This window comes from Ferroplasma acidarmanus Fer1 (genome assembly GCF_000152265.2).
GTDB lineage: Archaea > Thermoplasmatota > Thermoplasmata > Thermoplasmatales > Thermoplasmataceae > Ferroplasma > Ferroplasma acidiphilum.
This window is the reverse complement of record NC_021592.1, coordinates 1557133-1614803: the sequence shown is the minus strand read 5'-3', so window position 1 is coordinate 1614803 and position 57671 is coordinate 1557133. Positions and strand designations below refer to the sequence as shown.

60 protein-coding genes and 1 pseudogene (2 of these 61 only partly in view) are annotated in these 57671 nt (G+C 37.2%); 32 read left to right on the top strand and 29 right to left on the bottom strand.

All coding sequences use genetic code 11. The annotated features are described in order from the left end of the window. The 17 genes from FACI_RS08225 to FACI_RS08145 all read right to left on the bottom strand — a co-directional run. Positions 1-196, bottom strand: the 5' portion of a protein-coding gene (locus tag FACI_RS08225) for a hypothetical protein (protein ID WP_009887689.1). Its footprint begins 50 nt before the window's first position; the window shows 196 of its 246 coding nt (coding positions 1-196); its start codon is at positions 194-196; its stop codon lies beyond the left edge, outside the window. Continuing rightward, positions 193-531: a hypothetical protein gene (locus FACI_RS08220; protein WP_009887688.1), complete on the bottom strand. Its 339-nt coding sequence runs from the start codon at positions 529-531 to the stop codon at positions 193-195. Before FACI_RS08220 ends, FACI_RS08225 begins: the two co-directional genes overlap by 4 nt. 9 nt (positions 532-540) lie before the next feature. After that, positions 541-1947, bottom strand: a complete 1407-nt coding sequence (gene nuoN / locus FACI_RS08215) for an NADH-quinone oxidoreductase subunit NuoN (RefSeq protein ID WP_009887687.1) — start codon at positions 1945-1947, stop codon at positions 541-543. Then, positions 1944-3440: an NADH-quinone oxidoreductase subunit M gene (locus FACI_RS08210; RefSeq protein ID WP_009887686.1), complete on the bottom strand. Its 1497-nt coding sequence runs from the start codon at positions 3438-3440 to the stop codon at positions 1944-1946. Before FACI_RS08210 ends, nuoN begins: the two co-directional genes overlap by 4 nt. After that, positions 3441-5324, bottom strand: coding sequence for an NADH-quinone oxidoreductase subunit 5 family protein (locus FACI_RS08205; protein ID WP_009887685.1), 1884 nt, complete (start codon positions 5322-5324; stop codon positions 3441-3443). After that, positions 5318-5617 carry an NADH-quinone oxidoreductase subunit NuoK gene (gene nuoK / locus FACI_RS08200; RefSeq protein WP_009887684.1) on the bottom strand — a complete coding sequence of 100 codons (300 nt, stop codon included), beginning with the start codon at positions 5615-5617 and terminating at the stop codon, positions 5318-5320. Before nuoK ends, FACI_RS08205 begins: the two co-directional genes overlap by 7 nt. After that, positions 5614-5835, bottom strand: coding sequence for an NADH-quinone oxidoreductase subunit J (locus tag FACI_RS10440; RefSeq protein ID WP_009887683.1), 222 nt, complete (start codon positions 5833-5835; stop codon positions 5614-5616). Before FACI_RS10440 ends, nuoK begins: the two co-directional genes overlap by 4 nt. Beyond that, a complete protein-coding gene (locus FACI_RS10435) occupies positions 5825-6076 on the bottom strand; it encodes an NADH-quinone oxidoreductase subunit J (RefSeq protein ID WP_009887682.1) in 252 nt (83 codons plus the stop codon). Before FACI_RS10435 ends, FACI_RS10440 begins: the two co-directional genes overlap by 11 nt. Then, entirely contained in the window at positions 6073-6570 is a 498-nt protein-coding gene (gene nuoI, locus FACI_RS08185; protein WP_019841739.1) for an NADH-quinone oxidoreductase subunit NuoI, read from the bottom strand. The genes FACI_RS10435 and nuoI overlap by 4 nt, the downstream gene beginning before the upstream one ends. 5 nt (positions 6571-6575) lie before the next feature. Continuing rightward, the gene (locus tag FACI_RS08180) at positions 6576-7631 is read right to left on the bottom strand and encodes a complex I subunit 1/NuoH family protein (RefSeq protein ID WP_009887680.1); all 1056 of its coding nucleotides are present in this window, start codon (positions 7629-7631) and stop codon (positions 6576-6578) included. Then, positions 7628-8737: an NADH-quinone oxidoreductase subunit D gene (locus FACI_RS08175; protein ID WP_009887679.1), complete on the bottom strand. Its 1110-nt coding sequence runs from the start codon at positions 8735-8737 to the stop codon at positions 7628-7630. Before FACI_RS08175 ends, FACI_RS08180 begins: the two co-directional genes overlap by 4 nt. Next, a complete protein-coding gene (locus FACI_RS08170; protein ID WP_009887678.1) occupies positions 8731-9186 on the bottom strand; it encodes an NADH-quinone oxidoreductase subunit C in 456 nt (151 codons plus the stop codon). Before FACI_RS08170 ends, FACI_RS08175 begins: the two co-directional genes overlap by 7 nt. A gap of 5 nt (positions 9187-9191) precedes the next feature. Further along, positions 9192-9656, bottom strand: coding sequence for an NADH-quinone oxidoreductase subunit B (locus tag FACI_RS08165; RefSeq protein ID WP_019841737.1), 465 nt, complete (start codon positions 9654-9656; stop codon positions 9192-9194). Then, complete coding sequence (gene ndhC, locus FACI_RS08160; RefSeq protein ID WP_009887676.1) at positions 9653-10087, bottom strand: NADH-quinone oxidoreductase subunit A; 435 nt, start codon at positions 10085-10087, stop codon at positions 9653-9655. Before ndhC ends, FACI_RS08165 begins: the two co-directional genes overlap by 4 nt. Before the next feature lie 136 nt (positions 10088-10223). Next, positions 10224-12077 carry a Glu-tRNA(Gln) amidotransferase subunit GatE gene (gatE, locus tag FACI_RS08155; protein ID WP_019841736.1) on the bottom strand — a complete coding sequence of 618 codons (1854 nt, stop codon included), beginning with the start codon at positions 12075-12077 and terminating at the stop codon, positions 10224-10226. Positions 12078-12082: 5 nt separating this feature from the next. Then, positions 12083-13291 carry a Glu-tRNA(Gln) amidotransferase subunit GatD gene (gene gatD, locus FACI_RS08150; RefSeq protein ID WP_009887674.1) on the bottom strand — a complete coding sequence of 403 codons (1209 nt, stop codon included), beginning with the start codon at positions 13289-13291 and terminating at the stop codon, positions 12083-12085. Positions 13292-13322: 31 nt separating this feature from the next. After that, positions 13323-14456: an acyl-CoA dehydrogenase family protein gene (locus tag FACI_RS08145; RefSeq protein ID WP_009887673.1), complete on the bottom strand. Its 1134-nt coding sequence runs from the start codon at positions 14454-14456 to the stop codon at positions 13323-13325. A 344-nt stretch (positions 14457-14800) separates the two neighbouring features. On the opposite strand from FACI_RS08145, the gene FACI_RS08140 reads away from it, so the two are divergent. Together FACI_RS08140 and FACI_RS08135 are read left to right on the top strand one after the other, a co-directional pair. Beyond that, positions 14801-15295 carry a precorrin-2 dehydrogenase/sirohydrochlorin ferrochelatase family protein gene (locus FACI_RS08140; protein WP_009887672.1) on the top strand — a complete coding sequence of 165 codons (495 nt, stop codon included), beginning with the start codon at positions 14801-14803 and terminating at the stop codon, positions 15293-15295. 4 nt (positions 15296-15299) lie between these two features. Then, on the top strand, positions 15300-15935 hold the full coding sequence (locus FACI_RS08135; protein ID WP_009887671.1) for an isochorismatase family cysteine hydrolase: 636 nt from the start codon (positions 15300-15302) through the stop codon (positions 15933-15935). 2 nt (positions 15936-15937) lie between these two features. On the opposite strand, the gene FACI_RS08130 is transcribed toward FACI_RS08135, so the two are convergent. Beyond that, a complete protein-coding gene (locus FACI_RS08130) occupies positions 15938-17314 on the bottom strand; it encodes an APC family permease (RefSeq protein WP_009887670.1) in 1377 nt (458 codons plus the stop codon). A gap of 132 nt (positions 17315-17446) precedes the next feature. Here FACI_RS08130 and FACI_RS08125 point away from each other — a divergent pair, with 132 nt between their 5' ends. The 6 genes from FACI_RS08125 to FACI_RS08100 all read left to right on the top strand — a co-directional run bounded on the left by FACI_RS08125 (position 17447) and on the right by FACI_RS08100 (position 24138). Further along, positions 17447-17785, top strand: a complete 339-nt coding sequence (locus tag FACI_RS08125; RefSeq protein ID WP_009887669.1) for a hypothetical protein — start codon at positions 17447-17449, stop codon at positions 17783-17785. Positions 17786-17892: 107 nt separating this feature from the next. Further along, positions 17893-18456: a DUF981 family protein gene (locus tag FACI_RS08120; protein ID WP_009887668.1), complete on the top strand. Its 564-nt coding sequence runs from the start codon at positions 17893-17895 to the stop codon at positions 18454-18456. A 121-nt stretch (positions 18457-18577) separates the two neighbouring features. Further along, positions 18578-18931 (top strand): Trm112 family protein, encoded by a 354-nt coding sequence (locus FACI_RS09855; protein WP_009887667.1) that lies wholly within the window; start codon positions 18578-18580, stop codon positions 18929-18931. A 52-nt stretch (positions 18932-18983) separates the two neighbouring features. Continuing rightward, positions 18984-19682, top strand: coding sequence for a class I SAM-dependent methyltransferase (locus FACI_RS08110; RefSeq protein WP_009887666.1), 699 nt, complete (start codon positions 18984-18986; stop codon positions 19680-19682). Between the two features lie 335 nt (positions 19683-20017). Continuing rightward, entirely contained in the window at positions 20018-23524 is a 3507-nt protein-coding gene (locus tag FACI_RS08105; RefSeq protein WP_019841734.1) for a hypothetical protein, read from the top strand. Continuing rightward, on the top strand, positions 23524-24138 hold the full coding sequence (locus tag FACI_RS08100; RefSeq protein ID WP_009887664.1) for a site-2 protease family protein: 615 nt from the start codon (positions 23524-23526) through the stop codon (positions 24136-24138). Before FACI_RS08105 ends, FACI_RS08100 begins: the two co-directional genes overlap by 1 nt. Here FACI_RS08100 and FACI_RS08095 read toward each other — a convergent pair. Beyond that, positions 24135-24377, bottom strand: coding sequence for a hypothetical protein (locus tag FACI_RS08095; protein WP_009887663.1), 243 nt, complete (start codon positions 24375-24377; stop codon positions 24135-24137). The two genes, FACI_RS08100 and FACI_RS08095, sit on opposite strands and share 4 nt — an antisense overlap. A gap of 308 nt (positions 24378-24685) precedes the next feature. On the opposite strand from FACI_RS08095, the gene FACI_RS10040 reads away from it, so the two are divergent. The 4 genes from FACI_RS10040 (at position 24686) to glmM (ending at position 27577) form a co-directional block, all read left to right on the top strand. Next, on the top strand, positions 24686-24862 hold the full coding sequence (locus FACI_RS10040) for a zinc finger domain-containing protein (RefSeq protein WP_009887662.1): 177 nt from the start codon (positions 24686-24688) through the stop codon (positions 24860-24862). Between the two features lie 16 nt (positions 24863-24878). After that, entirely contained in the window at positions 24879-25133 is a 255-nt protein-coding gene (locus tag FACI_RS08090) for an elongation factor 1-beta (protein ID WP_019841733.1), read from the top strand. 139 nt (positions 25134-25272) lie between these two features. After that, positions 25273-26217, top strand: a complete 945-nt coding sequence (locus FACI_RS08085; RefSeq protein WP_238553350.1) for a glycosyltransferase — start codon at positions 25273-25275, stop codon at positions 26215-26217. Positions 26218-26236: 19 nt separating this feature from the next. Then, entirely contained in the window at positions 26237-27577 is a 1341-nt protein-coding gene (gene glmM, locus FACI_RS08080; RefSeq protein ID WP_009887659.1) for a phosphoglucosamine mutase, read from the top strand. Here the strand turns inward: glmM and FACI_RS08075 are convergent. After that, complete coding sequence (locus FACI_RS08075) at positions 27572-28177, bottom strand: CDP-alcohol phosphatidyltransferase family protein (RefSeq protein ID WP_009887658.1); 606 nt, start codon at positions 28175-28177, stop codon at positions 27572-27574. The genes glmM and FACI_RS08075 overlap by 6 nt on opposite strands. Before the next feature lie 23 nt (positions 28178-28200). Next, entirely contained in the window at positions 28201-29418 is a 1218-nt protein-coding gene (locus FACI_RS08070; protein WP_009887657.1) for a glycosyltransferase, read from the bottom strand. Positions 29419-29531: 113 nt separating this feature from the next. Here FACI_RS08070 and thiD point away from each other — a divergent pair, with 113 nt between their 5' ends. The 6 genes from thiD (at position 29532) to FACI_RS08040 (ending at position 34410) form a co-directional block, all read left to right on the top strand. Then, positions 29532-30320 carry a bifunctional hydroxymethylpyrimidine kinase/phosphomethylpyrimidine kinase gene (gene thiD / locus FACI_RS08065; protein WP_048074070.1) on the top strand — a complete coding sequence of 263 codons (789 nt, stop codon included), beginning with the start codon at positions 29532-29534 and terminating at the stop codon, positions 30318-30320. Continuing rightward, positions 30317-31348 carry an AIR synthase family protein gene (locus FACI_RS08060; protein ID WP_009887655.1) on the top strand — a complete coding sequence of 344 codons (1032 nt, stop codon included), beginning with the start codon at positions 30317-30319 and terminating at the stop codon, positions 31346-31348. The genes thiD and FACI_RS08060 overlap by 4 nt, the downstream gene beginning before the upstream one ends. After that, positions 31345-31965 (top strand): thiamine phosphate synthase, encoded by a 621-nt coding sequence (gene thiE / locus FACI_RS08055; protein ID WP_009887654.1) that lies wholly within the window; start codon positions 31345-31347, stop codon positions 31963-31965. The genes FACI_RS08060 and thiE overlap by 4 nt, the downstream gene beginning before the upstream one ends. A 47-nt stretch (positions 31966-32012) precedes the next feature. Then, a complete protein-coding gene (locus tag FACI_RS08050) occupies positions 32013-32783 on the top strand; it encodes a MarR family transcriptional regulator (protein WP_009887653.1) in 771 nt (256 codons plus the stop codon). A 309-nt stretch (positions 32784-33092) separates the two neighbouring features. Continuing rightward, complete coding sequence (gene speD / locus FACI_RS08045) at positions 33093-33485, top strand: adenosylmethionine decarboxylase (protein WP_009887652.1); 393 nt, start codon at positions 33093-33095, stop codon at positions 33483-33485. A 4-nt stretch (positions 33486-33489) separates the two neighbouring features. Beyond that, the gene (locus tag FACI_RS08040) at positions 33490-34410 is read left to right on the top strand and encodes a hypothetical protein (protein WP_048074069.1); all 921 of its coding nucleotides are present in this window, start codon (positions 33490-33492) and stop codon (positions 34408-34410) included. Between the two features lie 34 nt (positions 34411-34444). Here the strand turns inward: FACI_RS08040 and infB are convergent, their stop codons facing one another. The 5 genes and pseudogenes from infB to rpl7ae form a co-directional block, all read right to left on the bottom strand. Then, positions 34445-36187 carry a translation initiation factor IF-2 gene (gene infB / locus FACI_RS08035; RefSeq protein ID WP_009887650.1) on the bottom strand — a complete coding sequence of 581 codons (1743 nt, stop codon included), beginning with the start codon at positions 36185-36187 and terminating at the stop codon, positions 34445-34447. Positions 36188-36189: 2 nt separating this feature from the next. Continuing rightward, positions 36190-36609 carry a nucleoside-diphosphate kinase gene (ndk, locus tag FACI_RS08030; RefSeq protein ID WP_009887649.1) on the bottom strand — a complete coding sequence of 140 codons (420 nt, stop codon included), beginning with the start codon at positions 36607-36609 and terminating at the stop codon, positions 36190-36192. A gap of 4 nt (positions 36610-36613) precedes the next feature. Next, positions 36614-36811, bottom strand: a complete 198-nt coding sequence (locus FACI_RS10035) for a 50S ribosomal protein L24e (protein WP_019841727.1) — start codon at positions 36809-36811, stop codon at positions 36614-36616. A 5-nt stretch (positions 36812-36816) separates the two neighbouring features. Continuing rightward, the gene (locus FACI_RS08025) at positions 36817-37026 is read right to left on the bottom strand and encodes a 30S ribosomal protein S28e (RefSeq protein WP_009887647.1); all 210 of its coding nucleotides are present in this window, start codon (positions 37024-37026) and stop codon (positions 36817-36819) included. Positions 37027-37254: 228 nt separating this feature from the next. Continuing rightward, positions 37255-37614 (bottom strand): annotated as a pseudogene (gene rpl7ae / locus FACI_RS10505) (50S ribosomal protein L7Ae); the annotation flags it as partial. 119 nt (positions 37615-37733) lie between these two features. Here rpl7ae and FACI_RS08015 point away from each other — a divergent pair. Together FACI_RS08015 and FACI_RS08010 are read left to right on the top strand one after the other, a co-directional pair. After that, a complete protein-coding gene (locus FACI_RS08015; protein WP_148285749.1) occupies positions 37734-37928 on the top strand; it encodes a hypothetical protein in 195 nt (64 codons plus the stop codon). 178 nt (positions 37929-38106) lie between these two features. Beyond that, complete coding sequence (locus FACI_RS08010; protein WP_009887644.1) at positions 38107-39378, top strand: MFS transporter; 1272 nt, start codon at positions 38107-38109, stop codon at positions 39376-39378. Here the strand turns inward: FACI_RS08010 and FACI_RS08005 are convergent. Beyond that, entirely contained in the window at positions 39375-41222 is a 1848-nt protein-coding gene (locus tag FACI_RS08005; protein ID WP_009887643.1) for a VWA domain-containing protein, read from the bottom strand. The genes FACI_RS08010 and FACI_RS08005 overlap by 4 nt on opposite strands. Beyond that, the gene (locus tag FACI_RS08000; protein ID WP_009887642.1) at positions 41219-44629 is read right to left on the bottom strand and encodes a cobaltochelatase subunit CobN; all 3411 of its coding nucleotides are present in this window, start codon (positions 44627-44629) and stop codon (positions 41219-41221) included. The genes FACI_RS08005 and FACI_RS08000 overlap by 4 nt, the downstream gene beginning before the upstream one ends. A 261-nt stretch (positions 44630-44890) precedes the next feature. Here FACI_RS08000 and FACI_RS07995 point away from each other — a divergent pair, with 261 nt between their 5' ends. The 8 genes from FACI_RS07995 (at position 44891) to FACI_RS07960 (ending at position 54349) form a co-directional block, all read left to right on the top strand. After that, entirely contained in the window at positions 44891-45832 is a 942-nt protein-coding gene (locus FACI_RS07995; RefSeq protein ID WP_019841725.1) for a respiratory chain complex I subunit 1 family protein, read from the top strand. Continuing rightward, positions 45829-46470 (top strand): hypothetical protein, encoded by a 642-nt coding sequence (locus tag FACI_RS07990; RefSeq protein WP_009887640.1) that lies wholly within the window; start codon positions 45829-45831, stop codon positions 46468-46470. Before FACI_RS07995 ends, FACI_RS07990 begins: the two co-directional genes overlap by 4 nt. After that, entirely contained in the window at positions 46467-47792 is a 1326-nt protein-coding gene (locus FACI_RS07985) for a proton-conducting transporter transmembrane domain-containing protein (RefSeq protein WP_009887639.1), read from the top strand. The genes FACI_RS07990 and FACI_RS07985 overlap by 4 nt, the downstream gene beginning before the upstream one ends. Further along, entirely contained in the window at positions 47779-48933 is a 1155-nt protein-coding gene (locus FACI_RS07980) for an NADH-quinone oxidoreductase subunit D-related protein (protein WP_009887638.1), read from the top strand. Before FACI_RS07985 ends, FACI_RS07980 begins: the two co-directional genes overlap by 14 nt. After that, a complete protein-coding gene (locus tag FACI_RS07975) occupies positions 48930-49529 on the top strand; it encodes an NADH-quinone oxidoreductase subunit B family protein (protein WP_009887637.1) in 600 nt (199 codons plus the stop codon). Before FACI_RS07980 ends, FACI_RS07975 begins: the two co-directional genes overlap by 4 nt. Next, positions 49526-51271: a proton-conducting transporter transmembrane domain-containing protein gene (locus tag FACI_RS07970; RefSeq protein WP_009887636.1), complete on the top strand. Its 1746-nt coding sequence runs from the start codon at positions 49526-49528 to the stop codon at positions 51269-51271. The genes FACI_RS07975 and FACI_RS07970 overlap by 4 nt, the downstream gene beginning before the upstream one ends. 97 nt (positions 51272-51368) lie before the next feature. Next, on the top strand, positions 51369-53414 hold the full coding sequence (locus FACI_RS07965; protein WP_009887635.1) for an ATP-dependent DNA helicase: 2046 nt from the start codon (positions 51369-51371) through the stop codon (positions 53412-53414). A 5-nt stretch (positions 53415-53419) separates the two neighbouring features. After that, positions 53420-54349: a class I SAM-dependent methyltransferase gene (locus FACI_RS07960; RefSeq protein WP_009887634.1), complete on the top strand. Its 930-nt coding sequence runs from the start codon at positions 53420-53422 to the stop codon at positions 54347-54349. Positions 54350-54449: 100 nt separating this feature from the next. Here the strand turns inward: FACI_RS07960 and FACI_RS07955 are convergent, their stop codons facing one another. Next, positions 54450-54791, bottom strand: coding sequence for a winged helix-turn-helix transcriptional regulator (locus tag FACI_RS07955; RefSeq protein ID WP_009887633.1), 342 nt, complete (start codon positions 54789-54791; stop codon positions 54450-54452). An 89-nt stretch (positions 54792-54880) separates the two neighbouring features. On the opposite strand from FACI_RS07955, the gene FACI_RS07950 reads away from it, so the two are divergent. The 4 genes from FACI_RS07950 to FACI_RS07935 form a co-directional block, all read left to right on the top strand. Beyond that, positions 54881-55111 (top strand): heavy-metal-associated domain-containing protein, encoded by a 231-nt coding sequence (locus FACI_RS07950; protein ID WP_009887632.1) that lies wholly within the window; start codon positions 54881-54883, stop codon positions 55109-55111. After that, positions 55104-56486, top strand: coding sequence for a mercury(II) reductase (gene merA, locus FACI_RS07945; RefSeq protein WP_009887631.1), 1383 nt, complete (start codon positions 55104-55106; stop codon positions 56484-56486). The genes FACI_RS07950 and merA overlap by 8 nt, the downstream gene beginning before the upstream one ends. A gap of 175 nt (positions 56487-56661) precedes the next feature. Next, positions 56662-57438, top strand: coding sequence for a polyprenyl diphosphate synthase (gene uppS / locus FACI_RS07940; RefSeq protein ID WP_009887630.1), 777 nt, complete (start codon positions 56662-56664; stop codon positions 57436-57438). Further along, positions 57438-57671: the beginning of a tRNA(Ile)(2)-agmatinylcytidine synthase gene (locus FACI_RS07935; RefSeq protein WP_009887629.1), read on the top strand. Its footprint extends 1083 nt past the window's final position; only the first 234 of its 1317 coding nucleotides appear in the window; its start codon is at positions 57438-57440; its stop codon lies beyond the right edge, outside the window. Before uppS ends, FACI_RS07935 begins: the two co-directional genes overlap by 1 nt.

The window sequence follows — 57671 nt, the reverse complement described above, 5'->3', positions numbered from 1 at the left end:
TTGAATCTATTTTTAGCAATTTGCTGATCTTTATCATATGTTCTTCCGGGCTTTTATCATAGGCTTCCCGCCATAACACCAGGCGTTTTTCCTTATCATTATATAGTACCGTTTCCCCGCATTTCTGGATGCAATGTATGGCCTCCGCGGCTTCATCTGCAGTATTTATATTGTTAAAGCAATTCAGATAATTCATATCTCACCGCACCTCTTCCCATCGAAGGATGGATATTTTATATTGTACCTATTTATAGAATACAATATAGTATCAACCAGGTTGAATACATATCCCTTATAATCGTGTATATACGGAAATATATTGTATTTCTCATCGGAAAAAATGTTATATAAATCATCTGGAGTTTTGTCTCCCTTTAAGGCATCGATAAGGTACTGCATGAATTCTTCAGCGGTTTTTAACCCCCTTTTGGTGTATATCTTCCTGTTTCTCTCCACTATCTTATAAGCATTATTTACATCACCGTTTACCAGTGATGTCTTAAATATTTCTATTACATCTTCTGTGTTCATCCTATCACCTCATATTATAGCTATTCCAACAAGGTATGTATACAGTGCAAATGAAACACCCAGCCCCAGTGTAGCCAGCCCCATTATAATTACACTATACTTGATTCCAGGGGCCATATTGAAATCATTGTCCCCTTCCTTCCTGTATGAATATATGATTATCCTGAAATAATAGAATATGGAAATTGCGCTGTTAATTATAGCTATTACAGCGAGCCACCACAGATTTCCGATAATCAGTGTGAAGAACAGGAAATATTTCGCAATAAAACCACCGGTAAGCGGTACACCAGCCAGTGACAGAAGCATTATTGCCAGGAATAGGGCAGTATATCTGGATTTTTTTGCCAGCCCTGCAATATCGCCTATCATCACCTTATCATTTTTAAACAGGCTCATTGCTATGAATGGCCCTGCCTTCATGAATATATATGCTAAGGCGTAGAACATTGCCGATGCTATTGCAAACTTCACAAATATCTCCTTTGATACAAGCACAGCAGGATAATATGAATATCCAATCAGGGCAAATACCAGTATCATATACCCCGCCTGCGCTATACTTGAATATGCCAGTATACGTTTAAGATTGTTTTCCATCAGGGCTGCCAGATTGCCGTATGTCATTGTAAGTATTGCAAGTATTGCGAAGAAGAAGAACACATAATTGTAATCAGGTATAAAACCAAGGAAGAGGAATTTTAATAGTATCATATATGCAACTAACTTGCCTCCTGTGGAAAGAAAAGCAGAAACGGAATTGGGTGCCCCATCGTATGTATCTATTGCCCACTGTTGCATTGGGAATATGGCAATTTTGAATCCAAATCCTATAGTTATAAAAACCAGTGCAAGCAAAAGAGACCTGTTAAAATCTATTGTGGTAATAGCGTTGAGGTTGAAAGTTCTTGTAGAAAGATAGAAAAATGCGATACCCATAATATTGAAAGATGTCCCAACTGTGCTAACCATGAAATATTTTAATGATGCTTCAAGATTCCTTTTTGTCTTGTTGTATGCCGTTAAGATGTATGTTGCAATGCTTACTCCTTCGAATGAAATGAACAGTATTATAAGATTGTAGGTGAATGCAGCTATGATCATTGATAGTGCTGTGAATAGCAATATAGCATAATAAACATCAAATCTCTTCTTAATATCGTTCATTGATGGTATAATTATAACCATTATAGATACCAGGAATATTAAAGCCCAGTATGAATCGAATGATGATATGTTCAGCGATGATATGCTGTAATTTTTAACCTGGAACAGTATTATAAAAAATGCAACTATCATTATTATAAATGTAAACCCGCCGAGTATTTTTTTATTATCCGTTTTAATGCCAGCTGCCAGTGTTATAAAGCCCGCAAGCCCCAGTAAAATTAGTGCGTAAAGGTATTCATAATTCATATTAATCCCCCCAGATGAGAAGCATATGCCGTCAGTATCTTAAAGAATAGTGTTGGATATACGCCGAGGAAGATGGTACATACCATAATGAAAAACAGTATGAGAAACTCCTGTTTATTTACATCCCTGAGCCGCCCAAGCCTCTCGTTGAAATATCCAAATATGGTTCTCTGTGCTGCCCATATGAGAAATGCTGCAATGACAATAAGCCCAAGTACAATAAACAGAGTATAAAGGCCTATGCTCTGGAATGCGGATATGGTAACTGAAAATTCCCCGATAAAGCCTGCAAGAGAAGGTAGTCCAAGCGATGCCAGCATACCGACCAGCAGGAAAGATGATAGGATTGGCAGTTCCCTATTCAGGCCTCCGAGCTCATAGATCCTCGATGTTCCTGTCCTTTTATAAACCAGTGAAAGTGAGGCAAAAATAAGTGCCGCAACGAATGTATGTGCAATTATCTGGTACATTCCACCAGCCAGATCAAGCGTTCTCACATAGCCAGTTGACAGCAAAGCAGTTCCAAATGCAATAGTTATAAACGACATCTCCGCAGCGCTTCCATAGGCTGCCATCCTTTTAAGGTCTGGCTGGAACAGGGCAGAAAATGCGAAGTATATTATGCTTATAAGCCCCAGAAATATTATAAAATATACGAGATATTTTGGGAAGAGCCCGGCTATAGGGTATAATATGCCCAGCAGGCCATATCCACCCATTGCCACAAGCCCTCCAGAAAGCATTATAGTTCCGGAATAGGGTGCATCGTAATATGCATCTGGAAGCCATACATGCAGCGGGAACGTTGGCAATTTTATCAGGAAAGCCAGAAGAAACCCGAATAGTATAAAATAGAAAGCATATGTTGGAATGCCAATTATGAAAGCCACATTCATAAGGTCACCAATCTGAAATGTAAATATGCTGGTTTTCAGGAAGTAGTAAGTAGAAAGGGTAAAAATAGAGAGCAGCAGAAACAGTGAACCAATATGCGTATATATGAAGAATTTCAACGAACTTTTCTCCTTATTTCCTGTACCATACTTCCCTATAATGAAGAATACCGGTATCAGGACAACTTCCCAGAAAATATAGAAGAACAGGAAATTGCGTACCATGAATAGTCCTGCCAGTCCGAACCCTGCTGCCATGAAAAGGCCGTAGAAATAAGCTCCGTGTGATTTGCTTCCCATTAGGATCGAGAACATAGTAATTAACAGTGCAATGATGACAAGGAGATCAGAGAATCCGGTTAATCCAAGGGAGAAATTAATATTGATAGTGATTCCGCTGGTGCTGAAACTCGTTAATAGCACATTATAATATGATATTACTCCTCCGGTATAATTCCTGAAATCGAATATTGAATATATAATGAAAAACACTGTGAGTATGCCCAGTGAAACCAGTGAAACTGATTTTGAATGCTTTCCTGCGAAGAAGCTTAAGCCGGTTAGTATAAAGAATAGTATAAAGAAATAAAGTAGTATCATTTAGATCACCCCTATGAGTTCTATTATGGCGAAAATAACTATCATGCCGATTATCAGGAAAGCCACATAGAATGGAATATCACCTGTTTCTATTTTCCTGAAGTCTGTGCCTATGTCAGATATATCCTTCCCTGCTGAATCTATCCTGTCATTAAATTTTCTCTCTGCAACACCGATCAGGTATGAAATTGGCAATATAATCCGCTCGGAAATAATTTCCGTGTAAAGCCAGTCAAAATAGAATTTATTCTTAATTATTTTATAAAGCGGGTTTTTAGTTATATTTGTATATCCTTTTACATTGTAACGGTATATTGCATATGCTATAGCTATTCCAAGAAAAGAAAATATCACAGGTATTGCAGCTATTATAAATGGCGGGGAGTAAATCTTAACCGAACTATCCAGGAATGTATAGAATGGCTTCTGGATGATTCCAAGTGTCAGTGAAAGGAAGGCTAAAACCATCAATGGAACTAAATATATTAGTTTTGGATCGTGCGCCTTTTCCGCCAGTTTTGATCTTGGTTTCCCGGCGAACACCAGGAAGTACAGCCTGAATGCATATATTGCGGTAAGAATTTCACCGAACACCAGTAAAAGCCATGGTATTATGTTCCCTGAATTTACAAAGTATTCATATGCACCGGAGATTATCTGGTCCCTTGAGAAGTATCCTGCTGTGGGTGGAATAGCCGCAAGTGTCACTACACCGATGAGCATCAATATAGCAGTAACCGGCATTTTCCTGAACAGGCCTCCCATGTCTTTTATATTCCTTAATTCCATCAACATTACCAGTATAACGCCCGCTGACATGAACAGCAATGCCTTGAATACGGCGTGGACTACAAGATGGTACATTCCGAATGTTACTCCGGAATATCCAATTACGCCGCCCAATCCAATAGCAGCCATCATATAGCCAAGCTCGCTGATAGTTGAATATGCAATAACTCTTTTGATGTCGTTTACAACTATTGCCAGTATTCCTGCGTAGAATGCAGTGAATGATCCTATTATAGCAACTGCATATAATGAAAAGGATGCAGAATAGTAGAATAGTGGAAATAGCCTTGCAACCAGATAAACTCCAGCAGTTACCATTGTAGCAGCATGTATTAATGCTGAGACGGTGGTTGGGCCTTCCATAGAATCTGGCAGCCAGACATGCAATGGAAATTGCGCTGATTTGGCAACTGCCCCTGCAAGGAATAATATTGTTGCAAGTGCAAGTACATCTGGCCCTATGGCTGATGCTATAGATTGTGCATTGTCAATTAGATATGGTATACTCAGGGGGCTTGTTCCTGCTGGCACTATATTTACCAGTTTTGCAAATAGTACACCCATGCCAATAATAAATAGAAGATCGCCGACACGTGTGACAATAAATGCTTTCTTCGCAGCTGCGGCGGCATTGGGCTTGAAAAACCAGAAGCCAATAAGGAGGTAAGAACATAATCCAACTATTTCCCAGAACAGGAAAAAGAGGACGAGGTTTGATGAAACAACCAGGCCAAGCATTCCCGCTATAAAAAGTGACGTTTCTGAAAAGTATATATTTTTCCTGGGATCGTCCTTCATGTAGAACATGGCAAATAATGTAATCATAAGCGACATGAAAGCCACCATCATTGCCATTATTACCGTAAGATGGCTTATATAAATACCCACATCTATATTATAAAACCACGTATAGTGTGAATAAATAAAATTATGGTGCAGCAGGTATAAATATGCGAGAATAACCAGTATGAGCGAGCCAAGAACCATCACGCTGCTGAAAATTCCAGAATATTTAAGCCTGTATTTTCCTATAATATATTCAAGTGGAAATCCGAATAATGGAAGAAGGAATATGAAGTAGTATATGCTTACCATTTGATATCCCTCAACAATGAAATATTGATTTTCCCGTATTTTTTAGAGATTAAAGTAAATATAGCTATGCCAACTGTGCTTTCTATGACTCCTATTGCGATTACGAATAGTGCAAATACCACCACAGATGTTGAATAATATAGGGTGGCTACACCAACAACATCCAGAAGGGCCGCGTTTAAGACAATCTCCAGCGATATGATAACCTTCATTCCAACCTTCGAGGTGGTAACTCCATAGATTCCTATGGTAAACAGTATCATTGAAAGAAATAGTATGTAAATTATATTCATTTTTCATCATCCTCGACTATATACATTACTCCAATTATTGATGCAACCAGCAGGACAGAAAGCAATTCAAATGGCACTATGTAGGTAGAAAATAAGAGTGTGCCTATGTCTGTTATATCCTGTGGCTTTATGGCAAAGCTTTTGTTAATGGTGAGCAGATTAATTCCAATTACAATGATAAACACGATTGCAGCAATTTTCTGTGCCTTATTCTTCAACGTCCTTACCTCCGGTCAGCATTAAAACGAAAACAATTAACATGACTACAGCACCTGCATATACCAGCAATTCTATACTCCCGACAAAACTCAGACCCAGAAAGATGAATATTATTGAAAACATTAACAGGAGTATAAGAAGGAATATTGATGAATGTATGAGGTTCTTTGTGCTTATGGCACTTAATGCCATTATTACAGCTATGGCAGCCAGGATGAAGAATATGATGGTATCTATCATTTTATAACATCCTCCTCCTGCATTGTTAATTCTTCCGGTGAATATGTAAAGCTGTTCCTTGTCCTTGCATCTTCAAACTGGTGTGTCAGATATATGGCATCTGTGGGGCATATTTCCTCACATTGCCTGCATACCGTGCATGTCCCGAAATTTACATCAGGATATATATTCCTTTTATTCTGCAAATTTTTTCTGTCTCCCCTGGCTGTCTGGACAACGTTATCTTCTAACCCGGTTCTGTCAAGATCCCAGTGCTCCATTTTTATGCTATGGTTAGGGCATATTTTTGAACATAATGTACATCCCACACATGCTTCCGGTACAAGGAATATACGGAAACGGAATCTTTCTGGAATTTTGCCTTTGTCTTCCGGATATTGAGTGGTAACTGGCTTCGTGAACACATATTTACCCATGTTTAGCATGGATTTGAGGGAACCAACTACCGGTATCGGCTTTTTCGGCATTTTTATTTCTTTAACTGTTGCAACCATATTTATCACCTAATATATAACACAAATAACCCTGCATAGACCAGATTGGCCATGGAAAGTGGAAGAAGATATTTCCACCCGAGATTGACAAACCTGTCTATCCTTATTCTGGGAAGGGTAACCCATACCACGAATGCTATCAATACCAGTATAACTGTTTTTATTAACAGGTAGAAAAATCCGACGTAGGATTCATATGGGCCATTGGCACCACCGAGATAGAGAATTGATATAATGAATGATGTAAGGTAAACCATTCCGAATAATCCAACATAGAATAATCCGAATCTCATACCCGAATATTCAGTTGTATACCCTGAAATTAGTTCGCTGTCGCTTTCTCCCATATCGAAGGGGGACATTGATGCCCTTGCTACCATGGATATGTAGAAAATAAGCAATCCCAGAGGTTCAATTATACCATATGGTATAACTTCATTTGAAACGATTCCGGAGAGGCTTAATCCGCCGGTTATGGCTGTTCCGGTAACATATGACCTTGATGTTATCATAACTATTGCCAGTACGCTTATCATCATGGGAATTTCAAACGATATATCTTTAGCCACTCCCCTCATAGTTCCTAGAAGGGCATAGTTGCTTTTTGTGCTTATTCCTGCAAGTATCTCACCGATAGGCAAAATAGATAGCAGACCGAACATCAGTATAAGTGTAACTCTGGAATGTGTAACTGCAATGGACCCGAAATAGGCAAGGTCGCCATATGGCAGCAGGATGAAAGCCAGTATTGTTCCAATAATTACTATTGCTGGAGCCAGCTTATATGCAAGGTCATCCCTCTTTGCAGGCATTATAGATTCCTTGCCAAGCAGTTTAAATAAATCTGCGATTAACTGCAGCAGCCCGAATTTACCAACCCTGTTTGGGCCTACCCTCCTCTGTATTCTTGCCATGTATTTTCTGAATATGTAAATTAAGGCAACAAAGGAAATACCAACAAAAACTATAACGACTATAGTCTGGATCAGGTATGCTAATCCAAATGATGCATCATAGCCCAGAAACGAAAGCCATTGATGTATCCTTAATAGTAAGCTCATCTATCCACCTCACCGGCTACAGCATCTGTTGAGGCAATAGTAGCGATCAGGTCTGCAATAAGGCCGCCGCGTGCCATTACAGGGACAACTGCCAGATTCTTAAAAGATGGGCTTCTGGCGTGAATCCTGTATGGTTTTAATCCACCATCTCCACGTATGAACACGCCGTATTCTCCACTTTCTGATTCAACCCGCGTAAAAACATCGCCCTGCCCTTTTAGTAGAAGCATTGCTGATTTTTTGGCCTTCGGGTTGAAAAATGGGCCGTCTGGCAGTTTAGCAAGGCATTGTTCAATTATTTTAATCGACTGTCTTAATTCCTCAGCCTTAAGGAGAAATCTTCCTAAATTATCCTTGGTATTTGTTACGGGAACATCGAAATTCACCTTATCGTAAAATAAATATGGTGAATCTTTCCTGACGTCGTATGCTATTCCGGATGCCCTTAGCATTGGTCCAGTAACACCATAATCAAGTGCGACTTCAGGTTCAAGTATGCCTGTTCCCTGGTTCCTCTGCCAGAATACTTCACTGTCCAGGTACATTTTTACTATTTCTTCAAGCTTACCCTTGAACCCTGAAATAAATTCTTTGATTTCTTCAATAATTGTATCGTTAAAATCCTGGTAAACTCCGCCTATGCTCATGTAGTTTACTTCCTGCCTGCCCCCTGAAGCTTCTACAAAAATATTCTGGATTTTTTCCCTTTCATGGAATGTGTGGAAGAACGGCGTAAGCATTCCAAGATCTAATCCAAGTGCGCCTATGCCGACCATCCTCGCCGCAATACGGCTCAATTCAGCCATGATCATTCTGATCCACTGGGCCCTTTCAGGGACTTCCATGCCCATCAGAGTTTCAGCAGCCCTGAGATAGGCAAGTTCCATGTTCATTGCGTCAATGTAATCCATCCTGTCAAAATATATTGTATTATTTGCATAATAACTTAATTCGCATATTTTTTCTGCATTTCTGTGGAGATACCCGATAGTTATATCCACATCTTCCACAGTTTCTTCATTTAACTTTACCCTGAATCTGTATATGCCATGTGTAGATGGATGGACAGGCCCCACATTCAATTCTATCCAGTGGGACACTACCATCCCTCCTTTTCATCGAAGCTTACGTGCTCTGCTCCACTCTTATCCATGCTAACGTACTGAACTTTTTTGAGGTCGTAATCCTTCCTGAGCGGATGGCCAACCCATTCCTCAGGCAACAGTATCCTCCTTAGATTTTCATGGCCTTCAAAAATCACGCCCATAAGGTCGTATTGTTCCCTTTCATCCCAGTCAGCAGCTTTCCATAGTTTAACTAAAGATGGAACTTTTTCATCATCTGTTGCCACCTTTACACAGATATAATCATTCTGGTCAAAATTATGTATATGGTAAACAACTTCAAGGTGGTCTTTCATATCTATGCCAGTGATCGATGAAAGATAGTAATCTTTGCCTTTATAATCTTCCATTAGTTCAACTAGGTCAGATTTGTCAATATTCAATACCTTCATTCCAGATTTGTCGGTTTCCTCAGATAAGATTTTATACATTTTTTTCACCTATCAGTCTCATTTCTAATCTTTTTCTGCAGGGTAATCAAACCGTAGGTAAGTGCCTGTGGAGAAGGAGGGCAGCCCGGAACATAAACATCTACCGGAATAACTTTATCTACGCCGAGCACAACTGAATAACCGTCTACATATGGGCCACCCTGTATAACACACACGCCCATTGCTATAACATATTTTGGATAAGGCATTTCTTCATATATCCTTTTTACCCTTGGTGCCATTCTTTTTGTAGTTGTACCTGCTACAATCATAAGGTCTGATTGCCTTGGCGAGTTCCTGAATATCTCACTTCCGAACCTTGCCATATCCAGGTCAGCTGCCTGTGTTGCCATCATCTCTATAGCACAGCAGGCAAGACCCATAGTCAAAGGCCATAATGAGTTTGACCTCCCCCATTGCAGAGCCTTTTCAAGAGTGGTAGTTTTAACTCCAAGATCTCCTGTTTTCATTTCATCCACCTCATGTAACCTTTTTTATATGCATAAAATACAACAAACAGGGGCATAGCCATGAATATCAATGTTTCAATGAATGGTATTATGCCGAGGGCATAGAAATCAAAAGCCCATGGAAATAATAAAAGCATATCAATGTCAAATAAGATAAAAAGGAATATTATAACATAATACTGTACAGTAATATGCCCTTCTGCATACTCCACCGCAACTTCACCACTTTCATATGGTTGAAGATAGGAATCATCTTCGGCCGGAGGATTATCCTCCAGGGAAATGTTCCTAGCTATTTCCTTCCTGTTGAATTTTATTCCCCCTTTTTTATACCTGTTCCCACCGATGGTTGGAAGGACTTTAAATAGTAGGTATAAAGCCAGTACCAGAATAATTATCGTTATTACAATGGAAGCATATCCTAATATCATCCCTCTTATATTTTTACAGCCTATTTAATTATATCGAATGGTAAGAAAATATGTAATTTCCGGCATTTCTGAAATCGTTAAAGTTACTTTTTAATTCTTTAATTAGTAACATTTACCACTACAAAAATGACAATTTTTATTTTTGATTTTGCATGGTTACAAATATTTTGATAACATCAGATGGGTTAAAAGATTGTTTTGTTTTCCCTCTGAACAGTGGAATTACATTTTTCTGTGTGACATTACCATCCTTTACCAGCTCGTCCAGGATTTTTTTAATCTCATTATCATTTAACATTTTTAGTTCTTCCCGTTTTTCCAGTTCTGATACAGGTATATTATCTATTATGTAAAGCGATAAAGCCGTTTCAAAGGTATTGCGATCCCATTTTTCTCTCCTGGACAATTCCAGTATGCTATCAGTATTATGATACTGCGGCAATTGCCTGGCTTCTAAATACTGATTTCCAAATATATCAACCATCTGCACCTGTGAAAGTTTCTTGCCCTTTTTGTTTTCCAATTCTGGAATGGTTTGCAACAGAATACGGGATAAGATGTGTGGATTATCGAAATTGCCAGCCAGTGCTTTAAATAGAGAAAGCAAATTATTATTTATTAAAGACTCAGCTTCAACCTGTGAGAGCTTGAATTTCTTTGTAAGTTCATTCATGGTTTCCTCGAGTGATTTTGGTACCAGTTTTTCTATGCTTTCCATTATTGCTTCTGTTATTTTTACAGCTGGAATATCTGTCTCAGGATACATCCTTTCCTTGCCTGCCAGTGGCCTTAGATACCGGGTCTCCCCGGATGGTGTTGCTGACCGTGTTTCCTCCAGCTGCATTTTCAGTATTTTATCGAACCTTTCATCAAGCAATGGCTTTAACTTTTCAATACGTGATTTTTCTCCCAGTACCACTATTACAGCATCATTATCGCCCTTCCCAGCAGTGGAATATATACTGTGGAGCTCTTCGTCTGAAAGGCCATATGCCGGAAACTCATCCGAGTGCATTAATCCCCCCAGGCCCATATTCTTAGCAACATCTGCAAATTCCCTTCCAAGTTTATAATTTCCGTGTTTCATCAATCCATTGCATGCAGATACTCTGGCGCACATTACAGATTTTCCAGAAGCTATTGATTTTTTAATCATTGATGAATCCGTATTCGTGAACATTCCTGTGATATCAATGAAGTTTCCAATTTCATGGGGCTTTTCAGCCAGTATCCGTGATATGGCTTCGAGCGAACTCTGCCTTTTAATTTCATATTCTATGGTATCTTTTATAAAGGATAGTTTCGAAACTCCCTTTATTTCTACCCTTCCGAAGCCCATGGAAAAATTGACATCCTGCCTTATGGAGTCTACTTCTCCCCTGAAATTCTGCATTGACATGACATAATGCCCTATGGCCTTTGCAGTTTCCAGTGCGTGGTCCGGGTCTATTATATCCGGTTCTGTTGAAATTTCAATAAGCGGTATTCCCAGCCTGTCAAGGGAATATTCCACAACACCCTCTTTTTCAGAAAGCTTTCTGCACGCATCCTCCTCAAGTGTTATTGTAGATATCCTAACATTCCCCCTGGAAGTTTTTACGTAGCCGTCCATGCCCACAATGCCGGTTCTCTGAAAGCCTGATGTGTTTGAACCATCAACCACTATTTTCCTCATAAATGATGTGTAATCCAGAACTTTACAGTGTAAAGCCTTTGAAATTGCAATAGTAGTTTTTAATGCATCCGGATTTACAGGATGGGGTGGTTCTTCATCCTTTTCTACAAGGCATGAATTTGAGCTTGCCCTGTATAAGAAATTCCTGTTTCGTATGGTTTCATATTCTACAGCAGTATCGAGTTTTCCAAGCTCCCCCATAACCGGTGTTAATTTTCTGGTAAATGATTCATTTAACTCTGTGCCTTCGGTACTGCACGAACAGAACAATTTATTGCCACCCAGCTGAAAATGTATTTCTAGACCTATCTTCATTTCTATCACTTCACCGTATCTTCGAATTCTCCCCGGAGGTTCTTCTGCATCAGTTCAACAAAATTATCAGGATAATTGGCAGAAAGGTACATTGCTTTAACCATGGCAGTTTCCGCAAGCATATTCTGCAGCGGGATTACTCCTGCATCTATCAGTTCCCTGCCAGTGGAATAAACATTCATATTTACATTTCCGTAAATACACTGTGAGGTCATAAAGAAATGGGTTTCCCGGGATAATTTTCTTATTACATCTATAATTCCGGTAGATGTGTGCCCCAGGCCGGTTCCCATAATAATAACTGCCTTTTTGTTGTATGATAGGTTATAAAAATCCTCTTCTGCCATGCCAGGATAGAAATATATGAGCCCTATATTTTTATCAAGCCTGTCTTTTAAAATTATGCTGTCCGATTTATGCCTTATATTTTTAATTTCTTTGACTTTTCCATCTGCGTATAACCCCAATGGCGGTTCGCTGATTGATTTAAACGCATCACGGCTGCTTGTGTGCATTTTCCTGGCCCTTGTTGCACGGTAAAGGGAAATAGAATCATCAGATGTATCTGTATGCATTGCAATTCCAACTTCCCCCATATCCGTGGATGCAAAGTGTATTGAACCCTCTATATTAAGAAATGCATCACTGCTTGGCCTGTCAGAACTTCTCTGGCTGCCAGTAAATATAATGGGCTCCGTCTGCTCCTCAAACATAAATGATAATGCGGAAGCGGAGTACTGCATGGTATCTGTTCCATGGAATATTATAACTGAGTTACCCTTTTTCATTGCATCCCTTGCCTTCCTTGCAAACTGTACCCATTTTTCTGCGTTAACATTCTCACTGAGTATATTGTCTATGCTTTCATGGTAAAGTTTGAACTGACTAATATTATTAACAAAATTATATAAATATGATATGTCCTTAACAGGTTTTACGGCTCCGGTAGTGTAATCCACCGAGCTTGCTATTGTTCCCCCTGTTGTAAGTATACATACTCCATTTTCCCCACAACCTGAATTTTTGGTTTCAGCTCCAGGTTTATCCCCTTTTTCCATGGAGTATTCTTTTTTAATTTCAATTGAACTGGCATCCACTGTAATATTGTAGCCACTTCCCAGTTTAACTGTTATTGTATTTTTTCCGGAACTTATATAGGTTCCGGCATATTCCTGGCCTTTATAGGAAAATATAATTTTCTGCCCGATTAACATTATCCTTCAATGTTTCTGACATATAAAAACTTTATAAATTTTTCATTATTTCCCGGGATATAATTATTTTCTGAATTTCGTTGGTTCCTTCATATATCTGTGTAATTTTTGCATCACGCATATGCCTTTCAGCATTGAAATCTGTAGTATAACCATATCCACCGAATAGCTGCAGTGACCTTTCTGCCACATATACTGCGGTATCAGAGGCATACATCTTTGCAATGGATGAGAGCTCCACGGTATCCTCATGGTTCTGCCATTTCTCTGCAGCTTCCCTGATAAGCAGATCAGAAGCCTTTATCCTGCTTTCCATTTCTGCTATCATAAACTGGATGCCCTGGAAATCAATGATTTTTTTGTTGAACTGTTTTCTTGTGTTTATATATTCAAGTGCTTCATGGAACGCAGATCTGGCTATTCCCAGTGCCTGGGCTGCTATTCCAATCCTTCCGGCATCCAGCGTGTCCATTATTACTGAAAAACCCTTGTTATATTCACCGACAATATTTGATTCAGGAACAAAAACTTCATGGAAATTCAACTCAACGGTACTGGAACCCCTGATGCCCATCTTATGTATATCCCTGCTAATTTCTAATCCAGGGGCATTGCCGTCAACAACAAATGTGGTAATTCCTTTGTACCCCTTTGATTTATCTGTAGAAGCATCCATCACAAAGAATTTTGCTATCCTGCCATTGGAAATAAAGGTCTTGGTTCCGGTAATTTTATACCCGCCTTCACATTTTTCAGCCCTTGTAGATATGGATGCTGCATCGCTTCCAGACCCGGGTTCTGTTATTGCAAGGCCGCCAACTGCACCCTTTGCTATCTCTGTTAAATATTTTTTATTCAGCTCCTCGCTTCCAAACATTATCAGTGGTTCTGCAAATAGGGTCAGGGCTCCGTCAAGGACAAGGGCAGTACTGGGGCATGCTTCAGATATTGTTTCAATAACATTGACAAGGAATGGAAAGCTAAGGCCGTATCCACCGTATTTTTCAGGTATATATGATGCAAACAGTCCCATATCCCTCATGGCCTGTATAATATCTTCGGGAACTTCCATTTTTTCGTCTATTTCCCGGGCTCTTGGCTTGATTTTTGTTTCTGCAAGTTCCCGGACATATTTCAAAACATTTGTTTCATTTTCATTAAGCATATAACTGAATAATGTTTAATAATAATACTTTTCTTATTGCAACCTATAAGAATGCTATGGCAGGTGGTTCAGTCTCATTTAATAAATCTGAGCGCACATAACTATATAAAATTCAAATTCTTTAAAGACAAAGATTACATTAACTCAGCATATGTAGTTATATGAAAGCCCATATTGTCTTCCTTCATCACCCGGGTATTTATGACTTCAGGAAGGGGATGTTATATCTTCAACCATTAACTTTCTGCGATTACAGGGTGTATAGCAAGTATGTACTTCCGCCATGCCTTATAATAAGTGGATAACAATAGTTAATTTCAATTGCAACTTATCCATACCTGTTCATGATATTCAATATTAAAATTACTGGGAAAAAGGTATTATTTGCAGGAGGTGGAAAAATTGCAGAAGCGAAAATAAAAAAACTTATAAAAGAATCTCCGGAAATTTCTGTAATTGCACCGGAAGTGACAGAGTATATAAGAACCCTGGGCAAAGGGGGGAAGATAAATATCATTGAAAGGGAAATAAGAATTGATGATATTACAGAGAACTATTTTCTTGTCATATGTGCCACCAGTAATCAGGGATTAAACAGGAAGATATCAATAGAGTGCAGGAAATTAGGAATTTTGCATGATGATCTCAGCAACCATAGGAATTCAGATATAATGATGGTGGCCAGTACCATAATTGGCAATCTAACATTATCTATAAGCACAGATGGAATGGCTCCGGCCATCGCCAGGCGGTTGAAAACTGAACTGGAGGAGGACTTAATACACAATAGCAATAATTTTGAAGAAGACATAAAAACAATATATAATAAAAAAATGTAGATGCATGAAAACTATAGGAAATAAACAGATCTATGAGAATATGGAGGAGATACTTGACCCTGCACATACCATGCTTGTGAACTGGGATATTCAGAACGGGCTGGTAAAGAATATATTCAACAAAGATGAATTCGTTTCTAATGTAAAGAAATTAACAGCCACATCCAGAGAACATGGCGTAGCGGTTTTGTATACAAAGATAACGCCGCTTCCATTCAAATACATGGCCCCTTCCAACATATACAGCTATATGAAAAGATTCGGTGTTGATGACCCGTCAAAACTTCCTGTATTTATGGCCCCCGGGTCCGAAGATGCAGAAATATACAGGGAACTGGCTCCTGAAAAGGATGATTATGTATTGAATAAACATACTGCCAGCGTATTTACCGGAACCAATGTTGAGAATATGCTTAAGGGTGCAGGAATAACTACCCTGGTATTCACAGGAATTGCTACAGAGATTGGAGTGGAATCAAGTGTCAGAGATGCTATAAACCATGGTTATTACACTGTAGTCGCATCAGATTCATGTTCTTCCCATAGCAAGGAAATGCATGAAATTTCACTTAAATCTATGTCTGCTGTAACGACAGTAATGGATACAGAATCTATAATAAATATAATAAAGAAGAAATAATTTTATTTATCAACAGCTGAATTAAAGTTTATATTTTTCATTTTTCCTTTTAATGATAGGTCCATAACTACTACAATAATTATGTACAATGCCATAATAATAAGTGCGTATGTGAATGGAAATGCCAGGGTAGAAATGGCGTAATACAGAGCAATAAGTATTATAATTGTTGAGACTGATGGGATTAAAATATCAAATGTAAAATTTTTATGAACCTTTGATAGCCCGGAATTCACAATCATGTGGATGATTAATGTAGCAAGTGTGCTTATGGTTGCATAGAATATAAACTGGTTCAAAAATCCATTTACATTGAATGAACTGTAAAATACATAGGTTGAAATTCCACCTACAGCGATAAAAATTCCGAGCAGGAGGAAAAGTGCATTTTGCGGCGCGTTATGCTTATTTAATTTTGAAAATGCAGGTGGCAGGTAACCGTCACGTGCCATAGAATATATGTTCCGTGTTATAGCCGTGCCTATTGTATTGAACAGCGTGTAAATTATAAAAAAGTTGAAAGCTAAGAAGAACATGGAAGTATATAGCCCGATATGTGATTTTATGACAATAAATGCAGGAATAACGGTGTCTGAAAAACTGGACATGTTGCTAAGGCCGAATCCTACTACCAGTGCATAGGAAATTAGAAGGTCAAGCACCCCGATGATCAACAGCATAGCTACTATTGCAATACCTATATTTTTTCTCGGGGCCTGTGCCTCTTCGCCAAGTGGTACAATAGAACCATATCCAGTATATGCAAGAAAACTTCCTGTTATGAACCCCAGGAACAGGTTCTTATATCCGGATATAGGTGAAAACACCGAAAGGGTGTTGTCCCTGGATGTCACTATAATTATAATAGAAATTGAAACAACAAATATTATCTCCACCACATTTATAATTATCTGTGATTTAAACGATGGGACAATGCCTTTGTAAATCGCATAAAATGAAGGTATGCTGATAGCGATTACCAGTATAATTCCATAATAGTATGGTACCTTTACACCCGTAAGATAAAGAATAGCTGGATTGAATATCATTATAAAAAATGAGAGAATGAATATAAGATTTGCCAGCTGGTATATAAGGTACAGGTAACTGGTAATGAATCCTGCGTGGTTCCCCAATGAGTATCCGGAATATCCATAATAACCCCTTGCACTTGCAGTTCTTTTAGAAAACTGGTAAAGAGTATTTCCGGTGAGGAGTGATGCAATTAACCCTATAAGGAAAGCTAATGGGCTTGCCCCCTCAGCAAATGCTGCAACACTTATGATTCCGTCAAATGTAAATAATGGAGATAATTGCCCCATGCCCTGAAAAATTAATCCATGAAGTGATATGGCGTTTGATTTTAATTGATTTTCCATATGCCCGTATCATTTTATTATATATAAAAATAAGCTAAACTATACATTAAAGTATAATATATATGTATATATATAGAAAATTAAAACAGCAAAATCGAAATATTTAAACAGCGAATTTATTTATAAGCTTTAATGGACATTAAAAAATATATCAGGTTGAAAAACGATATTGAAACTGTAATAGGAATAATAATTGGATTTGTATTTGGTGCAAAATTTGTTGCATTTTTATATCCATATCTGTTGCATTATTCCACCGCGGGCATAACCATTTCGCAAAGTGTCTATGCTCCAATTATTGCACTGGTTACAGGCATAATTTTATTTTTTGGCATAAGGACACTTGCATACCTTATTTCCTCAATGTTTCTTGGAGCGGGTATAGGAATAGCACTGTTTGAGTTTACCGGGTTTAACATGTTGTCGACTTTAATATTGATATCACACGCAATGCTGACTATGCTGGTTTAATTCTTATAAATCCCGGAACTGGCATTCCATAATATTAATTATGTGAATATATTCATAAAATAGGAAATATATAAATAAAGATATGAAATAAATTGTTGTGATTTTATATGGGATTTGTTGACCCGTTAGCTGTGATGCTATTAAGTTTGGGTGTAAGTGCAGGCTTGATTTCCGCGTTTTTTTATCAAGTCGCAAAGGGTAGAGATGTGAAAGAGTTAGTAGTTCCAGCCTTTATCTTTGGTGGTTTTGATTTTATGTCCGGGTTTGAAATGTCTGAGTTCTGGCCATTGCCCGGTTCATACAATATGCTATTTGGAGACCCTATTATGATACTTGGAATGCTGCTTATTGCAGGTTCCATAATGATCTACAAAGGGTATAATTTAAGGACTCTTTCAATTCCCGGAGTAATGTTAGGAGTGTACCTATTTATTGAAAGTGCAGCAATGGTTAATTTTAAGCTGGAAAGCGGCGATAATTTGTTTGCTGCAATGGGGCTCTATATAATGAGTGGCATATCTGCGGTCTACTCGGTTGTTTTATTTGCAAAGCCGGAAAAAGACAGGAAGTACCTTTATTATGTTGCGTTCATATTGCTTGCGCTTACCGCCCTAATTGCACTGTTCATTGGATATGAAGCCATATATGGGCATTTGCAGGCACCACCGTAGGCATATTATATATTTTTTACCGGGTATTTAGATTTTATATGTTTTATATTTTTATAATTTATATAATTAGCATATAAAAAAACATATATATGGAATCCGGTTAAAGATAGTAGATGTTTAAATGCAATATGATTTAATAGACCTGATTGCATGCCCTATGTGCAGGGGCAATTCATTTTCTAAATCAGTAATTAGAGAAGAAGGTGATAATGTTATAATTCCAGGGCACGGGGAGCACACGTATACAGATTCTAACAACGACGGAGCGAATCATGATATGAAAAACGGCATATTGCTATGCAATACCTGTGGAAGATGGTATCCCATAATCAATAGCATACACATATTGCTGCCTGATACCTACAGGGATGAAAAGAAAGATATGGAATTTCTTACAAAATATAAAAGTGATCTGCCTGATATTGTAATAAACAATGGAAAACCATTTAATATTAAGGTACTCGAAAAAACATAGAATCATGAATATGATATGCTGTGACATATATTTAAAAAGAAGTGGATTTTAAATGAAAGAAAATAGGTTTATGTCTGATGACAAAGATTTAAGGGATGTTTATAATAAAATTCCGAAATCATATGACAGAGCCAACGCATTAATCTCATTTTTTCAGGATGTAAAGTGGAGAACCAGACTTGTAGATGGAATATTCCACATTTCACAGCCGGAAAAAATTCTTGATGTTGCAAGCGGAAAGGGTGAATTGACATATATTATAAAACAGATTAAGGAAACATATGTAGTAATGACCGATTATTCAGAAAATATGTTGAACATGTCGATAGTTGACTCCACAAGAGTCCTTGCATCATTTAACAATTTGCCCTTCCGTGACAATTCTTTTGATTCAGTTATGAGTACGTTTGCCCTGCATGCTGCGGATAATATAGAAGATGTTATCAGGGAAATGGTCCGTGTTTCTAATGGCACAGTGGGAGTTATAGCAATGGGAAAATCAGATAATAAATTTTACAGTTTTATCACCGGATTTTATTTAAAATATTTTCAACCTTATATTGCAAAATTAACGGGGGAGAAATCAAAAGATTATAGATTCATTTATTACATATATAAAAGGCTGACACCAAACTCATCAATTCGTGAGATAATTAAAAAATATATGGATGTGGTAACATTTGAGGAGAAAGCCTTTGGATCGGTATACATTTTTATTGGTACTAAAAAGGATACAGAAGTCATTAAATAATTTAGAATTTTTTCTTGTCTGCGCATATATGAATTCGTGCATAAGTTTTCATTGAACTAATTCAAAAGATTGTGTGTCCTGTAAATAAGTATTGGGAATATATAATGAAATTTTTCTTTGTACCTAAAATGTAATCTTAATAAATGTTTAACGTGGGAAAGAAGTTAAGCAAGTCCAGAGAGTCCGGGATGCTGATTCAACGGCAACTAAATGCAGGAAGATAGCGTGCTGCGACATATTAAAAATGGAATAGAATAGTAAATAAAAACCTTCTAGAATTTTAATAGGCTCAGAATTGCAATAAACTAATATACCATCGTGAAACTACACTATTGATGATCGCCGTAGAGCGTCTAATGGTAAGAAAGAAATTAAAGACAATGTTAAAGAAATCTATAGAAAAGAACAACATTGATATATTTACCGGTTTCATTATTAAAGAAAAAAATGCTATCAGGGAGGTATATGACACACAGATTTCTGATATATTGTTAAATGCACTCAGGGATGCTGAAATATCAGCTGACCTTTACAGTGCCCTTACATATATAGATGATAAAAGCCCTCTGATACTGGAATATAAAGCTTTAAAATTATATTCTGATGGAAAGATTGACGATTTCATTCATTTTGTTACATCTAATATAGATATTTTAAGCCTGGCCAATGTTAAAAAAGATTTTGATGAATTGATAAATAAATCACAACCGGAAAAGGCTGTAGAATACCTATCTATTGCAGGAGTATTTGATGAGGGCATATTCAAAGAATATTTTGCCACAATGCCGGGTGAGCAGGAAATCCGGCGATTAACTGCACTTTTTCAAACAAACGGCAGTATCAATGACCTTGAGAAAATTCTTTCTATATGTATTTCAAAAATACCTTATTCAACCTGTTATTTTTCCCTGGCAGATATTTATGTAGAATTTAACCAGAAGGATAAACTCAAAGAGTTGCTGCATGATATCCATAAAAACCGTATTCATTATAATAATATAGATATCAGAAAATACTATTCATATCTTGGAGAATACGAAAAAGTTGTAGAATTTTCAGATGTTAATGAACCGGATAATGCATTATTGGCTGATGCATATTATCACCTCGGCTATTATGAAAATGCTTTAAAAATTTATAAGTATATTTATTATAACGAAGATAAAAATGTTCTTGAGCGAATTATAGATATTACTTATGCAATTAAAGATTATTATTCCCTTATTAATTATATAAACTTAATAGAAAAAAATCTGGGAACAAATAAAAAATTGTTGCTTTATAAAATTGAGAGTGAAATTGTACTTGATTTATATAGTGAAGCTGAATTGGATTTAAACAGGTACCGGTCAAATTTTGGCGATGATACTGAAGTACTGGAGTTATTTGCTAAATATTTCAGAGCGGTAGACAATCAGGAAATGTTATATAAAATTGCAATACAATTGATAGAAAAGGGAAATACAGATCATGAAAATTATAGAATTATTGTCAATTACCTGTATGAAAATCAGGAGTACAGCAAGATTCTTTCATACGTAACTGAAAAGAACCTGATTAATGAGTTTAAACCGGAATATTGCAGTTCACTTATATATTTAAACAGAATTGAAGATGCCATTGAGATTATAACGACAGAGCGATCTTTACTTGATTCCGGTAGGGTAGTTGATAGTATCTTTGAAAAAATAAAAACTAATGAAAATATCAGGAAGTTTAATAGTATAAATAAGCAGGGCACAATTCTTGAAATGGTAATCTCATATATGCAGGGGCGGAAAAATTTTGATTATATGAAATATGCCGGAAAAGTAAAAAATGCCGGGTCACTGGCCGGAATCTATATACTTGCCACATCTACCAGAAAGGACAATTTTTTTGACAGGCGTTACATAAGGAACCTTCTTGACATTGACAGGTATCAGATAATATCATCAATACTTTCCAATATCGAATCCATAAAGAATGGAGAGGATATTGGCGACATGAACGATTCAAGATATTTTTTATATCCCATTACTAAAGCACTTATAAAAACAAAACGTTACCATGAAGCTTCAACAATTCTGGATTCTTTGTATAGCAAAGACCCTGATGCATTTTATTATTATTTCAGGGCGTATATCGAATTTCAGGATTCAAATTTTGGGGATGCCATAAAGCATGTTGAGGAAGCTATCTCTGTTTTAGATAATGTCGATTTCCTTGCATTGCGGATTAATATTGCTCTGGCAAAAAATACAAATGCAGAAACCTACACAAAATCTGCTATAGATTTAGGCTTTACCGATATTTTTGGCATGATTTACAATTTTGTGGTAAGCAGAAATATAGATGTTAGTGAGGAATTCAGGGAATATCTGGAAAAGATTGATATTAAAAACGTATATTTGTACAGGCTAAAAAGCTATTGTTTGAGGGACTATAAATCTGTCCTTAAATACTCTGCCCTTTCACTTCTATATGGGGGAAATTCTGAGGATGTGGTAAATCATTATTCTATCCTGAAAAAGGATAATGAGCTGACTGCCGTATATTTTCTGGAACATTATAAAAATAAGTATTATGAAGGTTACATAATACTTTCAAGTTACTATTACAGCAAAAGGATATTAAAAAAATCTCTGGAATACTTCAACCTGGCATATGTAAGAAATAGTATTGCAGTGAAAAACCCACTTTTTCAGGAACTTTTTATGGGTGTCCCATTGTCCAGTGCCATTATTAATGCAATGGAATCCACAGGGGAATGGTTTCATTTGATGGTCTATTATTACAACAGGAAAGAATTTGGAAAAGTAAGGGAAATCACGCAATATCATTACAATAATATCAAAATACCGGAGTTCCTTATAACACGTGCATGGGAAAACATGCCGGTAAAGACCTTTATGGTTGGTCTTTTCAATAAAAGCCATGACAAAATTCTGGGTGAATTGCTTGCAAACAAATTCGATGAACTGGAACTATATGAGGATGAGATAGACATCCTGAAAACACTTATCAGCTATTATCCGGATGAAAACATACTTTTTGAACGCCTTATAAATTCTTTAATTCAGAATGGGAATTTAAACGAGGCTCTCGAAACCACTTATGATCGCTTCCATGAGAAAAAGGATATTTCATCATTTAATAGAATGGTGCATATTTTCTATGACCTGAGGGATTATAGTTCGCTGGCAAACATATTTAATAACAACAGGGAATTTGTAAATGCAGAGAACATAAAATACTGGATATATTCACAGATTAAATTATTTAACTACGCGGCAACGAGAGCATTAATGCATGATTATCACGGTATTATCAATGTAGATACCAGTGAAAGCATAAATTCAAAACTCAGATCTTCCTATAGAACAAGAATGATAGTGGAAGTCACTAAAAAAGTATTTGATACGGAGTACGTGGATCAAAAAGTTTCACAACCTGCCGAACTAAGTGCCATGGTACCTGCATACCTTGCAAATGATGTCTATGAATTCATTACTAACAAGGAACCGTATTCTTATATTGATGCCAAGGAATATAATAACGAATCCGTAAATATTATTGGCAGACTAAACACAATTGGTATTTCAGATATAAGGGATATAAAAATATACCACATTTATAAGGTAACCGGGAATGTAATAAAATCAAAGAATTTCTATATTTTCATAAAGAGATGCATGGAAGGGTATTATAAAATAGAGAAATTGTCTGAAAATGGGGGTTCCATTAATAGTGGTGATATGGGCAATGAACCTGATATTATTAAGATAATAACGAAATACAATGTCGGACTAATGGATGCAATATACATTGCAGGAAAAATGAAAAATGGGATGTTAAATTAATGATGTACAACAGGAATAACGAAGGAAATGATATTATAATAGCAGTAATCGTTTTAACTATAGCTTTCACTCTTATGATCAATGGTGGACTTCGTGGGGTACCGGACATAAAAACACTGGAAATCGAAGTACTTATAGGGTTCTCCGTAACTGTAACCGCTTTCCTTATGCATGAAATGGCCCACAGGGAAGTTGCCAGAAGGCTCGGTGCAGTTGCATTTTTCAAGTTATGGCCTGTAGGTATCCTTCTTGCACTGATAACATCGGTGTTCGGATTTATCTTTGCTGCCCCGGGTGCAGTCCAGTTTGCAGGGCTGTATGACAGGGATAGTGAGGGAAAAATCGCACTTGCTGGGCCAGGCACAAACATAATAATCGGAGTAATTGCTTTCCTGGCAGTAACATTTTCTGGCATTACCGGCGTGGCATCAACAATCTTAATATGGGTGGCATGGTTAAATCTCTGGTTTGCCCTGTTTAATTTGATACCATTTCCTCCACTTGATGGGAGCAAAGTATTTTACTGGAACAGCAAACTCTTTGCAGGTGTATTTTTACTGGCAATAATATTAAATATAGTAGATGGGTTCCTTCCGGCTATATTAGGAATCTAATCTTCCGGATCAGCTGTAATAAAAAATATGCTATTTTCCCCAACATCAATTCTGTATGGAATTAAGTATTTTCTGATTTCATTTTCAATTTTACATTCGACTTTTCCTGCTCCAACCATGTAACTCCATAGATCGGATGAGGGGCTTATTATTAAACCATAATAAAGAGGTTCGTGTGAAGCTATAAAATATTCCTTTTCACCAAATTCTGCTTTCTTATTACTGTATAATATTTCCATGCAGGGTAATAAACAACTATTAGATTAGTTTATGCCATACTGGATGCTTTATCCTGCTTTCTATAATTTATAAATAACATTATCCTGTATCAGTTTATTTGGCTCCCTTATGCCCACCATCTTCCATCCGGGACTTTCTATCCTATCTTTTACTTCTTTTAACCGCTCATGGATTTTTTTATCCAGATATGGATTGCGAGATGCCGTTGATAATTTATCGACATTTCCTCATACCGTTGAATAATGGAAAGAAAAAAATCAAAGGAGATATAAAAGTTAAATAGGTTTATTTAATAAAGTCCAAGAGAGTGATTAAAATAAATACAAAAGAAACATGTACTTCCTGTGGCATTGGCCTGGTGGAGGTAGGATATTCAATATTCGAATGCCCCCAGTGTGGGGAAGAGATGATTGGAAGATGCAAGCAATGCAGAGAGCATTCAACAAAATATGAGTGCCAGAAGTGTGGATTTATAGGACCGTGATATCATGGGAGATGTAATGGTTCAGTTAAGAATTCTTCCCGAATCTGTTGATGTAAATTTAAAAGATTTAAGGGTAGCAATTACGGCGAGCATAGAAAAACTTTGCACTATTAACGAAGTAAAGGAAGAAGAGATAGGATTCGGTTTAAGTGCCCTTTTATTCTCGGTTATCGTTCCCGATGAAGAAGGAAAAATAGATTCTGTTGAAAATGCCATATCATCGGTTAAAAACGTGAGCCAGGTTGATACCAGGGATGTTACGCTAATATAAGATGATAATTCTTTTGATTTTATTAATTTTTTATACCGTATTATTGCTGCTTATATCATCTGGATTTATTTATATTGAGTCTCATAAATATCACAGTGAACATATAGTCAATAACTACCGTCCGGAAACCCTGGTCATAATGCCTGTGAGAGGCATTGACTATTCACTTGAGAAAAATTTGATATCTGTTAAAAACCAGGAATATGAAAATTTTAAATTTTTATGCGTGGTTGATTCTGAGGAAGAAGAAGCCCTGAAAGTAATTAAGAAACTTGATATAGATTATATAACAAGTTCATATAAATGCGATAAATGCAGTGGCAAGGTAAGAGCAATAAGTACCGCTATCCAGCTATATAATAATTATGAGGTGTACCTTCTTGCTGATTCAGATATAGAGGTCAAAAAAAACTGGATTTTGAATATGGTAATGCCACTAAATCAGGAAGATGCAGGGCTTTCCACCACATTCCCCTACTTTTACCCTAAAAATGGGTTCTGGGCTCAGATTAAGGAAATATGGGGCTTTGTAGGAATGGGGCTTATGGAGTCAAAACTTACAAGATTCGGCTGGGGTGGTTCACTGGCATTCAAGCATGAACTCATAAGCGATTCTTTAGAATTTTTCAGTGAACATGTCTCGGATGACACAGCTCTAACAAAGATATGCAAGCAAAAGGGCAAAAAAATATATTACGTAGATTCTGCACAGCCAGATATAAACTCGCCGGATACATTTAAGGTGTTCGCTGAGTGGGCAAACAGACAGACCGCCCTTTCAATTTCTGCATCTCCTAAAGTGTATTATTATGGTTTATTATTTTATGGAGCCTACTTATTCCTATTCTTTTCCGCAATTTTAATGGGAGTATTTTATAATCCACTGTATTTTCTCTTCCTCATTCCTGCAGTGATGTATATCTACAATATGGTCAGAAGGCTAAAACACATAAAACCTGTCAATATACTTGGTTCTATCATACTCCCTTTTATTTATATGACAAATTTAATTGTTGCAAAACGGATGAAAAAGATAACCTGGCGCGGGAATACGTACGATATTGAAGATAAAAACTTATTATAATGAATTGTTATAATACATAATGAAGCAGCCAGAGTTATTCGGCACGAATGGAATCAGAGGAGTTCCAAATGAAGACCTTACAACAGATCTAGCAATGGGGATAGGAAAGGCAATAGGAACATTTTTCAATGGAGGTAAAATTGCAATAGCAAAGGATACAAGAATCAGCGGGGACATGTTCATGCTTGCTGTTGCTTCTGCTATCATGTCTACAGGTTCTGATGTGATATATGTGGGCGAGTTGCCAACCCCCGGACTCCAGTACTACTGCAAATCAAAGGGTATTCCAGGCGTTATGATTACCGCATCGCATAATCCGCCACAGTATAATGGAATAAAGGCAATAGATAAGGATGGTACTGAAATTGACGAAGAAAGCGAAATAAAAATAGAGGATATATACAACGGCAAATTATTCAAACAGGCATCCTGGGAGAAAATCGGGACGTATAATTATGATAGTACTGCAATAGGTCTTTATATGGACAGCATAGTCAGCATGGTAGATGAAAAGGCCATAAAGGAAAGGCGCCTGAATGTAGTAATTGATACAGGGAACGGGGCATCATACTATACCAGCCCCACAATACTGACAAAATTGAATTGCCATGTGGTTTCATTGAACGCAAATCCTGATGGCAAATTCTCATCGAGGAATTCAGAACCAAAACCTGAGAATCTGGTGGATCTTATATCTGTAATGAAAACCGGCAAATTTGATCTGGGGATTGCACATGATGGTGATGCAGACCGGTGCGTTTTCATCGACGAAAAGGGCAATTATATTGATGGTGATAAAAGCCTGGCATTGATAGTGAAACATACCATTCAAAAGGGCGATATAGTCGTAACTCCTGTAAGCAGTTCTGATGCACTTGAAAACATATGCAGGGAAAAGGGTGCAAAATTGATATCAACTAGAGTTGGGGCTCCGATTGTGGCACGTGCAATGATAGATAATAATGCATCTATAGGCGGCGAGGAAAATGGCGGTATCATATATGGAAAGCATCAGTTCTGCAGGGATGGGGCAATGACTATGGCACTGATGCTAAATCTCCTTACCCATGAAAACAAAACAGTATCAAGTCTGCTTGAAGAAATACCTGACTATACCATGGCTAAATCATCTGTAGCACGTAAAAAAAGCTGGGAAGAAATAAAAAAATTGCTAATGGAAAATTTTTCCGGGAAAAAGATGGATTTTACCGATGGTGTAAAAATTTTTGATGAAGATGGATGGACATTAATACGGCCTTCAGGGACTGAAAAGATTATCAGAATATTTTCTGAATCCCCATCCAAAAGCCTTGCGGAAGAGTATAATAAAACTTATATGGATTTCCTTGCAAATTTATAAATTTTTATACATATCAAAAAATCTTGTGATTGCAGTTATATTCCCTGCTAATCCAAACCATATTAATAGTATTCCTGTTGCGTAGATATCTATAGAATAGATGGAGAAATGGGATGATACAAAAAACTGGATCAGTGAGAATATTATTATTAAAATCAGCCTGTCTGCCCTGCCTGCTATTCCCGAATAATTTCTTTTAAGGCCAAGTGCCTGGGACTGTGTGCCCATATAGCTGGTAAGCAGTATTCCCAGAATAGCAAATAAGCCAAAATATACATTTCCATAGATTGAAAACGTCATGCCCAGGATGATAAACATATCTGAATACCTGTCAAATACATGATCCAGCATATCTCCCTTTTTTGATGAAATGTTTTTAAGCCGGGCTATTTTGCCATCAAGTGCATCAAACAAAGCAGAAAATATAATAAAAATGAAAGCAAGAAGAAGAAAATAATGGCTTAAATAATAAAAAATTCCGGCCAGCGCTGCAAAAACCAGAGATAATATGGAAATGGTGTTTGGATTTATTCCGGAAAATTTTTTCGTTATAGGATCTAAAAACCTGTCTGCCTTTTTCCTGTAGGAATCTAATACCATAGGCAGGTATTAAAAAGTAATTATTAAAGTGTTGTCTTGCCTGTTTTCTTTACCTTATGCCATACACGCTTTGCGCCTGTTATCTCCAGGAATAGGGTGTATATTGCTATAAGCGAGTTCAGGGTCAAGTATATATAAATTAATGGAATATAAATAAAATTCTGCCGCTTTTTTATCAATACAAGTACCAGGGCTACAACGTATATTATCAAAGATATCAGAATTAATGATATGAAATAGGTTCTCATTGAATGTACGAATGGGTTGTAAAAATTCAGAAGGGATATGTAAAGCCACCCGAAGAAGAGTATTCCGGAAAATGTAGGGGCGAGGACAATCATTAGGGCATCAAAATCCGTAAATTTGCTGAATCTTTTCTTTGAATGGAAAAATACCTGATGGTATCCACGTAGCCAGCGTGTCCTTTGCCTGAAATACTCTGAATATGATGCAGGAGTTTCCTGAAGTGCCTTTGCACTGCCAAGATATGCCGATTTATACCTTGCATTTGAAATTCTTATTGAACTTTCAAGGTCCTCTGTAAGAAAATTATCGTCCCATCCACCTATACTTTCTATGACCTTCCTTTTAAAGTACTGATTTGATCCAGCCACAGGAACGAAAAGGTTGAAGTGTGTCCTTCCTATAAGCGTGGCCTTAACAAGTATTTCATCTATAACTGCAAGCCTCGTAAATATATTTTCTTCTCTGTTTATGTATGAATTATATCCCTGCAGTACATCTACATTGAAATAATTCATTCCATATACTGCATTTTCAAGTGTATTGGGCAGAAGCATGGTATCGGCATCATATGTGGCAATTACCTCACCCTTTGTCTTTTCAAAACAAAAATTAAGTGCGGAAGCTTTGCTTTTGCCATCTGGCCTGTTGAATACATTTACTCTCTTATCCCTGCTTTCATACTCCTTTGCAATTTTATACGTATTGTCACTTGAATTGTCAACAACCACAAAGAGTTCAAAATTTGTGTATGTTTGATTTAATATGGATTCTATTGTCCGCTTGATCACGGTTTCTTCATTTTTTGCAGGAACTATAATGCTGACCATTGGCTTATACATTTTTAAGCCGGAAAATTGTGCTTCATTTAACTTTGAAAAATCAATATCGTATTTGGTAAAATCCTTATATCCAAAGTAAATTATAGGAAACTGATAAATAACGTAAACCAATCCTATTGCTATTAAAGCGAGCCCAATTCCCTGCAAAATATCCATTTCGGTATAGTATCCCTAGGATATATTTAAAACCTTTTTTATCATAGTTGTTTTTGTATGCATTTCCCGCAAGAATGCGGATAGCTTAAATATTGTTAATATATAATTAAAATATGGTAGCCAGAGTGATGAGCGTTGCATCCACTGATTCAGGGGGTGGTGCAGGCATAATGGCAGATTTGAAAACGTTTACGGCTATGAAAGTATTTGGAACTTCAGTAATAGTTACCTTAACAGCACAGAACAGTGTTTCGGTAAAATCTATTTATGAACTCCCTTTAAAATTTATCAACGAACAATTTGATGCGATAATGGAGGATATTGGCACAGATGCTGCGAAGACAGGAATGCTTTACTCCGCTCCTGTAATCTCAGATGTGACCGAGAAATTTAAACAATATGGAATAAAAAATATTGTTATAGACCCTGTAATGATTTCGAAAACCAATGTCCGGCTTTTGCGTGAAGATGCAGTTGAGACTATGATTACTAAATTGATGAAAATTGCAGAATTAATTACACCGAACATACCGGAAGCCGAAAAAATCTCATCAATGAAGATTAGAAATTCAGAAGACACAAAAATTGCGTCAAAAAAAATTTATGAAAACACAGGTTCATCGGTACTGATAAAAGGCGGGCATGCCGGGAGTCGTTATTCAACCGATATTCTTTACGATGGTTCCGAATATTATGAATTCCCATCCAGGCGTATTAATACTAACAATACTCACGGGACAGGCGATACACTTTCTGCTTCTATTGCGTCCTATCTTGCATCCGGAAAAAAATTGCCAGAGTCCATAGAGCTGGCTAAAAAGTATATAGACGGGGCCATAGAAAACTCATTTCCTATGGGTAAAGGTTATGGGGCACTTTCACATTTCTGGGCGATAAAATGATAGGAAAAATATCCAGGAAATTTTTTGAGGAAAATATAATAAATAAGATTGGCACTCTCCGTGATGAAGTGGTAGTTCCACCAAAAAATGGTGTGGATGTGGGAATTGTGAAAATAGGGGATAAGTATATGGCAGTTACCACTGACCCATTATACATAGATAAATCATTTGGCTTTAAGAAGGCCGCGTGGTTTGCGTTCCACATACTATTGTCAGATCTATATACCTCTGGAATACCTGCCTCTTATATGAGTATTGACCTGAATCTTCCATCCAGCATTACTGATAATGAATTCAAGGAAATATGGGATGTAATAAATGAAGAATGCATTAAATATAATATAGAAGTTGTAACAGGGCATACAGCACGGTACAATGGAGTTGAATTCCCTATGGTTGGCGGAATCACATTGATGGGTACTGGCGAAAAATTCATTACAACCGAAAATGCCGGTGTGGGTGACAGGATAATCATGACAAAAAGCTGTGCCCTGGAAACTGCACTTATACTGTCAAATACATTTCCTGAGTATGTCAGGAATAATATAGGTGAAGAAAATTATAAAAGCATAATTGGCAAATTTTATACAATGACCTGCGTGGGTGAAGAAACTCTTGCAATTGAATATGGAATTTCTGAAAGGATCACTTCAATGCATGATGCAACAGAAGGTGGCTTATTAAATGCTATTTATGAAATTGGAATTGCCTCTGGAAATGGGTTGTCTGTTGATTACAATAAAATAATTATTGACAGTGATATAGAAAAACTTTGCAATTTATTCAATATAGACCCTTTAAGGTCCATAAGCGAGGGTACTTTGCTGATAACGGTAAAGGAACAATATGCCATGGAATTTCTAACGATTTTGCAGAGTTCCGGAATAGAAGCCAGCCTAATAGGGGAAATACTTGATAATTCCAAGGGAATAAAAATCCTCAAGGATGGGAAGCAGGAGGATATTAGACCGGAGGACGACCAGCTATGGGGGGCTATCACCAAAGGAATAAAAGATGGATTAAAATGAAATTAAAAGGGCTTTATCTTGTTACTCCGGATTATTCTGGGGATTGGATTATAAATGCTACTGAAAGGGCAATAAAAAGTGGTGTGGACATATTGCAGTACAGGGATAAAACATCTACTTTCAGGGATAAACTTGCTATTGGAAAAAAATTAGCATCTATTTGCCATGATTATAGTGTGCCATTTATTGTTGACGATGATCCGGTTTTAATGGATATACTTGGAGCTGATGGAATACATATAGGAAAGGACGATGTGCCATTTGACTATGTAAAATCAAAGTATCCCGATCATATAATAGGTGTTTCAACTTATGGCAGCATAAAGGATGCTTTGCTATATCAAAAACTTGGAGCAGACTACGTTGCTTTCGGATCATTTTTCCCGACAAAAACAAAGGATGATGCAACTATCTGTGATATCAATGTGCTAAAAGGGATTGGGCCAATCAATATACCTGTATTCGTTATAGGTGGAATATCAAGGGAAAATATAGACCTTGTATTGAAATATGGGATTTCTGGAATTGCTGTTGTCTCTGCCATATATTCACATAATGATATAGAAGACCAGGTATCATATTTTAAAAGCAAATTAATTGAATACGGAAAAAATTAATGTCATCCATATGGGAAAACATATAATATTTAGTTATATCCATATTTATGAAAATAGAACAGGCATTAATATCACAATTGATGATTTTACTTAATATAAAGAATGGAAAAACACGCCCATCTGAAATTTCCAGAGAACTTGATATTACAATACAGGGCGTTGTCTACCATATGAAAATTCTAAAGAACAAGGGATTTATTGATGACGAAAATAGAATAACAAAGGAGGGCTTTGATTTTCTTTACAACGGTTTAAACTATATGGAAAACTTTGTTCATTCTAGCCTTATAAGCATAGATTCTTCCCTTGTATGGGAAGTTATATCCGATGAAAATTTTGAAGCGAACCAGAATGTGTCACTTTATATGAATGCAGGATACCTGCATGCAGGGGCATATACAGGCAGAGGAGCCCATGGAGTTACAGTAACACGGGCAGTAAAGGGGAAATGCACAGGTGTGACTGCAGTGAGGGAAATAATAAATATTAAAAAATCAAGGATTGTGGTACTTGCAGTAAACAATGTTGAGAAAGTAGATAATATGGTTTCCATTTCACAACTTGTTAAAAACACATTGGAAAGCATGGATTTTGATTTTCTCGGCATCATAGGCGAAATGGCAAAAAATATCACTGATCTCTTAAATATCAGGCCACAATTTGAGTATGCCACAATTAACTCTGCATTTGAGGCTGCTAGAAGGGGATTTACCACGGCTATAGTGGTATCAGAACGATTTTTCCATTTTTCATTAAATGAAATAAGGGAGTTGCAGTCAAAAAATCCGGGCATAGAACTTGATTTAAGGCATATATAAAATTAATGCATACTTTTAATAAATAACAAAATGAAATCAACAATAGCATGGAATGAATAATATATACAATTTGTGTTTCCATAAAGGTTAAAATTTCCCCATATCGTTTTTTAAATCCGCATAGAAATTAGCTGAATTAAATAATATATTATTAATTATATAATATTAGTATTATTTGTTATTTAAACACGGTATATTCAGTATTATTTTTATAAGTAAATAAAAACATTTTTTCCGATTTTTATAAATATTTAAATAATACTTTATTATAAAGGTGAATTGTAGAGGTGCAAAAAATTATGGAGGACGATGAAAGTGGCAGTAGGGGTACATATCATAGCGGATTTATACGGTGTAGATTCAGAGTTAATATCTAGCGCTGATGGTATTTCACCAATTATAGAAAGTGCAATTAAGGAAGGTAACCTGACGGAAATATCTTCCCAGTATTACCAGTTCCGGCCCATGGGGGCAAGTGGCATAGCCTTGCTGGCTGAATCACATCTTTCATTCCATACATGGCCGGAACATGGACTTGTAACCCTTGATATATATACCTGTGGAGAGCATAGCAATGCAGATAGGGCATTTAATTATCTTTTGAATGTTCTGCATCCAACATCCATAGAGTATAAAAAACTTGAGAGAGGCAGCAAAATCGAGGAAAACGTAAAAATCGAAAATCCCCAGATGATGCTGTGATAAATTGCAGAAAAAAATAATTTTAATTTCTTTTTCCTTTGTATTATTGTTTATAGATTTGTTAATAGGATTGTACCATATAACCACAACATTTAATTTTCTGATCATTCCCGACATAGCCATTTCTGTGGCATCTATATATATGGCTGGTGATATATTTCTTGATGTGTCTTACAGTGTGGGAAAATCTTTTTCGTTCTCTGAAAAATACGTGGGATTATTCATAGTAGGATTTGCTGCAATCGTGGATGAAATTGCAATGTCCGTGATGGCAGCAGTTGAGAACCAGGGGGCAGTTAGTTTTGGCACCATACAGGGTTCAAATGCAATTACCCTGCTTGCATTCTTTATCCTCATACCACTGTACTATAAATCAGGTATTTCAAAATTCAGGTTGGACGCCTACGTTGTCACTGCAACAGCAATAATACTCCTCATATTATCATTTTATTTTATCAAAGTTCCATATTATATAGGATTTATAACTCTGGCGGTATTCTTATTCTATATAGTAAAAAAATCAAAATCACCAGGAAGCAAAAATGTTATTGTGGCCGAAGAATCATACCCTTCATATTTTGGAATCCTTGCGATTATAGTTATCGTTCTGGCATCCTATAATATGATAGATGCTGCTCTTATTATATCTGAAGTTTTGAAAATTACTGCATTCCTATCATCCTTTTTCCTGCTCGGATTTTTTGGTTCACTTCCGGAAATAATAATGCTGTCTATTTCACTGAAGGACCAGAGAAAGAATGTTTCAATAGGATTGATCACTGGAAGTACATTATACAAAGAAACAATACTATTTTCAATAATCGCTTTCATAGGAACATTGACATTTCAGGATTCATTTTTCTCTCTGATATTGATGATGATATTTTCTGTTGTACTTATAATTTATACATTTATATTCTCATGATGTTCCTTTAAAAAGTTTTAATCAAAATACAAATTTAAAATCCCCAGAACTGCTCATCTTTTCTCTTAATTTTTATTAATTCTTCCATTGTAGTTTTGACATCAGGATCCATATCCTGGTCTTTCATTTCCTTTACTACATTTTCTGGCACATCAACATATAGGTCTTCGTCTGGAAAAATTTGCCTGTTTAAAGTGACTCCATCAATTGCACATGATAGTTCAGAACCTTTGTCAGCAAATTGATGGTTGACATCTCCATCCCTGAGGCTCTTAATAGTACCTGCATATTTATTCTTGCCATTTATGAGTTTATCACCAACCTTAACACGCCCGGATAGAACTTTAATGCCAACAATTACAGGTTTTGCGGCCCTGAATATATAATCAGGCATGATTACAAGCTTTGATGGTACTGGCTTATTATTTTTCTTTTCTTCTTCTATTTCATTCTTCTTGAATTCTAGCCATTTTGTAAGGTCATCTATCATAGAATAAATAACATTTCCGGAAATAACTTTGGCGTTATTTGTTTCCATGGCTTCTTTTGCATCCCCGGAAGTATTCACGTTGAATCCAACTATTACACGGTCCAGCGGGTTGTTCAAGGTGGAAACATTGATTATATCCCTTTTAGTTATATCGCCTATCTGCGCTTCCCTGACGGTTATTTTGTTCTGCTCCATTTCATAGGCTATAGCTTCAAGTGAACCGATTGCCTCTGCCTTTATTGTGATTCCGTTTTCAGAGAGTTTTATATCTGGTTTTGATTCATTAATCAATTCATTGAAAGCAGCGTCTGTTTTACCGCCCTTAATAGCAATGATAGATGTACCGGAAAGCACATCAAGTTTGTCCGTTATAAGTATTCTTATTCCTGCTGCAGATTTTATACTCTCTTTTTCTACCATACCTTTTTTACCGGTGGCAATAATAGCCTTTACCTTGGTGACTGCTGGCCCTGCTATTGTATTTAAGGCAATTTTATCGCCCTTGTGGAGCACACCCTGGTACAGTATTGTATCTAATGTCGTTCCAAGTGATCCTTCCTTTTTAATTTCTATAACAGAACCGCGGGTTGATTTGCTCTCAAATTGTATGTGCTCCTCCAGAAATCTCTGTGCGAGCCCTGTCAGAACCATCAGAATATCAGGTACTCCTATATTCAGCTTTGCGCTAATTGGAACTATAGCGAATGATTTTGTGAAATCAGTAATCCTGTCATATCTATCCGATGATATGCCTTTGACATAAAGGTCATTGATAATTTTGTAAATCTTTTCATCAAGAAAATCAACGTATTCCTTCCTCTGTTTACTTAAGGTTTCCTTGAATGATGTATCTTTTGATGAAACAAAATAAGGTATCATGTCAATTTTATTTGCTGCAATTATAAAGGGTGTTTTATATTTTTTTAAAACATCTATGGATTCTATTGTCTGTGGCTTTAAGCCTTCATTTACGTCGATAACCAGTATAGCTATGTCTGCAAGTGCCCCGCCCATAGACCTCATATTTGCAAAAGCTACGTGCCCGGGAGTATCAATAAATAATAATCCAGGAATAGTTACCTGTATATTTTTAAAATAATTTTTAATGTTTGTTTCAAGTGTGTTTTTATCAATTTCGGTTGCACCAATCTTCTGTGTTATGCCACCGGCTTCTTTTTTAGCTACTGTAGTCCCCCTGATATCATCAAGGAGAGTAGTTTTTCCATGGTCTACGTGGCCAAGCACACATACAATTGGTTCCCTTAAATTTTTTTTTGTGGTTTCCATACCTAATAATCCATTATCTCGTTCTCATTAAAGAATATTTTATATTCGTGGTTAAAAGATTCTGGAGAATCGGAGGCATGAACTATATTTTCCTCGATGTTCAATGAAAAGTCGCCCCTTATGGTACCTGCGGCTGCGGCAGAACCATCAGTTGCACCGGCGAGATTTCTGCACGAAATTATCGCATTATCACCTTCAAGTATTAAAGCTACTATAGGACCTGATGTTAAATAAGATACAAGACCTTCAAAAAATGGTTTCATACTATGAACGCTATAATGTTGCCGGGCTTTATCATCAGATACTTTCATCAGTTTCAAAGAAACTATTTTCAAGCCTTTATTTTCGAATCTTTCTATAATATTCCCAATGAGATGCCTTTTTACACCATCTGGCTTTATGAGTACTAAAGTTCGTTCCATATTATTACGCCTTTCTCATTTCCTTGATACGGTGGTACTCGTTTGTCCATTTAACATTTCTAGCAGCTCTCTTGAGGTCGATCATATTAACCCTGCATTTTTTAGAGCAGAAATTCATTATATTTCCATCTTTCCTGATATAAATAATTCCAGATGCGGGTTCAATATCATGGCCGCAAAAGATACATTTTCTATTTTCCATTTCATTCACCTTATTGATAATCTTCTTGCTTCCCTTGCTGTTTCCCTGAGCATCAGTATATCTCCTACTTTAACGGGACCGAGAACGTTCCGGGCAATTATCCTGCCCTGGTCCTTTCCATCCAGTACCCTTACTTTTACTGTTGTGGCTTCCCCGGTCATCCCGGTTCTTCCCATCAATTCGACTACTTCAGCTGGAGTTGCATCGTCTGCCATAATGCATCACTCTTTATCTTCTTCTGAATCTTCTTTCTTCTTTGTAGTCTTTTTAGGGGCTTTCTTTGTTTCCTTTGATTCAGAAGTTTTTGCTTTCTTTGGCTCCTTTTTTGCTTCCTTCTTGGCTTCTTTTTCTGCTTCAGGTGCTTCTGCAGCCTCAGCTTCAACTGCTTCCTCTTTTGGTTTCTCTGACTTGGCTGCAGGTTTCTTCTTTTCTTCCTTTCCAGCTTTTGCATTTTCTATTGATGATATAAGTTCCTTATATGCATCCTCATTTTTACCGAAATCAACCACTGCTATTGATGCTGCAGATGCAATACCAACTTTCAGTCCAAGGTCACTCTTATTTTTTACATATGTATACGGGACTTTCCTTTCCTCACAAAGGACCGGTATGTAAAAAACAACTTCAGGGGGTGAAACATCCTCTGCTATTACAACTACCTTTGCTTCTCCTCTCTCAATAGACTTAACTACTTCATTTGTCCCTTTCTTAATCTTGCCAGATCTGTAGGAATTTTCTACAAAATCCAATGCATCTTTGACTAACGATTCGGGAGCTTCAAACTTTACATAACTGTTTTCCATGATAATCCTCCTTCACTTCTGCAAGGTATTATAAACTGCAATATAAATATTTAGCATTAGAAAACATGAACATTAAGGAATTTCAAAAAATATGCATATTAAAACAAATAATTGCTTTTATGAACTACACTAACGCGGGTCTATGGAATTGCCATTTATTCATGTTAAAACTCCAGCTGCACAATTCTTCAACACAGGGTTACAAAGATAGTTTGAAATCAGGATTGACAGTTGCCATTGGTGAAATAAATAAAGTGACCATAGAAATTATATGGAAATTTAAAATAGGTCATATCCAGGGAATAAAAATGTAAGTGGTACTAATAAATAGGAAGCATTATATTCCAATTTATTTAATGTCTAACCACTGGATATATTTCAACCGGTATCTCTATCACGGGATCAACGAAATGACGGAAATATATGTGTAGTAATATAAATTTTATGGTATTTTGATGCTAAATTCTATATACTTAACGATATTCCACCTTTATGAGTGAGAAAACTGATGTTATCGCAGCATCGATGATTGGCACAATAATAGAATGGTACGGTATTTTTATTTTTTCATCCGGAGCCATATACATAGCACATACATTTTACCCCCATGTGACTGTGGCCGAAGGAGTTCTGCTAACACTCCTCACATTTGCACTTGGATTTGTTACAAGGCCAGTGGGTGCATATGTATTCGGACATTTCGGAGACAGGCTTGGAAGAAAAAAGATACTTTTGTTAACACTGTTGATATCAGGAATATCCACCGGGCTTACCGGATTGATTCCTTCTGAGGCGAGCATAGGTGTATTTGCCATAGTATTGCTTGTTATTCTAAGATTGGTATTAGGATTTGGATTGGGTGGCGAATGGGGTGGAGCTATGCTTCTTACACTTGAAACATTCAAGAAGAGAAGAGGATTCTACTCTTCCTTTGTCCAGTCAACAGTTGGTATAGGTTTACTCCTGGGAACAGCAATATTCCTGCCACTTGTTGCATACACACCACATTCTTTTATGTATTCAATCGGGTGGAGAATTCCATTTGTGGCCAGTTTTGTTATAGTTGTTATCGGAGTATTTATAAGACTGAAGGTCAAAGAGACGCCGGTATTCGAAGCGGAAAAAAAGAAGAACAGGATTCTAAAATCGCCCGAGAAAGAGTTGTTTACCAGACACTGGAAGAAGATAATTGCAGGTACACTACTTGCAGGTTCCTCCGGCAACTTTTTCTACTTTGCAATATCACTTCTTCCTGTTCTCTTCGAATCACTGAATAAGATATCGGTTTTTGATGGGCTGATAGGTACTGCATTATTTGGGATCATTGACGTAATTTTTGTATTTGTAGGCGGGCAGTTGTCGGATAAACGTGGAAGAAGGGCAATTATAGCCGGTGCCAATATACTTGCACTGATTGTTTTATTCCCTTCCATCTACCTGGTTGGCTTCGGGTATTTTGTAGTTTTCCTTTCCCTGTTTGCAATTGCGCATGGTCTCAGCTATTCACCTTTAGGTGCAATGATTTCAGAAATTTTTCCCACGAATGTAAGGTATTCAGGGAACTCAGCCAGCTACCAGTATGGCAATTCATTCATAGGAGGGCCTGCTCCATACGCATCTGACCTCCTTGGCAGTGTGTCTTATGTACTTTATCCTGTATTTACCCTGATTTTTATTCTTATTGCCCTTGGAGTTATCTACAAATCCAAAGAATCAGAGAAAATGTCTCTGGAGGATTCCGCGTCCGGGTACATAGAATATTAATTTATTTTTATATTTTCTATATTATTTATTATTTTTGCCCCTGCGTATGATGATATTATACCGTTATATGTTGGAAGAAATTTATTGTCATTTTTATCGATTATGTACATACTTGACAATGGCTTAATTTTCTTAGATATTTCCATCAGGTTTTCCCTTGCATTTCCTGGAAACACATTTCCCCTTCCGTCCGTTACCAGAAGTGATACCGTTTTTAATTTTTCATACGAAGATAATTTATATATATTCTCAAGGGCATCGTACAGTGGGGTCTTTCCGCCACTGGAAATATTATCGATAATGTTTTTCAACGCCGTAAAATTGCGTGAGAAATTCATTAATACTTCCGATCTCTCGCCTGCAAATTTTATAAGTGCAACTCTGCTTCTCATAATATACAATTTTTTGAGCAGCATATCTGAAAATTCTCTGGCGATTTCAATTCTTGAACTGAAATTCATTGACCTGCTCGAGTCTATGGCTATTATAAATGGAATTGAGCCTTTTGAGTAGGAATCTTTCATAACAATGGTTTTCTCATTTATCATTCTGAAGCCCGAACTCCATGTATTCAGAAGTGAATGCCTTATATCCATGTAGGTTCCTGATTTCCTGCCTCTATGCCTGAATTGCTTTGCTCTTCCGCTACGCCCTGATTTTTTTGTTTCTATTTTTTTGCCGGTATCTACTTCAAGATTATGTACTGTGCTTTCCCTGTTTTCCTTCTGCTTCTGCTGCTTCTCCTGCTTCTCCTTTCCATTTTTTCCTGTTTCATGATTCTTTTGATCCTGAGGAGTGGGCTGATTGCTGGCAGAATCCTGTTCCTGGTTATCGCCCGTGTTATCTCCATTATTGCCCGGGTCATTAAAATTATAATCTGGCCTGCTCTTCCCTTTTTCCTTCATCCTGTGGTTAAGGGCGAATTGCAGTGCCTTCTTCAGGTCATCTTCATTCACTTCTGTTCTGCCGTAATATGCAGCTATTGCTTTTGCAGTTTTTACAGTGCTTATCATGGCCCTGTTGCTCAGGGAATTTTTAATCACTAAATCTGCTACAAAAACCCTGTATTCCCTTTTTATTTTCACATATGGCAACAGTTTTCTTGCATTAACTATCTTTAACTGAATTTCACGATCCGGTGCCCTGAATTTTTCTATAAAGCTTTCCCTATCACTATCAAATTCTTCAACACGATCGGCTATATCAAGAAGTTTTTCCGGCGATTCTGGCATTTTCCCTTCAACAGAGATGCCAAAACGGTCAAGCAATTGCGGCCTTAGTTCCCCCTCTTCAGGATTCATTGTGCCTACAAGGATGAATCTGGCAGGGTGTGTGTAAGATACTCCCTCCCTTTCAACGATATTTATCCCGGAAGCAGCTGAATCAAGTATTGAATCCACTATAGAATCATCTAGGAGGTTAACCTCATCTATATACAATATTCCCCTGTTTGCTTCGCCTATCAAACCTTCACGGAGAACAGATTCACCTTTTATGGCATGGGATATATCAAGTGACCCGACAACACGGTCAAGGGTAGTGCTATTGGGCAGATTTATTATCCTTATCTTCATGTTTTCAGTTTTAAGCTCTCCTTTTTTCCGGGCTTCCAGGCATTCGTCACACAGATCCCCATCAGGGTCGCAATGGAACCTGCATCCCTTAACCGCCTTAACTTCCGGAAGTATGGATGACAGTGCACGCACCATTGTTGATTTGGCTATGCCCTTTGGGCCTGTTATGAGTAAACCGCCAATATTGCTATCTATTGCATTTACAATAAGCCCGAGTTTTATGTCTTCGTTATCCACTATGGCAGAAAAAGGAAATGGGTATGTCCTCATTCGTTCTCCCCCTCTATTTCCATATATTCTTCCTCAAGCTGTTCCTTCATGCTATCGCTTGCATGCCATATATCCCGCTTATATGCCTCTATCATTCTTGAGGTAATTTCTGAAAGTGCCCATGGATTTTCTTTTTTGAACCATTCCTTCATTTCCCTGTCCAGTACAAATTTATCAGCTATATTATTGAAAATATTGTCGTTCACCATTCCGGTGGTAGCGCCCCATCCGTATAGATGCTCGATCTTCTTCAGCATTTCTGTAGCACCTCTATAGCCGAAATTTTTCTGTGCTTCAATCCATTTTTCATTCAACAATTTCCCAATAGCAGTACGCTCTATTTCCTCTTTCATTGTCCTTACCTGTGGCTTATTGGGATTAAATGTATCTTCAAACATAAGCGATGGCTTTGAACCGCTTTTCTTTGCCATAAGATAGAAGCCGCCTGCATAGGAATAATTGCACGAATCGTCGTTTATGTCTATCTCATCGATTTCCCTTTTATGTATTATAGTTTCTATATCCTTAGAGATTGAAAGCAGCTCATCCTTTGATTCTCTTCCAAAGTTGTTTTTGCCATATGAGTATCCCATCCATTCCGTAAATACATCCGCAAGGTCATTCTCATTTTCCCATTTTGATGATTCTATTGCATTGTTAACCCCGGAACCGTAGGAACCGGGCTTCGAAGAAAATATTCTATCAAGGTGCCCGTATTTCTTATGGTGCTTGACGATGAAATTTACATCATCATCTTCATCCAGTTCAGATACCTTTTTTATTGCCAGATCTATTAATTCTATTATATTGAAAAGATTGTCCCTTACAATGCCACTGGATTCTACCACAACGTCGATTCTGGGCCTTTTAAGGACATCCATGGGTATTGGCTTAACATCCTTTACCTTCTTTGTCCCTTCCTGCCACACAGGTTCTACACCAATTGTATATAGTATCTGGGATATCAATTCCCCATCTGACCTGTATGCATCGGTAGACCAGAGAACAAATCCAATGGTTTCCGGAAATTTATTATTTTTTTTGTATTCATTTTCAATGAGTTTGTTTGCCAGTATTACACCAACCTGCCATGCTGAATGGCTGGGTATCTTGAACGGATCAACGGCATAAAAATTCCTACCTGACGGCAATACATCATACCTTCCCCTGGTGAGCGACCCGGAAACTCCGGGTTCTATAAATTTGCCATTCAATGCCATCAGGAGATTGTTCTTTTCGTTTTCAGGCGAAAACTTTAGTTTTTCTATTATTCCGGTTTCGAGTTCGGGAATTGGTGTACCCTCATTTAAATAGGCCATTATTTGATTTTCAGCTTCTTCCTTGCCATATTTTTTGGATAGTGACTCGTCAAAACGTGTGGCAGTTGTAACGTAATCCTTTAAATCATCTTTGTCAATATCTTTTCCGTAGATATATAATCCCTTGCTGATTATGGAATCCTTGAAGAGATTGAGGCGGTGTTCAATTTCATGCGTAGCTTTATGTGCATCCTTAAAATCTATGGATAAGCCAATTTTATCTGAAATCTTCTGGATTTTCTCAAGGATCATGGTTTCCCTTGATGTATTCTCTGCCTTTTCTGTTTCCTCATAATCATCTATGAGGTCTTCTAGCTCCTTTATATCATCGGGAACATCATCGTAGGCTGTTGGCGGAGTAATATAATCAAGAAGGACTGCATAGCTTCTCCTTTTAGCTATTATCCCTTCTCCGGGAACATTTGTGGAATAAAGGTATAGATTTGGAATCTCACCGATAGAAATCTCCGGAAAATCTGATGGTGATAGCCCGAGGCCTTTCCCCGGCGTGAATTCCAGTGTTCCATGTGTTCCAACATGTATTATTGCATCTGCCCTGAAAATTTCCTGGATCCATTTATAAAATGCAAGCCAGTAATGGGTAACCGGCGTCAGGGAGTCATGTATTGACCTGATGCTATTATCATTGTCAGCAAATGTAATTCTCTTTGGCTGTATGCCTATAAAAATATTCCCTGATATGATCCCGGGAATATGCATGGTACCGTTAAGTAGCATGTAGTCCCTTTCAGTGTTAAGTTCCCCCCAGCGCTTGATTATCATATCCTGCGAATCCTCTGGCAATTCGCGGAAAAATTTCATATACTCTTTTACTGGCATTCCATAGACGGATCCGCCCTTATTTATTATTTCTTCAACAGGCGTCCACTTTCCTTCAGGTATTGCCTTTTTCTCCATTATTGTTTTAATAAGAGATTCGCCGTTCTCCGGCAGGTAATCTATATTATATCCATTCTCGCGGAGTAATGACATTATGCTGGATACAGAATTAAGCGTGTCCAGGCCTGTTGCTGTACCGATATTGGCTTCCAGATCCTTGAAAGATGAGCCTGAGTGCAGTATAATAGCTATCTTTTTCTCAGAATTTTTCATATAGCGCAGGTTGACCCATTTCCGGATCCTGTTAATCATATATTGTGCCTGCTCCTTAACGGGAACGAGTTCCCTGTATATAGCGCCTCTATCATAAATTTTCTTGATAACGCCGATAAGTACAGGCTCTATAGTCCCATCCATTTCAGGAAGCATTGCACTCATAATAGTTGATACAACGTCCAGCCCGGAAGAATCAAGCCATTCCTTTTCCTCTTTATAATAATATATTAAACCCTGAAATACAGGAACACCCAGATTCATCAGTGTACTTTTATCCTCCTTCTTGATTAGGGAGAACGATAATAGATTTATAACTGCATCAACAACTGGCTTCCCATCGCTGTAGAAATATGTATTTATGCATTCTTCAGCACTCATTATTCCCCTTGACCGGTCACCAAAGCCGTTTGTGAACACCGGTATTGCAGAAATTTTATTATTATTTAAATTATCTATAATGTACTGTATTATTTTTGTGTCCCTGTCTACCCATGCTGTCCGGTAAAATAATATTCCTACCTTCTTAGGAAACTCAGTATTTCCATATTCATAGATTCCGGAAAATGGCATCTCAACCGGCTCTTCATAATGCCGGGGGGTTATGGTGTTTTCAATGAATAATACCATATTCTTAATATTTTCATAGCCACCGTAGAAATAGTAATTTGATACTTTTTCTTCGACAAATTTGCTCACCGTTGAATAATTGCTCAGTATCGGGTCAATGGCTATTACATTCTTCTTCCCCTTAATGACGCTTTCTATGTCTTCAAGAATATTGCTGTAAATATTTTCACCGGAAAAATGATGGATGAATACAGCATCGGCATCTCTAACAAAGTCTATAAATTCCTTATCTACAGGATCAAGCCTTGGATATTTTATTTTTATTTCATTGCCTGTTTCCTCACCTGCGTGTAAAAATGACTGGATAACGGAACCGTTCCATCCTATAAGTACGGCAAACTTCATAAAAGTAAAGTCAATTTTATTATTTAACTGTTCTTGATATTCCTGATCACAGAAAAAAACAGTGTGTGTATAATAATCCTATTACATCCGTACAATATTCAAAACACAATGCATATAACCACGATAATTAGTTTTCAATATGCCGTAATCCGTTACATATAATTAATTTTTCAAAATAAAATTTAAATATAGATAAACGATTAAGGTGTGGAATGACGTCTCCAAATTGCAGTGCGCTGATGACGCCTACTGGTGATACATATGTTAATATTGATCATGGAGACGCTATCGCAGTACCTATTCGTTGTGTTATTTTCGCCACTTGCAATTGGTATATTTGAAAAATTAAAAGCCAATATTGAATCAAGAAAAGGCCCTAGCATATTTCAGCCCTATTATGATTTATTCAAGCTGCTTAAAAAGGAAACTATAGTTACTGAAAATTCCTCCAGATTCTTTCTATATTCCCCATATATTGCCTTTGGTATATATTCCCTGATTGCACTGATTATACCCGTATTTATGACAGAGCCAATAATATTCACTGCATCGGGTGATTTTTTCGCCGGTGCCATATTATTTTCCCTTGCCGCTTTCGTAAAAATTATAGGCACTTTGGATTCCGGAAGCAACTTCTCATCCATGGGTGCATCGAGGCTCATGTCCTTTAATTTCTTTGGAGAGGGCACATTAATAACAGTATTCTTTGCAGTTGCACTGATAAGCGGGACAAACAATCCCTATACAACAAACCATTATTTAATATCACATCCACTTTCAAATCTCACTCTGGTACATATTTTTGCAATCTTTGCATTCTTTATGGTTTTCCTCTATGAATTTGGAAAAATGCCAACACAGAGCGAAGGAAACCAGGAAATGGGAATGATCGATTCTGGAATTGATTATGAATACAGCGGAAAAGCACTGGCGATAAATAAATGGTCTTCCTATATGAAAACCTACCTGCTGGGCTCTGTGCTGATAAATGTATTCCTGATACCATGGGGGATGTTTAACACATTTCCATTATTCTTTTTGAATGCCCTTACCATGATTGGGAAATGGCTATTATTAATAGTAATCGTGCTTGTAATAGATACATCACTGGCAAAACTCAGGCTATTCAGGGTTATTGATTACCTTGCTGTTGCATTCACCTTTTCCATTCTGTTCCTGATACTCACAGAGGTGATCACATGAATATAATATACACATTTATTTATCTCCTTGCTGCACTGATTGTTGTCACCGGATTTTATATCCAGTCCAATAAATACCTGAGGTCCATGGTATTAACCCAGGCATTCCAGTCATTTATTATTGCATTAATTGCATTCCTCCTTGGAATTGTATTGAGACAGTATACATTCTTCATACTGGGTGCACTGGTTATTCTGCTCAGGACTTTACTTGTTACATATTTCCTGGTGTCAAAGATACCGAAGAACAAGAATTATCTCTACGAATCAAAGCTGCCTACTACATATTATTTGCTGATTGACCTGGCATTTATAGTAATTTCAATATTCATTGTCTATTCCATATCATTTATACATATAAGGTCGCACATATTTCCTGACAGTGATATAATCCTGTTTCCTCTTCTACTTTTCTTCCAGGGGCTCTTCGTAATAGCTTCAAGGAGAAGGACGGTGGCCCAGATACTTGGATACATTGAAGAGGAAAATTCCCTGATACTTCTCGGTACATTCATACTGCCGGTTCCAATTATAATTGAGAGCAGCGTATTTCTTGATGTGCTGGTACTTGTTGTTATATTTTCCATAATTAGCATTGAAAAAACAGAGCATAAGCCTGTGGAGGAGTTGAGAGGATGATTTATGAAATTCTTATACTGGCAATACCGCTTATATCTATGGCTTACTTTAAAAAGATAAAGGAGGCAAGCATAATAGGTGCAATCATAGAGATGGTATTGCTGATTCCATTGTACTTTAATATGGCTCCATCTGGATTCTTCTTTATAGACCATATCACATATATATTCATTTTAATGGTAAGTTCAGTATATCTTATGTCCCTGATATATTCCGTGAAATATGTGCATAACATAAAGAATAAAGGGATTTCAGAAAACGTTTATTACATGCTTATGGGATTCTTTTATGTTGCAATGGAATTTGCACTCATGGTAAATAATTACGGATTTATGTGGGTGGGAATAGAGACAACAACAATAACCTCTGCATTGCTCCTTATCACTGAAAAATCAGATATTTCACTTGAAGCCACATGGAGGTATATCATTATTGTATCCGCAGGCGTTACATTTGCCTTTATATCGGTAATACTTATTTATTATTCATTTGGCACACTTACAATTACCACCATATTAGCTTATGGGGCAAAGGATACAATAGCTGTAAGGCTTGCAGTTGCCATAGCCCTCGTTGGGTTCGGTACAAAGGTAGGCGTATTTCCTGTACATACATGGCTTCCCGACGCCCATAGCGAAGCCCCGGCACCTGTCAGTGCAATGTTTTCCGGTGTGCTGTTGCCCGTTGCTCTTTATGTGTTATACAGAATTTACGAAATATTCCCCATGAGGGAACTCTTTGTATGGGCGGGGACAATATCGGTACTTTTTGCAGCAATATTCCTTGGATACCAGAAGAATTACAAGAGGATGTTTGCTTATTCTACAATGGAAAATATGAATATAGCGTTGATAGGTTTCAGTACTTTTACAATAACCGGGCTCATAGGTTCACTTCTCCTGCTGCTTGCCCATAGTTTTGGCAAAGCGGGGGCTTTCTATTCATCCGGAAATGTATATGAAATGTCTGGAACAAAATCAATCGATGGCGTATCAGGATTAATAAGGAACAGATCCAGTGCAGCTTCCATGCTTTTATCATCCTTTGCAGTAACCGGAACTCCTCCCTTCGGAACGTTCTTCGGTGAGTTCCTCATACTGTATTCCGTGTTTACAATCCACTTCTATGCCCAGTTTGTCATAATAGTTTTATCATTATTCCTGGCATTTGTATCAATTAATTTTAATGTTTCAAAAATGATTTTCAGGGGAAAATCTGAGTACAGCCAGTCTGGAATTAATACGGCCTTGCCACTCATAGCCGCCATATTGTCAATATTTATTGGAGTGGTATTTCTGGTGGTGTATCATGCAATATTATAAGTTTGGAGAAAGTTCAGGGCGTTATATAGGAAGGAGCAAAAACTACGACATATATGCCTCTTCAATAGCTCCGGCAGTTGAAAACACAGACCAATTTGCGGATAAAAATCCAGGGGAAATCTATTTTAATTATGGTCCATCGGCAGGAGGGCTCAGGGAATCAGTAAATTTCAGCCTGCTTACTCCAGGGGAAACAATAAGGGATGTGATAATACATCCTGAATACAAAAAGCGCGATTTAAAAATTCTCGGAGACCCGGTTTCACGTGCATTGCTTAAAGTTGAGAGGATAAATGGATTCCATGCCGCATCCAATAGCATAGGATACATTCTGGCAGTAGAAGAGGCACTGGGCATCGAAAATTCTGAATTAAATGACATGAGAATAGTGGAACTTGAACTGGAGCGCATAAGATCAAATATAGATGTTATAAAGGGCATGTGCGAATCAGCTGGATTTGCTGTTCCTGAAAAACAGCTCCTATATCTCAGGGAAGAGGTAGCACGGATTATATCCAGGGCATTCGGCCATAGATACTTTTTTTCTGTTAATGGTTTTGGAACAGTATCAGGAGATTTTTCAACAATAAAATTAAATGCCATTGAAAAACAGTTCCGTGATATTTATGATGGATTGTTATCCTCCAAGATATTCCTTGATAGGATCCAGGAAAATGGAATCGTTAAAAATGAGAATTCAACCGGGCCAGCCGCCAGGGCAGCCGGATTTAAATTTGATGCAAGAAAAGATTCAAAATCGCTGGATTATAGAAATTTTACACCGGTAACAGAATCTGGAGCAGACTCGTTCTCCCGGTTAGTTGTAAGATCAGAAGAGGTATTTGAAGCGATAAATATTATAGATTCATATGGCGTTAAGAATATTAAAACACGGACAAAAAATGAATTAACAGGTTCAGGGAAGGGGTCTGCCCGTATAGAATCCCCTGCAGGCGATATTTTTTATTATGTAAATATAGAAAATGGGAAATTAAATGATATCCAGATGGTTTCGCCTTCATACCTTAATTTAAGGCTGTTCAGGGAAGCTTTGAAAAATAACAATATATTCACAGATTTCTTCTTTGTGTGGGAAAGTTTTGGCATATGGATTTCTGAACTGGAGGTGAATTTTATATGAACTGGTTCCTCAAGGGGGTAAAAAATAGAATAAAGACGGAAGAGCTTGAGGGCTATAGGGTTGAACAGCCATCGTTCCTTGATGGGAAGAGCGATTATGATTGCCCTACAGATGCCCTGGAGAATGGGAAATGGGACATGAACAGATGTATATTCTGCAGGGAATGTGATCTAAAACCCACAGGAAAACAGACAACTTTCACAGTTAATAGGGAAACACCACACATATTTGAAAAATCCCTGTATTTATATCCTATAGATTCCGGTACATGTGGAGCCTGCAATGTTGAGTTTACAACATTATTTTCCCCGCAGTATGATACAAACAGATTTAAGATTTTTATGTCAAATACACCGAGGCATGCTGATGCACTTGTTGTTATGGGAGTGTACACAGATGGCATGGAAGCCGTTTTAAAGGAGGCTTATGATGCTATGCCTTCCCCTAAAATAGTCATAGGAATAGGGGCATGTGCACTCTCCGGAGGAATTATTGGCAGCAGGGCAATGGATAAATATGATATAGAAGTTGCAGGATGCCCACCCACACCTGCTTCTATAATAAACGCGATAATAAAGGCGAGGGGTAAAAGATGATACTGTACTATTTACCGTTAATCCTTGTATTTTTATCGGTCCTGATTTCCATAAAGTACAGGACAGCTGGATATTTGCTCACTGCCATAGCATCGGCAATGTTCTTTTTATTCACATTCAGGATTTATGACTATATAACATATTTTTATCTTATTGCTGCAATCGTGTGGATAATAGCCTCAGTTTTTTCCATATCATATTCAAAGAAGTATGGCAGGTGGCTGGCACCATTATTCATATTGACAATAGCTGGAATGATGCTTATACTTTATTCCCCAAATTACCTTTTATTCATAACAGGCTGGGAAATCATGTCTATTCCTGCATATGTTACAGTAGCTGTGAACAAAAAGAATGATATGGAAGCTTATATATTCATGTTTTTCTCTGAAATTAGCACAGTTTTAATAATTACAGCTGCTGTGATATCATACGTTTATACCGGCACTTTAAACTTTTCAATACTTACTAACGACACAGTATTGCTTATATTTGCCATAGGCGCAATGTCAAAAATGGGTTTAACCCCATTCATGATCAGTGAATGGCTGCCCATTGCACACGGGAGCGCCCCGGCAAATACCTCAGCAATATTCAGTGCTACAATGACATTGATGGGTGTATACGGCATAGTAAAAATTGCTTTGCTTTCTGTAGTTTCTATAGACATAGGAATTATATTTATAATAATAGGGGTCATATCTGTCCTATTCGGGGCATTATATGCTTATATATCGGAAAATATGAAGTCCTTAGGTGGTTTCAGCACCATAGAAAATAATGGGGCACTGATGGCAACAATAGGTTTATTTGTAGCTGTGAACAACACTGTGTTAAGAGAATTTATACTCATATCCATTGCCATCTTCGCCATGGCACATTCAATAGCCAAAACCGGCTTATTTATAACTGTCGGCCATACCGGAGTAGAATATTTCAGTGCGGTTAATGGTGAAAAAAGCACAATAAACCAGATCGGGAAGTTTTTTGCACTTTCATCCCTTTCCGGGTTGTTCCCCTCATTAGGAGGACTGGGTACCTGGATGATACTGGAATCATTCTTCATGGGGGCTTATCTCTATGGACCGTTGGGCATAACATCCATAATAGCAGGCTCCCTTATAGCTATGGGAGAAGGCTTTGCCACAGCAGCCATGCTCAAGGTGTTTTACTTTACAGATAACCACAAGAAAACATCCGGAAAGAATCTGGAGAATTATACTATCCTTGCAACTGGGATAATACTTGTCTTTCTATTTGCCATATCGTTCCTGTTGATCGGAAATGAATACATATCCGGAATACCCTCTGTACTGGTTTTCAAGGGATTAATGATTGAATCACGTTTCGGGCCAGCCGATTTCGGGCTCATAACACCGCTTTATATATTTATATTCCTACTATTATTTTCTCTGATAGTTTACCTTGTGTTCGGAAAGCCACATGTAAGGGTTGCTAAAAGATGGAATGGAGGAATAGAACATAATGAATATTTTAACTCATTTAACTATTCCAACAATATAAGGCTCATACTTAAAAGGGTGCTCAGGACATCATATACCAGCGAAGATGGCGTAGAAACTGTGGATATTTTCTGGCTAGTAATGATAAATATAGCAAAATCATATAGGAAGTTTGCCAGGCTTGTAGCCTATAAAATTATGAACAGTTCAATATCATATTATATTATCTATATGATAATAGCGTTTATTCTGGTCATTATAATAGCCTCATTCTCATGATCTGTGTTGAAAGTTTCATGACACAGCCGTCTACAGAAAACATAAATTTAATTTTTTTATGTAGATAGCTATTTAAAACATACTATCATAATCCATTATGAAGTTAAGTGAAATTACCCCATCGGAATTCCTGAAAGTTACAGATAACAATGATTTCACTCTATATGAACACCAGGAAGAAGCCGTTGCTAAATTAAGGGAAAATAAAAATGTGATAGTTTCCGTACCTACTGCATCCGGAAAAACCCTGATAGGGTATATTTCTATTTACGATACTTATCTGAAAGGAAAGAAATCAATGTATATTGTTCCGCTCCGTTCACTGGCTATGGAAAAGTTCTCCGAATTGCTGTCACTGAGAAACCTTGGGGTAAAGGTTACAATGTCTATAGGCGACTACGATGTTCCACCATCATTCGTTAAAAATTACGATGTTATTATAGCTACATCGGAGAGAGCTGATTCCATGTTGCACAGGGACCCGGATATCCTCAACTATTTCGGGCTTGTTATAATTGACGAGATACATATGATATCTGACCCTTCAAGGGGGCCACGGCTGGAAACAGTTATATCATCATTGCTGTATCTCAATCCAGAAATCCTGTTACTAGGGCTCTCAGCAACTGTTTCCAATATTCAGGAAATTGCTGAGTGGATGAATGCAGAAACAGTTGTTTCCAATTTCAGGGCAGTTCCCCTTGAAACAGGGATAATATTCAAGGGCAATCTTATAACTGATGGTGAAAAAAAGCATCTTGGCAGGGATGATGAAGTATCACTTATTAAGGAAAGCATAGAATCGGGCGGTCAGGCGCTGGTATTCAGGAATTCCAGGAGAAATGCTGAAAAATATGCCCAGAGTATGGTTAATTTCTTTGATTTCCAGAACGATTTCGAGAAACTGGAAATACCTCCTGACCTTTTTAATGAAGCCCAGGCAAATATGGTTGCCCATGGTGTAATGTTCCACCATGCAGGCCTTTCAAATGACCAGCGTACCATGATTGAAAAATTATTCAAGCAGGGATACATAAAAATATTGACGGCGACACCAACACTTGCTGCAGGTGTAAACCTCCCGGCCAGGACAGTCATAATAAGGGATATTACAAGATTTTCTGATGGATACAGCAAACCAATATCAGGGATAGAAATTCAACAGATGATAGGCAGGGCAGGAAGGCCCAAATACGATAAAAAAGGGTATGGGTATATCTATGCAGCTTCACCCGGGATGCTCCGTGTAGCAGAGGGATATCTAACAGGAGAATTGGAACCTGTAATATCGAGGATGGATTCAAATAGCCTGATAAGGTTTAATGTGCTGGCTCTCATATCCTCTGGAATTGCCACGGACCTTAAGGGCATCCAGGACTTTTATGGGAAAACCCTTCTCGCCGCCCAGAACGATATTGATGGTTATGAACTGGCTTTCGAAAGTGCTCTGTATTTTTTAAAGGATAATGACTTTATTACAGAAGAAAATGATATATACAGCGCAACAAAATTTGGAAGGCTTACCTCCGACCTGTATATTGACCCTGTAAGTTCGCTTATACTGAAAAAATGCCTTGACCTGGAATTTTCAGAGGAACTGTATTTGTATTATATATCGAAGACACCTGATATGCTCACGTTCAATTACCGTGCCAGTGATTATGAATACCTGGAAGAATTTCTGGACAGGCATAATATATCTGATTTTAGCGAAGAATCAATGGGCGCAGCGAAAACAGCAATAATTCTGAATGAATGGATTAATGAAGTTCCTATAAATACAATAGCGGAGACATTTGGCATAGGGCCGGGAGATATTCAGGCAAAGGCATCATCTGCAGACTGGATATCGTATTCGCTTTACCGCCTTGGCAGTATGTTTGACAAGGAGAATGAGAACAATCTTTTGCATCTGAATATCAGAATAAAGGAAGGGGTAAAAGAAGAGATAATAAGGATAATAGAAATCCCGCAGGTTGGCCGTGTCCGTGGCCGCAGGCTATATAACAATGGATTTAAATCAATAGATGATATAGCAAATGCGAGGGTAGAAGATATTTCACGGATATTTGGATTTTCAACCAAACTGGCTAAGGATATAATAGAAAATGCAGGTAAATTGAATAACAGGTACTACAGGTAGAAATAATGTTGCATGTCAGGGTAGATAAGGAAAATGGGCAGGAAACAATCAATAAATTAAGGGATTTGGATTTGATCAACAGGGAATACAAAATACTTAACGACGGAACATATGTATATATCCCTGTAAATAAAAACAATATAGATTTTTATACCGTTGACATTGAAGGGGCTCCCTCGAACAGGATTGAACCTGAAAAAGTTTCATTTTCTTATGATATAATAGGAAGCATTGCGATAATAAAAGGAAAAACTATAGAGGATGCAAAATACCTTTCCGATTTTCTTAAAACCAGAAAAAATATTAAAACCATTTACCTGGATAAGGGAATAACGGGAGAGTTCAGGACAAGGCAATTAACACTGATTTATGGAGAACCTGTTTATAAAACCATTTACAGGGAAAATGGAATAAGGCTAATGGTGGATGTGTCAAAGGCATATTTTTCCCCGAGGCTGGCAAGTGAGAGGCTCAGGATTGCAAAGGAAGTATCTGATGGAGAAAATATAGTAGATATGTTTGCCGGGATTGGGCCATTTTCCATACTCATTGCAAAAAACAGGGAAAGCAGCATCGTTGCTATGGATAAAAACCAGAATGCAATTGATCTTTTACTGGAAAATTTAAAGCTGAACAGGCTAAGAGGAGAAATAACGCCTGTTGCTGGTGATTCAGGTGAGTTAATACAACAGTATGAAAATGTTGACCGGATTATAATGAACCTGCCACATGATGCCAGTGAATTTGTTGGCGTAGCTTATAAATCCCTGAAAATTGGTGGTTTAATTAACTATTATGAGATATGCGATTTGCCAACACTTGAGGGGAGGATGGAATCTTTCAGGGAAATGGGCCTTGAACTTGTATACAAAAGGGTAGTGCATGGATTTTCTAAATATCAAAATATGTATTCTATGGAATTTAGAAAATTATAGTGGTCTTTGATAGACAGCAAAGATCCTACGCAATAAATCCTGAACCTGCATATAACCGGAGGCCACAACGAAAATTTAAAATCCAGAATCATAATTGAAACTACATAGTTCTGTCAATGGAATCCAGAAAACATATGACACCCTTTCTTATATCCTGCCCTTTTTCTGTTAGTTCATATGTTACAACTTCTTTTCTACACCTTTTTACAATTCCAGCATCTGTAAGCTCTTTCAACCGTCTGGCTATAATTGTTCTATTTGAACCTGGAATTGAATTATAAATATCGTTAAAGTTCTTCCTTGTGTTATTGTTTCCTATCACGCCCAGAATAAATAATGTATAGCGTTTTCCCAGCAAATCGAATACAGGCAATGAAGTATCAATACAGATAGTTTTTTCATTATCATATATCATGCATGCTTCAGCTCTTGAATTTTTCATAATATTACAATGTTAATACCTATAAATCTTTAACCAAAGTCAAATTTTTGTTACTTAATGGGTTTAATAGGAATATGTAATAATATATTATGGCAAAGACAGTTGAATTAAAAGTATATGGAATGACATGCGATGATTGTGTGAGGCACGTAAGCGGTGGGCTAAAGCAGGCGGAAGGCGTTACTGATGTTTCTGTTTCCCTCAAAGACGGAATGGCAGTCGTTAAGGCCATGGATACTGTTGATCCGGAGAACCTATTAAAGCTGGATGTTTTCAAAGGCCAGTATAAAGCACAGTTAAAAAGTGTTAAAAATGAGTGAATACGATCTGGCAATTATAGGTTGGGGAGCAGCTGGTTTTGCCGCCGCCATTAAGGCTAGTGAACTAACCTCTAACCAGATGAAAATAGCTTTAATCGGCACTGGACCAATAGGGGGGACATGCGTAAACGTTGGATGTGTCCCATCTAAATTTTTAATAGAAGCTTCTAAGAATTATAAGGAGGCAACTAAGCCATCATACCGTGGAATAACAGCAAATGCAAATATTAACTTTTCAGAATTTATGGAATCGTTGAATGATTTTGTTTCCACTGAGAGGAATACCAAATATGCAGATGTAATAAAAAATTTCGAAAATATAGATATGTATGAAGGGATGGCAAAATTTATTGATAACAATACAGTAGCCGTAAACAATAAAGATATAAAAGCACTTAATTTCATTATTTCAACCGGATCAAGAACATTAATTCCGGAAATTAAAGGGCTTACAGATTATTACACAAGTGACACAATCTGGAATATGAGAGAACTTCCAGGGAAGATAGCTGTATTAGGTTCGGGTGAAGTGGCACTTGAGCTGGCATATGCCTTCTCAAACTTTGGCACTGAAGTCCATATTTTTAACAGGTCCAATAGAATATTGAAAGGATTTGATGAAGATATTAATAATCACCTGATAAACGCTTTAAAGACTAACGGGATAATCTTTCACCTTGGGCAGAATTTTCAGGAAATTATAAATAAAAATGGCAAAAAAAGCATAGTTACAGAGGCGGGAACATTTGACAACTTTGATAGCTTGCTTGTTGCCACAGGAAGGGTGCCACAAATAGACAAATTAAACTTAAAAGCTGCTGGGATTTCAACCGATAATGGTATTGTTGTTGATGATAGCCTTAAAACCACAAATCCAATTATATATGCAGCTGGAGACTGCATAAGGCAATCATTAAAACTGGAAACACTCGCTGGAAAAGAAGGCGTTATCGCAGTTGAAAACATGCTTGGTGGGAGTAGAACAATCAATATGCATGAAGTGCCATGGGTAGTTTTCACTGAACCAAATGTTGCATCGGTTGGATATACAGAGGCAGAACTGAAGTCGAAAAATATAGAATATGATGTGAGAACCGTGGAATTAAAAAATGTCGTAAAAGCCAACATCCTGAATAGTTATGACGGTATTGCTAAGGTCATATCTGGAAAGGATAAGAAAATTCTCGGGGTTCATGTTGTGGCACCTATGGCCGCAGAATTTATAATTGAGGGAGTATACCTTATTCAAAATGGGTTAACCTACGACAACCTCATAAATGCTATGCATGTATTCCCTACTGTAGCAGAATCTATAAAAATAGGTGGACAGGCTTTCATAAGGGATATATCAAAGATGAGCTGCTGTATGGACTAGTATCATTAATATAAATAATTGATACAATATTTTGGCGAAACATATAGCACATGATATTTTTTTACTAAATTTGATATTGCTGTAAATTTTTAATCGTAATTAAAATAAAATTATATAGAATTATCACGCGGCCCTAAAAAAATATAAATATATACTTTATAATCATTATAAACAGATGAGTATAGCCCATAAGATAGGAGATATCGCCTCAGGCGTTTACGAACAGGCTTTAATGGAAGAGATAAGGAAAGCCGATGTCCCACTTCATCTAGGGATTATTACTGATGGAAACAGGAGATATGCCAGGGAAGCAGGGCTCACTCCTAATGAAGGCCATGTAAGAGGCAAGGATAAACTGGAAGAAGTTCTCGACTGGGCAATGGAAGTGGGAATCAGGATAGTTACAGTGTATGGTTTTTCAAGTGAAAATTTTAAGCGCGACCCGGAGGAGGTAAATTTTCTATTTGATTTAATCAATGACTCCCTCCGCGGGCTCCTGAAAGATGACAGGATATTTAAAAATCAAATAAGGGTGCGTATTATTGGGGATTTCAAAGGGCTTCCAGAATACCTTGTAAATACTATCCATGATGTTGAAAAAATAACAGCAGGGTTTAAAAAATTTAAGTTTAATATTGCTATTGGCTATGGAGGAAGGCAGGAAATTATAGATGCTGTAAAGAATATAGCGGCGGATGTTGTTTCAAAAAAGTTAAAAATTGAGGATATCAATGAAAAACTATTCAGGAACTACCTCTATGATAATACATTGACAGACCCTGACCTTATTTTAAGGACAAGTGGGGAGGAGAGGATTTCTAACTTCCTCCTGTGGCAGTCTGCTTATTCCGAGCTCTATTTTTCAGATGTTAACTGGCCAGACCTGAAAAAACTGGACTTTTTAAGGGCAATATATTCCTATCAATCAAGAAAAAGGAGGTATGGAAAATAATGTATGTTGCAATTGATGACACAGACAGCCAGGATAAGATGTGTACTACATACCTTATCTACGAAATAATTTCCCGTGGCGAATACGATATTATAGGAAGCCCGGAACTCGTCAGGCTCAACCCGAATATAGGGTATAAAACGAGAGGAAATGGAGCACTTAATATTAATCTCGGAAAAGGTTCAGGGAATACCTCTATTATAGGAAAGGCAAATGGCAAATTTATAAAATCA

What these genes read in the sequence shown, in the direction of transcription:
- FACI_RS08220 (WP_009887688.1), bottom strand. Translation starts at nt 531, where the DNA reads ATGAACACAGAAGATGTAATAGAAATATTTAAGACATCACTGGTAAAC.
- nuoN (WP_009887687.1), bottom strand. Translation starts at nt 1,947, where the DNA reads ATGAATTATGAATACCTTTACGCACTAATTTTACTGGGGCTTGCGGGC.
- FACI_RS08210 (WP_009887686.1), bottom strand. Translation starts at nt 3,440, where the DNA reads ATGATACTACTTTATTTCTTTATACTATTCTTTATACTAACCGGCTTA.
- FACI_RS08205 (WP_009887685.1), bottom strand. Translation starts at nt 5,324, where the DNA reads ATGGTAAGCATATACTACTTCATATTCCTTCTTCCATTATTCGGATTT.
- nuoK (WP_009887684.1), bottom strand. Translation starts at nt 5,617, where the DNA reads ATGAATATAATTTACATACTATTTCTTTCAATGATACTGTTTACCATA.
- FACI_RS10435 (WP_009887682.1), bottom strand. Translation starts at nt 6,076, where the DNA reads ATGATAGATACCATCATATTCTTCATCCTGGCTGCCATAGCTGTAATA.
- nuoI (WP_019841739.1), bottom strand. Translation starts at nt 6,570, where the DNA reads ATGGTTGCAACAGTTAAAGAAATAAAAATGCCGAAAAAGCCGATACCG.
- FACI_RS08180 (WP_009887680.1), bottom strand. Translation starts at nt 7,631, where the DNA reads ATGAGCTTACTATTAAGGATACATCAATGGCTTTCGTTTCTGGGCTAT.
- FACI_RS08175 (WP_009887679.1), bottom strand. Translation starts at nt 8,737, where the DNA reads ATGGTAGTGTCCCACTGGATAGAATTGAATGTGGGGCCTGTCCATCCA.
- FACI_RS08170 (WP_009887678.1), bottom strand. Translation starts at nt 9,186, where the DNA reads ATGTATAAAATCTTATCTGAGGAAACCGACAAATCTGGAATGAAGGTA.
- FACI_RS08165 (WP_019841737.1), bottom strand. Translation starts at nt 9,656, where the DNA reads ATGAAAACAGGAGATCTTGGAGTTAAAACTACCACTCTTGAAAAGGCT.
- ndhC (WP_009887676.1), bottom strand. Translation starts at nt 10,087, where the DNA reads ATGATATTAGGATATGCTTCCATTGTAATAACGATAATTATTCTGGTA.
- gatE (WP_019841736.1), bottom strand. Translation starts at nt 12,077, where the DNA reads ATGAAGATAGGTCTAGAAATACATTTTCAGCTGGGTGGCAATAAATTG.
- gatD (WP_009887674.1), bottom strand. Translation starts at nt 13,291, where the DNA reads ATGTTAATCGGGCAGAAAATTATATTTTCCTATAAAGGCCAGGAATAT.
- FACI_RS08145 (WP_009887673.1), bottom strand. Translation starts at nt 14,456, where the DNA reads ATGCTTAATGAAAATGAAACAAATGTTTTGAAATATGTCCGGGAACTT.
- FACI_RS08140 (WP_009887672.1), top strand. Translation starts at nt 14,801, where the DNA reads ATGATATTCAATATTAAAATTACTGGGAAAAAGGTATTATTTGCAGGA.
- FACI_RS08135 (WP_009887671.1), top strand. Translation starts at nt 15,300, where the DNA reads ATGAAAACTATAGGAAATAAACAGATCTATGAGAATATGGAGGAGATA.
- FACI_RS08130 (WP_009887670.1), bottom strand. Translation starts at nt 17,314, where the DNA reads ATGGAAAATCAATTAAAATCAAACGCCATATCACTTCATGGATTAATT.
- FACI_RS08125 (WP_009887669.1), top strand. Translation starts at nt 17,447, where the DNA reads ATGGACATTAAAAAATATATCAGGTTGAAAAACGATATTGAAACTGTA.
- FACI_RS08120 (WP_009887668.1), top strand. Translation starts at nt 17,893, where the DNA reads ATGGGATTTGTTGACCCGTTAGCTGTGATGCTATTAAGTTTGGGTGTA.
- FACI_RS09855 (WP_009887667.1), top strand. Translation starts at nt 18,578, where the DNA reads ATGCAATATGATTTAATAGACCTGATTGCATGCCCTATGTGCAGGGGC.
- FACI_RS08110 (WP_009887666.1), top strand. Translation starts at nt 18,984, where the DNA reads ATGAAAGAAAATAGGTTTATGTCTGATGACAAAGATTTAAGGGATGTT.
- FACI_RS08105 (WP_019841734.1), top strand. Translation starts at nt 20,018, where the DNA reads ATGATCGCCGTAGAGCGTCTAATGGTAAGAAAGAAATTAAAGACAATG.
- FACI_RS08100 (WP_009887664.1), top strand. Translation starts at nt 23,524, where the DNA reads ATGATGTACAACAGGAATAACGAAGGAAATGATATTATAATAGCAGTA.
- FACI_RS08095 (WP_009887663.1), bottom strand. Translation starts at nt 24,377, where the DNA reads ATGGAAATATTATACAGTAATAAGAAAGCAGAATTTGGTGAAAAGGAA.
- FACI_RS08090 (WP_019841733.1), top strand. Translation starts at nt 24,879, where the DNA reads ATGGTTCAGTTAAGAATTCTTCCCGAATCTGTTGATGTAAATTTAAAA.
- FACI_RS08085 (WP_238553350.1), top strand. Translation starts at nt 25,273, where the DNA reads ATGCCTGTGAGAGGCATTGACTATTCACTTGAGAAAAATTTGATATCT.
- glmM (WP_009887659.1), top strand. Translation starts at nt 26,237, where the DNA reads ATGAAGCAGCCAGAGTTATTCGGCACGAATGGAATCAGAGGAGTTCCA.
- FACI_RS08075 (WP_009887658.1), bottom strand. Translation starts at nt 28,177, where the DNA reads ATGGTATTAGATTCCTACAGGAAAAAGGCAGACAGGTTTTTAGATCCT.
- FACI_RS08070 (WP_009887657.1), bottom strand. Translation starts at nt 29,418, where the DNA reads ATGGATATTTTGCAGGGAATTGGGCTCGCTTTAATAGCAATAGGATTG.
- thiD (WP_048074070.1), top strand. Translation starts at nt 29,532, where the DNA reads ATGGTAGCCAGAGTGATGAGCGTTGCATCCACTGATTCAGGGGGTGGT.
- FACI_RS08060 (WP_009887655.1), top strand. Translation starts at nt 30,317, where the DNA reads ATGATAGGAAAAATATCCAGGAAATTTTTTGAGGAAAATATAATAAAT.
- thiE (WP_009887654.1), top strand. Translation starts at nt 31,345, where the DNA reads ATGAAATTAAAAGGGCTTTATCTTGTTACTCCGGATTATTCTGGGGAT.
- FACI_RS08050 (WP_009887653.1), top strand. Translation starts at nt 32,013, where the DNA reads ATGAAAATAGAACAGGCATTAATATCACAATTGATGATTTTACTTAAT.
- speD (WP_009887652.1), top strand. Translation starts at nt 33,093, where the DNA reads ATGAAAGTGGCAGTAGGGGTACATATCATAGCGGATTTATACGGTGTA.
- infB (WP_009887650.1), bottom strand. Translation starts at nt 36,187, where the DNA reads ATGGAAACCACAAAAAAAAATTTAAGGGAACCAATTGTATGTGTGCTT.
- ndk (WP_009887649.1), bottom strand. Translation starts at nt 36,609, where the DNA reads ATGGAACGAACTTTAGTACTCATAAAGCCAGATGGTGTAAAAAGGCAT.
- FACI_RS10035 (WP_019841727.1), bottom strand. Translation starts at nt 36,811, where the DNA reads ATGGAAAATAGAAAATGTATCTTTTGCGGCCATGATATTGAACCCGCA.
- FACI_RS08025 (WP_009887647.1), bottom strand. Translation starts at nt 37,026, where the DNA reads ATGGCAGACGATGCAACTCCAGCTGAAGTAGTCGAATTGATGGGAAGA.
- FACI_RS08015 (WP_148285749.1), top strand. Translation starts at nt 37,734, where the DNA reads ATGAACTACACTAACGCGGGTCTATGGAATTGCCATTTATTCATGTTA.
- FACI_RS08010 (WP_009887644.1), top strand. Translation starts at nt 38,107, where the DNA reads ATGAGTGAGAAAACTGATGTTATCGCAGCATCGATGATTGGCACAATA.
- FACI_RS08005 (WP_009887643.1), bottom strand. Translation starts at nt 41,222, where the DNA reads ATGAGGACATACCCATTTCCTTTTTCTGCCATAGTGGATAACGAAGAC.
- FACI_RS08000 (WP_009887642.1), bottom strand. Translation starts at nt 44,629, where the DNA reads ATGAAGTTTGCCGTACTTATAGGATGGAACGGTTCCGTTATCCAGTCA.
- FACI_RS07995 (WP_019841725.1), top strand. Translation starts at nt 44,891, where the DNA reads ATGTTAATATTGATCATGGAGACGCTATCGCAGTACCTATTCGTTGTG.
- FACI_RS07990 (WP_009887640.1), top strand. Translation starts at nt 45,829, where the DNA reads ATGAATATAATATACACATTTATTTATCTCCTTGCTGCACTGATTGTT.
- FACI_RS07985 (WP_009887639.1), top strand. Translation starts at nt 46,467, where the DNA reads ATGATTTATGAAATTCTTATACTGGCAATACCGCTTATATCTATGGCT.
- FACI_RS07980 (WP_009887638.1), top strand. Translation starts at nt 47,779, where the DNA reads ATGCAATATTATAAGTTTGGAGAAAGTTCAGGGCGTTATATAGGAAGG.
- FACI_RS07975 (WP_009887637.1), top strand. Translation starts at nt 48,930, where the DNA reads ATGAACTGGTTCCTCAAGGGGGTAAAAAATAGAATAAAGACGGAAGAG.
- FACI_RS07970 (WP_009887636.1), top strand. Translation starts at nt 49,526, where the DNA reads ATGATACTGTACTATTTACCGTTAATCCTTGTATTTTTATCGGTCCTG.
- FACI_RS07965 (WP_009887635.1), top strand. Translation starts at nt 51,369, where the DNA reads ATGAAGTTAAGTGAAATTACCCCATCGGAATTCCTGAAAGTTACAGAT.
- FACI_RS07960 (WP_009887634.1), top strand. Translation starts at nt 53,420, where the DNA reads ATGTTGCATGTCAGGGTAGATAAGGAAAATGGGCAGGAAACAATCAAT.
- FACI_RS07955 (WP_009887633.1), bottom strand. Translation starts at nt 54,791, where the DNA reads ATGAAAAATTCAAGAGCTGAAGCATGCATGATATATGATAATGAAAAA.
- FACI_RS07950 (WP_009887632.1), top strand. Translation starts at nt 54,881, where the DNA reads ATGGCAAAGACAGTTGAATTAAAAGTATATGGAATGACATGCGATGAT.
- merA (WP_009887631.1), top strand. Translation starts at nt 55,104, where the DNA reads ATGAGTGAATACGATCTGGCAATTATAGGTTGGGGAGCAGCTGGTTTT.
- uppS (WP_009887630.1), top strand. Translation starts at nt 56,662, where the DNA reads ATGAGTATAGCCCATAAGATAGGAGATATCGCCTCAGGCGTTTACGAA.